General features: G+C 59.0%; 42 protein-coding genes and 7 pseudogenes (2 of these 49 only partly in view). 30 read left to right on the forward strand and 19 right to left on the reverse strand.

What is annotated here, in order from left to right:
- Positions 1 to 1,501, forward strand: the 3' portion of a protein-coding gene (gene groL / locus SJQ66_RS19365; protein ID WP_024902810.1) for a chaperonin GroEL. It extends 149 nt beyond the left edge of the window; only the last 1,501 of its 1,650 coding nucleotides appear in the window; the start codon falls outside the window, past its left edge; the stop codon is at positions 1,499 to 1,501.
- Between the two features lie 233 nt (positions 1,502 to 1,734).
- On the opposite strand, the gene SJQ66_RS19370 is transcribed toward groL, so the two are convergent.
- Positions 1,735 to 2,469, reverse strand: coding sequence for a bifunctional hydroxymethylpyrimidine kinase/phosphomethylpyrimidine kinase (locus SJQ66_RS19370; RefSeq protein ID WP_320535351.1), 735 nt, complete (start codon positions 2,467 to 2,469; stop codon positions 1,735 to 1,737).
- A gap of 63 nt (positions 2,470 to 2,532) precedes the next feature.
- Positions 2,533 to 3,009 (reverse strand): annotated as a pseudogene (locus tag SJQ66_RS19375) (bifunctional hydroxymethylpyrimidine kinase/phosphomethylpyrimidine kinase); the annotation flags it as partial.
- 128 nt (positions 3,010 to 3,137) lie between these two features.
- Here SJQ66_RS19375 and SJQ66_RS19380 point away from each other — a divergent pair.
- Positions 3,138 to 3,308 carry a rubredoxin gene (locus SJQ66_RS19380; protein ID WP_024902812.1) on the forward strand — a complete coding sequence of 57 codons (171 nt, stop codon included), beginning with the start codon at positions 3,138 to 3,140 and terminating at the stop codon, positions 3,306 to 3,308.
- A gap of 178 nt (positions 3,309 to 3,486) precedes the next feature.
- Here the strand turns inward: SJQ66_RS19380 and SJQ66_RS19385 are convergent, their stop codons facing one another.
- Complete coding sequence (locus SJQ66_RS19385) at positions 3,487 to 5,067, reverse strand: cryptochrome/photolyase family protein (RefSeq protein WP_320535177.1); 1,581 nt, start codon at positions 5,065 to 5,067, stop codon at positions 3,487 to 3,489.
- Positions 5,068 to 5,099: 32 nt separating this feature from the next.
- Between SJQ66_RS19385 and SJQ66_RS19390 the strand changes: the two genes are divergently transcribed.
- The 5 genes from SJQ66_RS19390 (at position 5,100) to SJQ66_RS19410 (ending at position 9,615) form a co-directional block, all read left to right on the forward strand.
- Positions 5,100 to 5,675 (forward strand): YqgE/AlgH family protein, encoded by a 576-nt coding sequence (locus SJQ66_RS19390; protein WP_024902814.1) that lies wholly within the window; start codon positions 5,100 to 5,102, stop codon positions 5,673 to 5,675.
- A gap of 129 nt (positions 5,676 to 5,804) precedes the next feature.
- The gene (ruvX, locus tag SJQ66_RS19395; RefSeq protein WP_320535352.1) at positions 5,805 to 6,296 is read left to right on the forward strand and encodes a Holliday junction resolvase RuvX; all 492 of its coding nucleotides are present in this window, start codon (positions 5,805 to 5,807) and stop codon (positions 6,294 to 6,296) included.
- Entirely contained in the window at positions 6,296 to 7,315 is a 1,020-nt protein-coding gene (locus SJQ66_RS19400; protein ID WP_320535178.1) for an aspartate carbamoyltransferase, read from the forward strand. Before ruvX ends, SJQ66_RS19400 begins: the two co-directional genes overlap by 1 nt.
- A gap of 2 nt (positions 7,316 to 7,317) precedes the next feature.
- Positions 7,318 to 8,646, forward strand: a complete 1,329-nt coding sequence (locus tag SJQ66_RS19405) for an amidohydrolase family protein (protein WP_320535179.1) — start codon at positions 7,318 to 7,320, stop codon at positions 8,644 to 8,646.
- 126 nt (positions 8,647 to 8,772) lie between these two features.
- Complete coding sequence (locus tag SJQ66_RS19410) at positions 8,773 to 9,615, forward strand: lysophospholipid acyltransferase family protein (protein ID WP_320535180.1); 843 nt, start codon at positions 8,773 to 8,775, stop codon at positions 9,613 to 9,615.
- A gap of 28 nt (positions 9,616 to 9,643) precedes the next feature.
- Here the strand turns inward: SJQ66_RS19410 and SJQ66_RS19415 are convergent, their stop codons facing one another.
- The gene (locus SJQ66_RS19415; protein ID WP_320535181.1) at positions 9,644 to 10,588 is read right to left on the reverse strand and encodes a symmetrical bis(5'-nucleosyl)-tetraphosphatase; all 945 of its coding nucleotides are present in this window, start codon (positions 10,586 to 10,588) and stop codon (positions 9,644 to 9,646) included.
- A 324-nt stretch (positions 10,589 to 10,912) separates the two neighbouring features.
- On the opposite strand from SJQ66_RS19415, the gene SJQ66_RS19420 reads away from it, so the two are divergent.
- Together SJQ66_RS19420 and SJQ66_RS19425 are read left to right on the forward strand one after the other, a co-directional pair.
- Positions 10,913 to 11,095, forward strand: a complete 183-nt coding sequence (locus SJQ66_RS19420) for a hypothetical protein (RefSeq protein ID WP_320535182.1) — start codon at positions 10,913 to 10,915, stop codon at positions 11,093 to 11,095.
- The gene (locus tag SJQ66_RS19425) at positions 11,092 to 11,490 is read left to right on the forward strand and encodes a GtrA family protein (protein WP_320535183.1); all 399 of its coding nucleotides are present in this window, start codon (positions 11,092 to 11,094) and stop codon (positions 11,488 to 11,490) included. Before SJQ66_RS19420 ends, SJQ66_RS19425 begins: the two co-directional genes overlap by 4 nt.
- A 30-nt stretch (positions 11,491 to 11,520) precedes the next feature.
- Here SJQ66_RS19425 and SJQ66_RS19430 read toward each other — a convergent pair whose 3' ends face one another.
- Positions 11,521 to 12,648 (reverse strand): AGE family epimerase/isomerase, encoded by a 1,128-nt coding sequence (locus tag SJQ66_RS19430; RefSeq protein WP_320535184.1) that lies wholly within the window; start codon positions 12,646 to 12,648, stop codon positions 11,521 to 11,523.
- Positions 12,649 to 12,864: 216 nt separating this feature from the next.
- Between SJQ66_RS19430 and SJQ66_RS19435 the strand changes: the two genes are divergently transcribed.
- From SJQ66_RS19435 to SJQ66_RS19470, 8 genes are all read left to right on the forward strand, one after another.
- Positions 12,865 to 13,767 carry a glycosyltransferase family protein gene (locus SJQ66_RS19435; protein ID WP_320535185.1) on the forward strand — a complete coding sequence of 301 codons (903 nt, stop codon included), beginning with the start codon at positions 12,865 to 12,867 and terminating at the stop codon, positions 13,765 to 13,767.
- Positions 13,768 to 14,639: 872 nt separating this feature from the next.
- Complete coding sequence (locus SJQ66_RS19440) at positions 14,640 to 15,581, forward strand: glycosyltransferase family 2 protein (RefSeq protein WP_320535186.1); 942 nt, start codon at positions 14,640 to 14,642, stop codon at positions 15,579 to 15,581.
- A gap of 14 nt (positions 15,582 to 15,595) precedes the next feature.
- Positions 15,596 to 17,530, forward strand: a complete 1,935-nt coding sequence (locus SJQ66_RS19445) for a glycosyltransferase family 2 protein (RefSeq protein ID WP_320535187.1) — start codon at positions 15,596 to 15,598, stop codon at positions 17,528 to 17,530.
- Positions 17,531 to 17,546: 16 nt separating this feature from the next.
- Entirely contained in the window at positions 17,547 to 18,404 is an 858-nt protein-coding gene (locus tag SJQ66_RS19450; protein ID WP_320535188.1) for an NAD-dependent epimerase/dehydratase family protein, read from the forward strand.
- A gap of 77 nt (positions 18,405 to 18,481) precedes the next feature.
- Entirely contained in the window at positions 18,482 to 19,303 is an 822-nt protein-coding gene (locus SJQ66_RS19455; protein WP_320535189.1) for an ABC transporter permease, read from the forward strand.
- Positions 19,293 to 20,705, forward strand: coding sequence for an ABC transporter ATP-binding protein (locus SJQ66_RS19460; RefSeq protein WP_320535190.1), 1,413 nt, complete (start codon positions 19,293 to 19,295; stop codon positions 20,703 to 20,705). The genes SJQ66_RS19455 and SJQ66_RS19460 overlap by 11 nt, the downstream gene beginning before the upstream one ends.
- Positions 20,698 to 26,268, forward strand: a complete 5,571-nt coding sequence (locus SJQ66_RS19465; protein WP_320535191.1) for a rhamnosyltransferase WsaF family glycosyltransferase — start codon at positions 20,698 to 20,700, stop codon at positions 26,266 to 26,268. Before SJQ66_RS19460 ends, SJQ66_RS19465 begins: the two co-directional genes overlap by 8 nt.
- Before the next feature lie 27 nt (positions 26,269 to 26,295).
- A complete protein-coding gene (locus SJQ66_RS19470; protein ID WP_320535192.1) occupies positions 26,296 to 27,369 on the forward strand; it encodes a hypothetical protein in 1,074 nt (357 codons plus the stop codon).
- Here SJQ66_RS19470 and SJQ66_RS19475 read toward each other — a convergent pair.
- The 5 genes from SJQ66_RS19475 to SJQ66_RS19495 are packed head-to-tail and all read right to left on the reverse strand — an operon-like array spanning position 27,345 to position 33,811.
- The gene (locus tag SJQ66_RS19475; RefSeq protein WP_320535193.1) at positions 27,345 to 28,304 is read right to left on the reverse strand and encodes a lysylphosphatidylglycerol synthase transmembrane domain-containing protein; all 960 of its coding nucleotides are present in this window, start codon (positions 28,302 to 28,304) and stop codon (positions 27,345 to 27,347) included. The two genes, SJQ66_RS19470 and SJQ66_RS19475, sit on opposite strands and share 25 nt — an antisense overlap.
- Positions 28,305 to 28,360: 56 nt before the next feature.
- Entirely contained in the window at positions 28,361 to 29,083 is a 723-nt protein-coding gene (locus SJQ66_RS19480; protein ID WP_320535194.1) for an SDR family NAD(P)-dependent oxidoreductase, read from the reverse strand.
- 11 nt (positions 29,084 to 29,094) lie between these two features.
- Entirely contained in the window at positions 29,095 to 30,414 is a 1,320-nt protein-coding gene (locus SJQ66_RS19485) for an FAD-binding protein (protein ID WP_320535195.1), read from the reverse strand.
- A gap of 55 nt (positions 30,415 to 30,469) precedes the next feature.
- Positions 30,470 to 31,390, reverse strand: coding sequence for a glycosyltransferase family 2 protein (locus SJQ66_RS19490; protein ID WP_320535196.1), 921 nt, complete (start codon positions 31,388 to 31,390; stop codon positions 30,470 to 30,472).
- A 15-nt stretch (positions 31,391 to 31,405) separates the two neighbouring features.
- The gene (locus tag SJQ66_RS19495; RefSeq protein WP_320535197.1) at positions 31,406 to 33,811 is read right to left on the reverse strand and encodes a hypothetical protein; all 2,406 of its coding nucleotides are present in this window, start codon (positions 33,809 to 33,811) and stop codon (positions 31,406 to 31,408) included.
- 460 nt (positions 33,812 to 34,271) lie between these two features.
- Here SJQ66_RS19495 and rfbF point away from each other — a divergent pair, with 460 nt between their 5' ends.
- From rfbF to rfbD (SJQ66_RS19550), 11 genes and pseudogenes are all read left to right on the forward strand, one after another.
- Complete coding sequence (gene rfbF / locus SJQ66_RS19500) at positions 34,272 to 35,039, forward strand: glucose-1-phosphate cytidylyltransferase (protein ID WP_320535198.1); 768 nt, start codon at positions 34,272 to 34,274, stop codon at positions 35,037 to 35,039.
- Entirely contained in the window at positions 35,003 to 36,115 is a 1,113-nt protein-coding gene (gene rfbG / locus SJQ66_RS19505; RefSeq protein WP_320535199.1) for a CDP-glucose 4,6-dehydratase, read from the forward strand. The genes rfbF and rfbG overlap by 37 nt, the downstream gene beginning before the upstream one ends.
- Positions 36,112 to 36,663, forward strand: coding sequence for a dTDP-4-dehydrorhamnose 3,5-epimerase (gene rfbC, locus SJQ66_RS19510; protein WP_320535200.1), 552 nt, complete (start codon positions 36,112 to 36,114; stop codon positions 36,661 to 36,663). Before rfbG ends, rfbC begins: the two co-directional genes overlap by 4 nt.
- The gene (locus SJQ66_RS19515) at positions 36,660 to 37,883 is read left to right on the forward strand and encodes a class I SAM-dependent methyltransferase (protein WP_320535201.1); all 1,224 of its coding nucleotides are present in this window, start codon (positions 36,660 to 36,662) and stop codon (positions 37,881 to 37,883) included. The genes rfbC and SJQ66_RS19515 overlap by 4 nt, the downstream gene beginning before the upstream one ends.
- Positions 37,884 to 37,990: 107 nt before the next feature.
- Positions 37,991 to 38,968: an NAD-dependent epimerase/dehydratase family protein gene (locus SJQ66_RS19520; protein ID WP_320535202.1), complete on the forward strand. Its 978-nt coding sequence runs from the start codon at positions 37,991 to 37,993 to the stop codon at positions 38,966 to 38,968.
- A 2-nt stretch (positions 38,969 to 38,970) separates the two neighbouring features.
- Positions 38,971 to 40,152: an MraY family glycosyltransferase gene (locus SJQ66_RS19525; protein ID WP_320535203.1), complete on the forward strand. Its 1,182-nt coding sequence runs from the start codon at positions 38,971 to 38,973 to the stop codon at positions 40,150 to 40,152.
- A gap of 24 nt (positions 40,153 to 40,176) precedes the next feature.
- A complete protein-coding gene (locus SJQ66_RS19530; RefSeq protein WP_320535204.1) occupies positions 40,177 to 42,183 on the forward strand; it encodes a polysaccharide biosynthesis protein in 2,007 nt (668 codons plus the stop codon).
- Positions 42,184 to 42,320: 137 nt separating this feature from the next.
- A pseudogene (rfbD, locus tag SJQ66_RS19535) lies at positions 42,321 to 43,201 on the forward strand (dTDP-4-dehydrorhamnose reductase).
- A 44-nt stretch (positions 43,202 to 43,245) separates the two neighbouring features.
- Positions 43,246 to 43,936, forward strand: a pseudogene (locus SJQ66_RS19540) (polysaccharide biosynthesis protein); the annotation flags it as partial.
- 180 nt (positions 43,937 to 44,116) lie between these two features.
- Positions 44,117 to 44,671: pseudogene (locus SJQ66_RS19545) on the forward strand (polysaccharide biosynthesis protein); the annotation flags it as partial.
- A 140-nt stretch (positions 44,672 to 44,811) separates the two neighbouring features.
- Positions 44,812 to 45,693, forward strand: coding sequence for a dTDP-4-dehydrorhamnose reductase (rfbD, locus tag SJQ66_RS19550; protein ID WP_320535205.1), 882 nt, complete (start codon positions 44,812 to 44,814; stop codon positions 45,691 to 45,693).
- Between the two features lie 447 nt (positions 45,694 to 46,140).
- On the opposite strand, the pseudogene SJQ66_RS19555 reads toward rfbD (SJQ66_RS19550), so the two are convergent.
- The 4 genes and pseudogenes from SJQ66_RS19555 to tnpC form a co-directional block, all read right to left on the reverse strand.
- Positions 46,141 to 46,359 (reverse strand): annotated as a pseudogene (locus tag SJQ66_RS19555) (transposase domain-containing protein); the annotation flags it as partial.
- A gap of 1 nt (position 46,360) precedes the next feature.
- Entirely contained in the window at positions 46,361 to 48,439 is a 2,079-nt protein-coding gene (locus SJQ66_RS19560; protein ID WP_320533729.1) for a recombinase family protein, read from the reverse strand.
- Positions 48,429 to 48,629, reverse strand: a complete 201-nt coding sequence (locus SJQ66_RS19565; RefSeq protein WP_320533730.1) for a hypothetical protein — start codon at positions 48,627 to 48,629, stop codon at positions 48,429 to 48,431. Before SJQ66_RS19565 ends, SJQ66_RS19560 begins: the two co-directional genes overlap by 11 nt.
- Before the next feature lie 305 nt (positions 48,630 to 48,934).
- Positions 48,935 to 49,918: pseudogene (tnpC, locus tag SJQ66_RS19570) on the reverse strand (IS66 family transposase); the annotation flags it as partial.
- 115 nt (positions 49,919 to 50,033) lie between these two features.
- Here tnpC and SJQ66_RS19575 point away from each other — a divergent pair.
- Positions 50,034 to 50,642 (forward strand): glycosyltransferase family 4 protein, encoded by a 609-nt coding sequence (locus SJQ66_RS19575; RefSeq protein WP_320535206.1) that lies wholly within the window; start codon positions 50,034 to 50,036, stop codon positions 50,640 to 50,642.
- 28 nt (positions 50,643 to 50,670) lie between these two features.
- Here SJQ66_RS19575 and SJQ66_RS19580 read toward each other — a convergent pair whose 3' ends face one another.
- The 5 genes and pseudogenes from SJQ66_RS19580 to SJQ66_RS19600 form a co-directional block, all read right to left on the reverse strand.
- The gene (locus SJQ66_RS19580) at positions 50,671 to 51,786 is read right to left on the reverse strand and encodes an MraY family glycosyltransferase (RefSeq protein WP_176025936.1); all 1,116 of its coding nucleotides are present in this window, start codon (positions 51,784 to 51,786) and stop codon (positions 50,671 to 50,673) included.
- 60 nt (positions 51,787 to 51,846) lie between these two features.
- Entirely contained in the window at positions 51,847 to 52,944 is a 1,098-nt protein-coding gene (gene galE / locus SJQ66_RS19585) for a UDP-glucose 4-epimerase GalE (protein WP_320535207.1), read from the reverse strand.
- A complete protein-coding gene (locus tag SJQ66_RS19590) occupies positions 52,941 to 54,116 on the reverse strand; it encodes a glycosyltransferase family 4 protein (protein ID WP_046152767.1) in 1,176 nt (391 codons plus the stop codon). The genes galE and SJQ66_RS19590 overlap by 4 nt, the downstream gene beginning before the upstream one ends.
- 801 nt (positions 54,117 to 54,917) lie before the next feature.
- Positions 54,918 to 55,133, reverse strand: a pseudogene (locus tag SJQ66_RS19595) (glycosyltransferase family 2 protein); the annotation flags it as partial.
- Positions 55,130 to 56,686, reverse strand: a complete 1,557-nt coding sequence (locus SJQ66_RS19600; RefSeq protein ID WP_024902026.1) for a lipopolysaccharide biosynthesis protein — start codon at positions 56,684 to 56,686, stop codon at positions 55,130 to 55,132. The gene SJQ66_RS19600 and the pseudogene SJQ66_RS19595, both read right to left, overlap by 4 nt.
- Positions 56,687 to 56,978: 292 nt before the next feature.
- On the opposite strand from SJQ66_RS19600, the gene SJQ66_RS19605 reads away from it, so the two are divergent.
- A protein-coding gene (locus SJQ66_RS19605) for a phosphomannomutase/phosphoglucomutase (RefSeq protein WP_320535208.1) crosses the window boundary here: on the forward strand, positions 56,979 to 57,671 show its beginning. The gene runs 702 nt beyond the window's last position; the window shows 693 of its 1,395 coding nt (coding positions 1-693); it begins with the start codon at positions 56,979 to 56,981; the stop codon falls past the right edge of the window.

The raw sequence follows: 57,671 nt of genomic DNA on the forward strand, positions 1-57,671 counted from the left end.
CAAGGACGGTGTTTCGGTCGCCAAGGAAATCGAGCTGAAGGATCGCTTCCAGAACCTGGGCGCGCAAATGGTCAAGGAAGTGGCTTCCAAGACCAGCGACAACGCAGGTGACGGTACGACGACGGCAACGGTGCTGGCACAAGCCATCGTGCGCGAAGGCCAGAAGGCTGTGGTGGCTGGCTTGAACCCGATGGACCTGAAGCGCGGTATCGACCTGGCCGTTGTGGCGGCCGTCGCCGAGCTGAAGAAGCTGAGCAAGCCGTGCACGACCAGCAAGGAAATCGAGCAAGTGGGTTCGATCTCGGCCAACAGTGATGAATCGGTTGGCAAGAAGATCGCCGCGGCGATGGACAAGGTTGGCAAGGAAGGCGTGATCACCGTCGAAGACGGCAAGTCGCTGGAAGATGAACTCGAAGTCGTCGAAGGGATGCAGTTCGACCGCGGCTACCTGTCGCCGTACTTCGTGACGAACCCGGAAAAGCAAGTTGCCGTTCTGGAAAATCCGTACGTGCTGCTGTTCGACAAGAAGATCTCGAACATCCGTGACCTGCTGCCGGTGCTGGAGCAAGTGGCGAAGTCGAGCCGTCCGCTGCTGATCATCGCGGAAGACGTCGAAGGCGAAGCCCTGGCAACGCTGGTGGTCAACAGCATCCGCGGCATCCTGAAGACCGTGGCCGTCAAGGCGCCGGGCTTTGGCGATCGCCGCAAGGCCATGCTGGAAGACATCGCGATCCTGACCGGTGGTCAAGTGATCGCGGAAGAAACCGGCCTGACGCTGGAAAAGACCACGCTGGAACACCTCGGCCATGCCGTACGTGTCGAAATCGGCAAGGAAAACACGACGATCATCGACGGCGCAGGCCAATCGGTGAACATCGAAGCACGCGTCAAGCAAATCCGCGCGCAGATCGAGGAAGCCACGTCGGATTACGACCGTGAAAAGCTGCAAGAACGCGTTGCCAAGCTGGCAGGCGGTGTTGCGCTGATCCGTGTTGGCGCGGCGACCGAAGTCGAAATGAAGGAAAAGAAGGCCCGCGTGGAAGATGCACTGCACGCAACGCGCGCTGCCGTTGAAGAAGGCATCGTGCCCGGCGGCGGTACCGCACTGATTCGCGCACTGGTGGCAGTGTCGGCAGTGAAGGGTGCAAATGCCGACCAGGACGCAGGCATCAAGATCGTGCTGCGCGCGATGGAAGAGCCGCTGCGTCAGATCGTCTCGAACGGTGGCGAGGAAGCCAGCGTGGTTGTGGCTGCGGTGAAGGCGGAAAGCGGTAACGTTGGCTACAACGCGGCAACCAGCAAGTACGAAGACTTGGTCGAGGCAGGTGTCGTGGACCCGACGAAGGTGACCCGTAGCGCGTTGCAAAACGCGGCGTCGGTGGCTGGCCTGGTGCTGATGACGGATTGCGCTGTCGTTGACCTGCCGAAGGATGACGCGCCGGCGGCTGGCGGTATGCCGGGCGGCATGGGTGGCATGGGTGGCATGGGCATGGACATGTAAGTCCTGCTCGCGGGAAGGGTTGATGCAGCGGCGTGGGTGGTATGATCCGGCCGCGCGGTCTGCATCAGGGGCGAGCGTCCCGCCTTTGAGGCACCGTCCCGCTGCAATGCAGTGCGGTCCATGGCGGCAACGCCATGAAAAAACGCGAATGACTTCTTGGAGTCATTCGCGTTTTTGCTTTCTGGTTGGCCATGCATGTGCATGCACATGCATGGCGCTTGGCTATCACGCCATCAATGCCGTGAACCCTGCATCGACCATGCGTCGATTGGCGCGACACGGCGTTCGGAGATGATGATCTCGCCGCTGCCCGCATGCGCTTGCGCATCAGCGTCGGTCGTTGTGTCGTCAGTGCCGTCACCGTCGCCTTGTACCACGGCGGCGGCGAGGTCGGCATTACCTCCAGCCTCGTCGCTTTCCCCTGGACGCGCGCGCAGTCCCGGTGCGCCGGCACCCAGACTCCAAAAATACCGATGAGGCATCCATGCCCCCATGCCAGGGCGGAAGCCGTGACGCATGGCCTGAGCAAGGTAGCGTTGCGCCTCCGCAATCGCATCCTGCGCCGTGTAGCCGCTCGCCAGCAGCGCGGCGATCGCGGCGGCCAGCGTATCGCTGAATCCAACGCCGCTGCCGGGATGCGGCGGAGAGAACGCATCCCGGCCTTCACGCGTCGTCTTACTCTGCCATGGACCCGCGACGGGGCCGGCGCCGGCAAAGCGACGATAGCCGATGCGGCCGCGTTCGCTGAAGATCGTGTGTGCGTATTCGCTACCCTGCGCCGCGGAGAGCACCAGGAATTCCGCGCCGGCGTCGATGATTCGGCCAATCGCCTGCGCGGTGGCGGCATCGTCACCGGTCGGGTCATCGAGGCCGGCGCCCGCCGGGGTCGGCAGGATGGACGGCCATTCGCTGGCTAACTGGCCGAAACCGTGCGCCCGTTGCACGATGGTTTGTTCGCCGAGATGCATTTCCACCCCTGACGGTGCCGCATCGTCCTCGCCGCATGGGTCGCTGTCATCCAGATAGATCACGCTTTCACCCAAGCCTTCATAGCTGGCCAGTTGGCGCGCGAGCGCCGCATCGGCGACCACGATCGACGATTGTGGCACCAGTAACTCACCGATTGCCGCGCAAAGGTGGTCATCCGCCAGTATATGGCCGTTTTCGTCGCGGCCCAGGTCTGGGTGCAGGATCAGTGGCAGGGTATCGTAATCGGCCACCACTTCGGCGATCGCGCTGGCGATCTCGGCACTGACGGTCGCCCCGATCTTGAACGCGGCAACCGGCATGTCTTCGAGCAACATCCGGGCTTGCGAGACGACATGTTCGGGATCGACGGCGGTGACGCCCAGGCAATCGCGGGAATCACGGACTGCGTAACCAGTCAGGACACTGACGCCGTGGCAGCCCATGCTGGCGAAGGTCGCGAGGTCGGCATGCACGCCGGTGGCACCGGTGGGATCGGCAATGCCGAAGGTTAAAACAATAGGAGGGGGGGAACTTATCATGCGTCAAATTGTTGCGCAGGCACGTAGTTGCGTGAAAGAGAAACGCCTGTCGGGCTTCCCGTCAATGCGGCAAAACGTTACCATCATGCTTTGCATTGTAGCGGATCGTCGTACGACGCATCGAAAGAATGGAATATCAAAGTTGGATGTGCCTGATTTGTGGTTGGATTTACGACGAGGAAGCGGGTTTGCCGGAAGAGGGCATTGCCCCTGGCACGAAGTGGGACGACGTACCAATCAACTGGACCTGCCCCGAGTGCGGTGCCCGTAAGGAAGATTTCGAGATGGTTCAGATCTGATTTGCACCGCGCGCCCCGTCGGGGTGCGTGCGGTCCTGTGGCCGGACCCGGTCAGCGCGACGCGGTCCGGCTTTTTGCGTGGCGCGCCGGCGAGCGGTTGTTGATCCGGCATCGATGCCTTATACCACCGTCGGGTCGCGCGTCGCGCTCGGGGCATGACTGGTGTGGTGGCAGACCCTCACGTCTCGTGCGTGCCGGGTTGCTTTACCACGCCATAGCGTTCCAGCGTGCGCTGCCGCGCTTCGGCATGGTCGACGAGCGGGTGCGGATATTCCTTGCCGAGCGTGATGCCTGCGCGCGCCAGGATCTCCGGCTTGGCGAGCCATGGGGCATGGATCGATTTGTCGTCGAGCGCCGCCAGCTCGGGGACCCATTCTCGTATAAAGGCGCCGTTGGCGTCGAATTTCTCCGATTGCGTCAACGGATTGAAAATGCGGAAGTAGGGCTGCGCATCGCATCCGCTGGATGACGCCCATTGCCAGTTGCCGTTGTTCGCGGACAGGTCGAAGTCGTTGAGCAGTCGCTCGAAGTAGGCCTCGCCACGCCGCCAATCGATGCCCAGGTCCTTTATCAGGAACGTCGCCGCGACCATCCGCAGCCGGTTATGCATGAAGCCGGTCTGGTTGATCTGGCGCATGGCGGCATCCACTAGCGGGTAGCCGGTACGGGCCTCGCACCAGGCCGCGAAATGGGCGTCGGCTTGCTTGCCAGACTCCCAGGCAATCAGGTCATAGTCCGGTTTAAAGGCATGGCGTGCCGGTTTGGGTATCCGGAGCGGGGTCGTGTGCGTCTTTTTTGCCGAGTCTTCATCCAATTCATCGTCCGTATCGTCGATGACGAGTCGCGGGTGGTGATACAGGATCTGGAAGAAAAAGTCGCGCCAGACGAGCTCTGACAGCCAGGTCTCGGCGCCCTCGCGGTCGCGCGCCGCGTGGCTGGCGGCATAAGCCGTACGCGCCAGCGCACGCGCCGAGACGGTGCCGTGCCGCAGATGCGTCGACAGCAAGCTGGTGGAGGCCAAGGCCGGGAAGTCGCGTGTGCGATGGTAGTCGCCCACGCGGCTTTCGAATTGCTCCAGCAAGGTCAGCGCGGCGTCCTCACCGGCCGGCAACGGGCTTTGAGCAGCGCCGAAACCGAGCGCTTTCAGCGATGGCAACTGACGCGGGTGCAGCGTGCCTTTCACGTCAGGCAAGCTCGGTGAACGCGCCGGTGGGGCCGCGAGTCGGTCGAGATGCCGTTCCGACGGGCGTGCGGCGAAGGCGCGGTCACCTTGCGCCGCCTGCAGCCAGGCGCGCTTGTAGGGCGTATAGACGCTATACGGCTTGCCGGCGCCTGTGACGATCTCGTTCTTCTCGAAAATGGCCTGATCCTTGAAAGTCCGCAGCACGATATCATCGTCATTCAGGCGGTTGGCTACTTGGGCGTCGCGGGCGCGGGCGGCAGGTTCGTAGTCGTGATTGAGAAATACCGCGTCCACGCGCAGATGACGCGCCAGCGCGGGTACCAGGGACACGGGATCACCGTCGCCAATCCAGAGACCGCCGCCGTGACGTTGAAGGCTGGCTTGCAATTCCGCCAGGCTGTCGTGGATAAAAGCGACACGGGCATCGTGGGGCGGTAAGCCGTCCAGGATCGTCCGGTCGAATACGAACACACAGTGGACCTGCTGCGCAGCTTCCACTGCATGGTAGAGTGCTGTCTGGTCGCGAGTACGCAGGTCGCGCCGGAACCATACCAGGGCGTTACTGAATTCGGGCATACCGTTACCGTGTCATTGCTAAAATTTGCATCATGTCCAAGTCCTCTGACGATCGCATCAACCTGACAAACCAATTCCTGATTGCCATGCCGGGCATGGTGGACTCGAATTTTTCGGGTACTGTCATTTATTGCTGTGAACACAGCGAAAAGGGCGCGCTCGGTCTCGTGATCAATCGACCCACCGACATCGACTTGAAGTCGCTGTTCGACCGGATCGATCTGAAACTCGACAGCGCGACTCTCTCCTCCCTCCCAGTGTACTTCGGCGGCCCGGTTCAGACAGAGCGTGGCTTCGTGCTGCATGAGCCCGGTGGCGAGTACACGTCGTCGATGTCGGTACCGGGTGGGCTCGAAATGACCACGTCGAAGGATGTGCTCGAGGCGGTTGCGAGCGGCCAGGGACCGAAAAAGTTCCTGTTGACGCTCGGTCACGCCGGGTGGGGCGCTGGACAGCTCGAAAACGAGATTGCGCAGAACGGCTGGCTTACCGTGGCCGCTGATCCGTCGATCGTGTTCGACGTACCCGCCGAGCAGCGGCAGGAAGCGGCGCTCGGCTTGCTCGGCGTCTCGTTGTCGATGCTGTCAGGCGAGGCAGGGCACGCCTGAATGGTGGGGTCATCTTCACCGTTCGCATCCGATGCCGCGGTGGGCACTGCGGCTGCTGGTTCAGGGGCGGGCGGGTCCGGCGAAGCACCGCAAGTGCCTGCCGCTGTTCCGACCAACGCGCCGACCTTCGTGCCGGATGCCGCCGTGGTGCTCGGTTTCGACTACGGTGAAAAACGCATTGGCCTGGCTGTCGGCAATACGCTGACTGGAAGTGCGAGACCGCTCACGATCATCGAGAATCGGTCGCGCGATTACCGTTTTGCTGAAATCGGCAAGGTGATTGCGGAGTGGCGTCCAGCGTGCCTCGTGGTGGGTCTGCCGCTGCATCCCGATGGCGCGCCGCATGAAATGACGCAACTGGCGCGGCGATTCGGCAACCAGTTGAATGGTCGCTTCAATGTGCCCGTGGTGTGGGTCGACGAGCGTTATACGTCAGTCGAAGCACGGCAATTGGCGCGTGAGGCGGGACGGAGCGGCGGCCGTGGACGAAGTGGCGGCGGGGCCGTGCGGGGCGGTCGAGGGGCACGTATCGATGACGCCGCGGCCAGCCTGATTCTGCAGCAATATCTGCACGACGGTGGCACCAGCCAAGTCGATCTCAGCGGCCAGGGCGGCGCCTGATGAGTTGGGGGTCGCATCCGCAGGCCGGATCGGATGGGCGGCTGCGACATCTGTTGACCTTGGATGGCTTGCCGCGTCGGCACCTAGAGCATCTGCTGCGCTGGGCTGCGCGCTATCTCGTTTATCTGACAGCAGGAAGCGTCTCGCCGGCACCGGGCACCGATGATGCCGGTCGCGGTGTGCTTGCCGGGTCCTGCGTCGCGCCGATGTTCGTCGATGTGGAGGAGCAGGCCGCCTGCGTGGCGGCCGCCCTGGCGCTTGGTGCCGACGTGCGGTTTTGCCCCGGATTCGTTGGGGCGGTAGCGACATCGCTGCTGTCCCAACCGCCAGCCGTTGTGGCCGAGGGCGTGTATTCGCGCCGCCTGATCGACTGGCTCCCCGCGCTAACCGATGCGCGCTATCTGATCCTTCAGCATGCGCAAAACGGCGCGCCTTTTCTGTTCGCCGCCCATTGCGCGGCGCATCAACAGATTGTGAATGCCGGCGACGGCAGCTATGCGCACCCGATACGCGCGCTATGCAATATTCTTGAGATCATGCAACGCAAGCCGGCTTTGACGTCGCTGCGAGTGGCGATTCTTGGTGATATTGCCGAGTCCGGCGTCGCACGATCGACTTTGCATGCCTTGACGACCTTGGGCGCGCCGGAAATCCGCGTTGTCGGACCGACCGCACTGTCTTTCGAGGCGATCGCGCAGTTAGGCGCAATGTGGTACGACGACCCCGAGATTGGCCTGGCCGATATGGATGCGGTGGTGGTGCTGTCCACGTACCCGGCGGAAGCGGGCGTCACGCCAGCAGCCTATGTGCGGTTTGACGAAAGGACGGATGCCGATGCGGACGCGTTTGCGCTGACGTCGCCGCCGAATCTTGTCGTCCAAGCGGTCTGGATGGCGGTTTTCGCGGTGTTGGCGGGATGCGCTGATGAGAACGCCCATCGCGTCATCGGTTGGCAGAGCATGTCACATATCGACGATTCGCTTGACGTCCCGTCGATCGAACCGGGGAGTGGGCGATAGCGATGGGTGAAACGTTGCCGCCTCGGCCAATACCGACGCTGATTCAAGGGGCGATGGTCTTGCTGCCGACGACTGTCGGCGCGGGCCTGCGTCGCGTCGAAACGGATGTCTATCTGGACGCGGGCGTCATCGCGAGCATAGGGACCGAGCCTTCGGGCTTCGTGCGTTCCACTGCGCAACACATCGATGCGAGGGGCTTGCTGCTGATGCCGGCAATGGTCGATCTCTGCGCGCGATATGGGACCGAAGCGGCTGCCTGGCCTGAAGCTGCGGCGTGCGGCATTGCGGCATTCGTAAGTCCGGGAGTCGCGCACGTCGATTGTCGTGCGGCGATGCATCGGCGTGCCGAGGCTGACGGGACCGATCGCGATATCGACGACGACGTGCTGGGCAATGTCGTTTGCCCCGGCGTCGATGCCGATACAGCACCCCTTGCCTGGGGCTCGACGTTCGACGCGAGCTTTGACGGCATCGCCGATTATGCCGGCTTGCAAGAAGCGATGTTGCGCGCAAAGGCTGCCGGCGTGCCGTTATGGGTCAGGCCGCAGGACCGGACGTTGGTGGCGGGCGGCGTGATGGCGAGCGGGCCTTTCGCCGTGCGCCTGGGGTTGCCCGGAGTGCCCGTGGCTGCGGAAACGCAGGCGATAGATGCCCTGGTCGCATCGATGCGCGAGACGCGGGCGGCGGTGCATTTGTCCCGACTTTCGTCGGCGGAAGGGGTGATGCGCGTGCGCGATGCGAAAGCCGAGGGCCTAGCTTTGACCTGCGATGTCGCGGCGCATCAGCTGCATCTGATCGATGTGGATATTGGCTGGTTCGATAGCCGTTTTCGCTTTGATCCGCCTTTGCGGGCCGCCGGCGATCGTGAGGCGCTGCGCCAGGGTCTGGCGGACGGCACGATCGATGCGATCTGCTCCGATCACACGCCGCACCGTGCCCGAGATAAACAGGTGCCATTTGCCGAAGCTCCGGCGGGCGCACCGGGGTTTGCGCGCTTGCTGGCCTTGACGGTCAAATGGGCCGAGGAAGATCGTATTCCGCTGGTCGAGGCGCTGTCGAAGCTCACCTCGGTGCCGGCCGGCATCGCGGGCGTTCCGGCGGGACGGATCGCCGTGGGTGCAAGTGCCGACCTCGTTTTGCTCGATCCTGACGATTATTGGCAGGCTGTGGCGATCAACGGCGCTGTTTCCGGGGCAAGCGAAAGCCGCGCGGCGTCCCCCTTTGCGGATTTCGAATTGCCCGCGCCGATCCGTCGAACCTGGCTGGCCGGTCGAGAAATGTCGGAATTCTGGGATGGGAGCCGCTATGCTGATACCTTACAAGATCGGTAAGATGCGATTTCTTCGCATGCTGAATGTGCCGCGAGCGTCATACTCGATTGTCGTCATGCTTCCTTTTTTGTCCTTCGCTTATTGTCTTTCATGCAACGTCCCGTGAATTCCAGGCAGGAAACAGTCTTGGCCGACCCGTCGCGTTCGGCGTTCGATTATGCCGCGATCGACGATAGTTTCATCGTGACCCGACCCGCGCCGCCGCTGGCGAAATGTCGCCTGATCGCCCATATCGTAAAGGGGGTATGGCAGGTGGTGGCGCGCTATTCCCGTGCCGACGCCGCTGTTAAAGAGCGGATGGTGCGGGACTGGTCGGCGCAATTGCTCGCGCTGTGTGGCGTGACCTTGAAGGTGCACATGCCAGAGGGCGTTCCGGTGCTCGGGCAGGGGGCGATGTTGGTGTCGAATCACGTCTCCTGGCTCGATATTTACGTGATCAATGCGTGGCGACCGACGCCATTCGTTGCAAAGGCCGAGATCGCGCGCTGGCCGGTAGTCGGCTTTCTGGCAACGGCGATCGGCACCGTGTTTATTCAGCGCGAGCGGCGCGGCGATGCCAAACGGATTGTCGATCAGTTGTCGAACGTCTTGCAGGCGGGCGGCCTGATCTGCCTGTTCCCCGAAGGTACGACCGGCGATGGGCGCACCGTCATGCCTTTTCACGCGAATATCTTTCAGGCGGCCGTAGCGGCGGGCGCGCCGGTGCAGCCGGTGTGTTTGCTATACGAGCGCCCGCATCAAGGGAGGCGCGGCGAGCAGTCGATGGCCGCGGCTTATATCGGGGATATGTCGCTGGGGGATACGCTGACGGCGGTGCTGCGGGATGGCCCGCTCGTGGCGCACCTTCATGTAGGCGAGCCGCTTACCGCGCTGGCCGATCGGCGCAGCGCGTCACAAGTGGCGCATGCGGCGATCGACGGGATGTTGAAGACGTTGCAGGCACCGTTGGCGGGTCAGCCGGGCGACTGAAATGCGTCCCGGCGCGCATGGCGCCAGATCAGTTACCTTCCTGGACCACGTGCGGCGTGCTGTGCGCGGCGCCGGACAGTTCGCAGGACACTTGAAACAGCTTCCGTAGCTCAGGGTCCGGCGTGAGGCGTCGTGCGCTGAGGGCGTGGCCCCAGACGCAGCCGCTGTCGAGACCAAGCAAGCGGTCGCGCGTCACCAGGCCGAGTGCGGCCCAGTGACCGAAGATCACCGTCAGGCCTGCGGTACGGCGGTTGGGGACATCGAACCAGGGCATATAGCCGGGCAGCGCGGAGTCCAGTCCGCCGTTTGCCTTGAACTCCATTTCGCCGTTTTCATTGCAGAACCGCATGCGCGTCAAGGCGTTGGCGATGACACGCAGGCGATCGTCGCCCGTGAGATCGTCGCGCCAGACGTTCCCATTCCCGGCATAGATGCGCGCGACGAAGGTGCGCCAGTCGTCGCTGCGCAGTCCCGTTTCCAGTTCAGCGGAGAGCGCTAGCGTGGTTTGTGCGTCCCACTGCGGCGGCACACCCGCGTGCACCATGAGCATATCGTTCGCGAAATGCGCAAACGGACGGCGACGGACCCAATCGATCAAAGCGGAGGCGTCCGGTGCGGCGAGGATGTCAGCGATGGTGTCGCCACGCTTCATCGTGCGCACGCCGGCAGCGACGGCCAGCAGGTGCAGGTCGTGGTTGCCGAGAATCGCCGTTGCGCGGTCGCCAAGGGCGATCAAGCGCCGCAGCGTTCCGAGCGAGTCGTGGCCGCGGTTGACGAGGTCGCCCGCGAACCAGAGCGGCGAGCGGGCCAGCGCCTCGCCATTGGCAATGCTGCGCTCGTCGTCGGCGTCGATTTGATCAAGCAAACGATCGAGTGCGTCGCGACAGCCCTGGATGTCGCCGATGGCGATGGGGAGGGGGGTGCTGGGAACTCGCACATTGCCGGACGGGGGCGTGCCTGAGAGTGGCGACATTAGGTCGCCTGTAGAGGCGGACTCGGAAAACAGGACTGGCATAGCCAAACACACTAAAAGCAAAAGGAGAGCCCGTGAGCCAGACACCGTATGTCATCGTCGAAACCATGACGCGATGACGCAGAGACACTCTGAACCGTCATTTTGCCGTAAAACCAAATAAAGCGTATAGAGCCAGGTCGGGGAAAACGTGCGTCGAGCGTTGTTTCGCGCGTTGGTTAATTCCACTCACCCGTGCATAATGCGGCGTAATTTCCCCGTGGCCGCTACCGGCGGAGTGCGCCGGGTGCCTCCGACACCCAATCGCCCATGGCTGTTTTGTCGATGGGTATCATCAGTATGGCCTTCCTCGCCTTGATTACCGGCACCATCCTGGACACGGTGACGGGAGGGCGCCGTGAATTGCGCATGCTTTCTTATTTGCAACATCCAGCCGTCCTACCAGGCAATGAAGCGGCACATGTCGCGCAAAGCGCTTCATGGACGACCGATACCGGGCGGAAATGAGTGCCGAACGTGCGTCGCTATTGCGGCAGCTTGTCCGATTCTGCATTGTCGGCGCGAGTGTCTTTATCTTTCAAGCGGCGCTGGTAGAAGGCGGTGCGCGATTAATGGGCCCGGTCTGGGCACAAATAATCGCGTTTCCGTTCGCTGTCACGCTCGCGTGGCAATGCAATCGACGTTTCACATTTGCGCCCAGTACGCATAGCGCGCGGCACGAGTGGTTGCGTTATGCGTTGGCGAATGGTGTGGGATGGATCGTCAGTAACCTGATCTACTTCTTTTTGATATCGACGTTTCCTGTCATCCACCAGCATCCGGTCATTGCGGTTGCGGCGGGCACGGCAGGCGGCTTGGTATTCAACTTCACTGCATCGCGATATTTCGTTTTCAGCAAGTAGATCCGACTTGTGCGAAGCAGGTGGTGTCGTTCAGCGTAGAGCGTCGTAGGCGGTGGCAAGATGGTATGGCGTTGTCGAGGGCATATCCGCTCGGACAATATCGCCATGCTCGTTGATGGCCTCACGCCAGCCGACGGGTAGGAGGAATCGCTCTGCGAAGGCACGGGCCTGCTCGGGCGCCATAGCGCGGATTGCTGAATCGGGGTGAACCGCCAATGCACGCAAGTATTCCGTCTGCGCCCATATCCGCTGAGTACCATCAATCACCTTCCCCTGCCGATCGATGCTGGCCGCCACGGCGTGGCTGACAGGATCCACGCCATGGGTCTGGCCAAAGTCAAACGCCGCCAAGAGCGATGTGTCCAGGCCTGATGCCGAAAATGCACGATGTCGACTTTCCACCGACAGATAGAACCATTCGAATTGGTGGCCTGGCTCGATCCAGCTCGCGGTTTCGTCGTGCGACAACTCCATCACGCACTGCGAGGCGGGGTCAACGAATGCCACGGCAATGCGGGGCAATAAGGCATCGAGCGCCGTGTCGAAGCGCGTGTCGCCAGTCGCATCGGCGGCCATCAGATACGCCTCTGTCAAATGCATCAGCGGATTCTGCAGCGGCCCGCTGTGCGGTGTGGTGAATGTGACATCGAACGCGGCCTGCGGCAGTCCGTGAACGGGATCCGGTTTGAACCGAGTCGCAATCACGTCTGCAACCTCATGCATTAATACACGCGCCTCTGAATTGCCGCAGTAGCCGAAATAGGCGGACAACGCGAACAAGACGAAGGCGTGCGTATAGAGGTCCTTGCTTGTTTCCAGGGGCTGGCCGTCCGGCCCGACGCTGTAGTAGAAACCGCCGTGCGTAAGATCGGGGAAAAAGCGGCGTAGGCTGTCGAATAAACGGGCGGCATGGAGCTGGTCCCCCGCTTTTGCAAACACGTACAACTGCCGGGCACATGCCATCGCGCGGAAGCGTTTTGGCGCGCAGGGCGCGAGCGCGCCCTCGTTTGAGGCGAGGGCTTCATACGCCAACGCCAACGCCGTATTGAAACCCGTGTCACGCCACATATTGAGCACGGTGTTGTCGTAGTGGCGGTGTAGCGCGAGGAACGCAGCTTCCGATGGAAGGGTTGCAACGGAGCGAAAACGGGTGTGCATGGCGGCGGCACCGGGAAGAACAAGCAATTCCGCGGGAGACGGGCCGAATAAAAAGCACCGCGCCGTCCCAGCGTGGCCGTCACGCCAATGGACTCACCGGCGGCGGCGCTTAAAGGCGCTATTATGCCTCCGGTTTTGTGTTCTGCGGCGGCTGTGGCATGAAGCGCGGGGTAGCGCCGACGACGCGCCTGTGTGCGCGGTGTCACATGCGGTAACATGGCCCATTCCAGAGGCGCCTATCGTAGTCGCCTCTACTTGGTTGTGTCGTTCCCATCGAGGCTTTGCGTGGCGCAGTTGTCCGTTTCCGTTGTTGTATTTCGTTCCGACCCGGCTGTGCTGTCTCGCACACTCAATGCCTTGCGCGTCGCCATCTCGGCTGCGGTGTCCCAGCAGCTGTTGGAGGCGCCGGTGCGGCTGACGCTGATCGACAACGGCGCGGCCGGCTCGGATGACGCGGTTTCCCTTGACGCGCTGCGGCAGCCGTTCACGGATTGGGAGGTATGTATCGAGGCGGGGCACGGCAATATCGGATATGGTCGCGGCCATAATCTGGCCATTGATGTTGCGGATTCAACCCTGCATTTGATCCTGAATCCGGATGTGATCATGGCGCCTGATGCCCTGGTGCAGGCATTGGCTTGGCTGCACGGCGAAGCGTCGGTGGTAGCACTTGCGCCTCGGATCCTTGGGGAAGATGGGCGGCAGCAATATCTTTGTCGGCAATATCCTTCGGTGCTTGATCTGTTCGTGCGTGGCTTTCTTCCTGCACGGTGGCGCGCCCCATTTGCGCAACGGCTTGAGCGCTACGAGATGCGCGATACGATAGACGAGGCGCGTAACGGCGGTGTCTGTTATCCGCCGATCATCAGCGGCTGCTTCATGTTGTTCCGGACGCCAGCGCTACGATCGGTCGGCGGCTTCGATCCGCGCTATTTCCTCTATTTTGAAGACTATGACCTCAGTCTGCGCGCGGGCCGTGTAGGGAAAATTTCCTATGTGGACGCCGTCGAAATCGTCCATTTCGGCGGGGGTGCCTCTCGTAAGGGGCTGGCGCATATCAGAATGTTTGCCGCGTCGGCATGGCGGTTTTTTAATCGTTTCGGGTGGAAATGGGTCTGAGGGCACCACTCGGTGTATTCATGGCTTCGCGTTCAAAATGCACCATTGAAGCTGGGCACAGGTAAAGCCTGTACGGTTGCTGCAGCTGACGATGCGGGGAAGGCCTTCGCGTATGAACAGCGCGTTGGCACGCGCTTGCACCGCGCCGTCGCGCGCCGGGCCTTCGGCCGATAGAATTGCGTAGGCGGGGCCGCCCCGTCGTTTCACCAAATGCGCGACAGCGTGTCGAAAAACATCGCTTGCCGGAAAGCTGCCGTCGATCTGTGCAAAGGCAACCGTATTGGGGAACGCCCCGCCAACCACCCATGCGCATCGGTCGTCCCATCGAGGATTACCGTGGCGTGCCTCGCAGGATCGGGTTGATATGCATCTGCATCCCGGTAGGGGCCAAATCTATTGCCAGCTTGTGATGCCACAATGCAAAGCCATTATAGAAATGGTAGTTATCTTGATCCCAATTCGTGTCCTGTCCCAGACTGAATGAGCGATTGCCCACCAGTAGCGGCACCGAAAGGCAGAGCCACGTGTCGAGGTAAGACCAGCGGCGTGGGCCGAATTGCTGTGTTTGGAGTATCGACTATGCGCGATGTGCGCGCCGCTATCGCGTTTCTTGATTGCATAACGCCTGCCCACATGAGCGTGCGTTGAGGTGCGTCCGGGGCGCGGCAATGGGAGAAGAGGGCACACTGTGCCCGCGTTCCCGGCCCGGAATACGGCAAAAAATCGGGGCAAGTATCTGTCCGCACGGACTGACTGGTAAGATGGGAGTTTTGATTGCCCATGTTCGGGGTAGGGCCGCTCAATTCGGCTTGGCCTGACGCCGTCATAGAGGGCGTTTGTGCTAAAAAATGTAAGCAAGGTATCGGTCTGGAATGCTGAAATCGGAAGTCTGCGCATTGACGGACCTGTCGTCCCCGGTGCGTCGCGTCGGCGTCGTGGTGGTGTTTTACCACCCGGACGACGCCTGCATTCGCCGAGCGAACCGATTGTCGCAACGCTACCTCTGCGTCGTCGTCGACAATACCCCTAAATGCGATCGCCGTGACCCCGCCCGCTCGACGTCCAATGCGGCGCTGGACCCGGGCGTTGTCTACCTGTCAAATGGCGCGAACTTGGGCATCGCCACCGCGTTCAATCGCGGGATTTCTTGCTTGCGTGAGCAAGGATGTGATATCGCGCTACTGTTCGACCAAGATAGTGAGCCGGATGACATGTTATTGACGCAGCTGCCGCTGACGCTAGCGGCCTTGCGTGCGCGGGGTGAGCGGGTTGCCGTTGTCGGTCCGGCTTACCGGGACAGTCGATTCGGCGGCGTCACGCCCTTTGTGCGCTTCGATCGTTTCAGCATGCAGCGCGTCGAAGTGGCGGGTGACACGTTGCTGGATATCGACTTCCTCATCAGCTCGGGTTCGTGCATCAATGTGGAGGCTTGGACCGATCTTGGGGTATTCGACGATGACTTGTTCATCGATTTCGTCGACTTCGAATGGTGCGTTCGGGCCAAGCATGCTGGCTATCGCGTTATTGGTGTGCCCTGGCTGCAGATGACGCATCAGCTGGGCGAGGAACCGGTCCTGGTATTTGGTCGGCGCTATCCGATGCATAGCGCAACCCGCCATTACTATCTGTTCCGAAATTCGATTGCGATGTTGAAGCGGCGCTACGTCCCGTTGGGCTGGAAGCTGCCGGAGCTCTATAAGATACCGTCGCGATTCGTCGTGTATGCGTTGTTTCCACAGGATCGGTCCGCCCATATCGGGATGGCACTCCGCGGTCTCTGGCACGGCCTGATCGGTCGGTCCGGGCCTTTATAAGTGCGACTGAGTCCATGAGATCTGTATTTGCCTCTATTCCTGCTTTGTTGCGCCTGCCTGCGAGAATCGTGTTGACGATCCGCCATCAGGCGATCGTGCGCGGTGGCCTCTTTCGGGCATTTTCCTATTACGGCACGCTCCTGCAGCGCGAAGGTCTCGGCGGCATCACGCGCCGGCTGACGAAGCTGCGCAAAGGACAGGGCGTGGCGGATAGTCCGCCGGCCGATGACGTCTATCGTCGCTGGATCGCTCGGTTCGATACGATTGACGATGTGAAGCGCCAGACGTTGCGGGCTGCGATCGCTGCCTTGCCGTCCACGCCGCTCATCTCAGTTGTGATGCCCACTTTCAACAGCGACGTGGCGTTATTGCGAGAGACGATCGCGTCGGTACAGGCGCAGCTTTATTCCCACTGGGAGCTGTGTATTGCCGACGATGCCTCGACCGATCCTGCGGTGGTGTCTCTTCTGGAGGAGATGCAGGCAGCAGACGCGCGCATACGGTTTGTCGTTCGGGAAAGAAATGGGCATATTGCAGAGGCCAGCAACTCGGCGCTCGCGCTGGCACGAGGCGAATACGTCGCGCTGCTCGACCACGACGATTTACTGCCCGAGCATGCGCTGTACATGGTTGCGCACTATATTAATCGCTTCCCGCAGGGCCGCTTGTTCTATAGCGACGAAGATAAGCTGACGACTGAAGGCGGCCGGACGACACCGTACTTCAAACCGGATTGGAACCCGCAACTGAGCCTGTCTCAGAATCTGTTTTCACATCTTGGCGTGTTCGAGACGAGCCTGGTGCGGTCAGTGGGCGGCTTTCGGCCCGAATTCATCGGCAGCCAGGACTATGACCTGATGCTTCGTTGCGTCGATGTCGCCGGCTATGATGCGGTGGTCCATATTCCGCATATCTTGTATCACTGGCGCTTGGGCAGTGGGAGCACGGCACAGAATGTGGAAGCGAAACCATATGCACATGAAGCACGCTTAAATGCATTACGCGAGCATTTGGCGCGCAACGCGATGCGCGCGACCGTATTGACGAACGAAGCGTCAGGGCAGCCGCGGGTGCGCTACGCCTTGCCGGAGCCTGTACCGCTGGTTTCCATCATCATTCCGACGCGCGATGGCCTTGCCTTGCTGAGACAGTGTATCCAGAGCCTATTCGAGAAGACGACATACCCGTACTTCGAGATTTTGATTGTCGATAATGGCAGCGTCGAGCAGGAAACGTTGTCCTACCTGGCCAGTATCGATGGGCAACGCGGCGTTCGAGTTCTTCGCGATGACGCACCGTTCAATTTTTCCGCGCTGAACAATCAGGCTGCGGCGGCTGCGCACGGGGATTATCTGTGCCTATTGAATAACGATATCGAAGTGATTTCACCGGACTGGCTCGATGAAATGGTCGGTCTGGCGGCCCTCCCGGACAGCGGTGCCGTTGGGGCACGACTTTGGTACCCCAACGACACGTTGCAGCACGGCGGTGTATTGCTCGGGGTGGGTGGCGTGGCCGGACACCTCCATGCCGGGCTTCGGCGCTGGCAGCTCGGCTACTTCCTGCGCGCAGCGAGCACACAGAACCTGTCTGCCGTGACAGGGGCCTGTCTCGTGATCCGGGCTTCGACCTATCACGCTGTCGGCGGCTTGGACGAGGACCTGCCGGTTGCTTTTAACGATATCGACTTCTGTATCCGTTTGGGCGAAGCGGGATATCGCAATATTTGGACGCCATTTGCTGAGCTCTATCATCACGAATCTGCTACGCGAGGCTCGGATATGAACGTCGAGAAATATCGCAGATTTGTGGAAGAAGTGCGGTGGATGGAGCGGCGATGGCCCGACCATTTGGCGCGCGACCCGGCATACAATCCCAATCTGACCGTGGAGGCTGGAATACCCCCGTTCACGCTCGCTCATTCTCCGAGAATCGGGCAGTTTGACTGAATAAGGTGCGTTGTAGATGAAAATATTACTGACTGGGGCGACGGGTTTTGTTGGGCGTCACCTTGTGCCGCAGTTACTGGCGCGCGGCCATCGGCTCACCGTGTTGGTCCGAGACCCTTCATCGGTAAGCGGCTTCCCCTGGGGCGCCGATGTCGAAGCGTTGGCTTTTGATCTCGCCTCGACTGATTTTGATGCGCTGCCGGACTGGGGATCGCAGGACGCGCTGATCCATCTTGCGTGGCCCAATTTGCCAAACTACGGGGCCTCCTTTCATTTCGAGGCAAATCTTCCCCAGTCGTATCAGTTTATAAAACGGTGTGTGGAGCGGGGGATCCGCCACGTCTTGGCAACGGGGACCTGCTTCGAATATGGCATGCGCGACGGTTGTCTCGTCGAATCCATGGGCGCGCGGCCGGCCAACCCTTACGCCTTTGCGAAGGATACTCTGCGCGGTTTCGTCGAGCTATTGCAAAAAGAGACGCCGCTGACGTTTCAGTGGGCGCGGCTGTTCTACATGTACGGCGAAGGTCAGAATCCGAAGAGCCTGCTTGCACAATTGGATCGTGCAATCGACGAAGGGCAGCCTAGCTTCGACATGTCTTTGGGAGAGCAGTTGCGCGATTATCTACCCATCGAGGAAGTCGCGCGCCGGCTGGCGCTGCTTCTCGATCACCCGACGCTGCAGGGCGTGACCAATATTTGCAGCGGCGAGCCAATTTCTGTTCGCCGCCTTGTGGAGCAACATATCGCTAAGCGAAAAGCGACGATTGCGCTTAATTTGGGTTTCTATCCTTATTCGCCATTTGAGCCCTTGGCGTTCTGGGGCGACGCGAACCGGATGAGGCAGATCGACGCCATTCGCGACAGCGATTGATTGAAGGACCAAAAGTCGACTCGCTGTAAGGCGCGATGGCACCGTGTTGTTGCGCAACTGAAATAGGCTGTTTTCCAATGAAAGATTTTCCCGTTTCGCCCGGCGAGATTCCGGCGGGACTATGGCGCAATCGGCGCTTGATCAGAGCGCTGACGCAACGTGAAGTGGCGGGCCGATACCGCGGGTCGGCAATGGGCATCGTTTGGTCGTTTGTTAACCCGGCGATCATGCTGGTGATCTACACAGTGGTGTTCAGCGTGATTTTCAAGTCGCGCTGGGGCGGTTCGACCAGCGGTTCGAAAGTCGAATTTGCATTGATCCTGTTCCCGGGCTTGATCGTCTTCAATCTATTCGCCGAGTGTTTTGGTCGGGCACCTGGTCTGATCTTGTCGAACGTCAATTACGTGAAGAAGGTGATCTTTCCGCTTGAGATCCTCCCTTGGGTGGCGCTTGGTTCGGCCTTGTTTCATGCATGCATCAGCATTCTCGTATGGCTCATCGCCTATTTGGCGTTTTTTGGCTTGCCGCATCCCACGTTTTTGCTGCTGCCGGTTGTGCTTCTGCCGCTCGTCCTGTTCGTTCTCGGTTTGATGTGGAGCTTATCCGCCCTAGGTGTCTATGTCCGAGATATTTCACAGTTTCTTGGGCTGATCACGACGTGTCTGATGTTCATGTCGCCGATCTTTTATTCCTCGGATGCATTTCCGGCACGCTTCCGATTTCTGTTGAATCTCAATCCTCTCAGTCCGGCCATCGAGGGCATCCGCGATGTGCTCTTCTGGGGAAAATTTCCGGACTTGGGACTCTTCTTTGCCTACTTGCTAGGATGTGCATTTGTCGCCTATATCGGTTTCGCCTGGTTTCAGAAGACCAGAAAGGGATTTGCCGATGTCCTCTGATACCGTGATCAAGATCCATGGCGTAAGCAAGTGCTACCAGATCTATAACAACCCGCGAGACCGGCTAAAGCAGTCGTTGTCGTTGCGTTTTCGTCGACTCACTGGGCGAAAGCCAAAGTTTTTTTACCGTGAATTTTGGGCGCTCAAAGACATCTCGATCGACATCAAGCGCGGCGAGACCTATGGCATCGTCGGTCGTAACGGCTCAGGTAAATCAACGCTGCTACAAATACTCTGCGGCACTGTGTCGCCGACTACCGGGACGGTGGAAACGTTTGGGCGCATTGCGGCGTTGCTCGAGTTGGGCTCGGGATTCAATCCAGAATTTACCGGCCGCGAAAACGTCAATATGTACGCGACCCTGCTGGGCTTAACGGCAGCGGAAGTCACATCGCGTTTTGCAGCAATCGAAAAGTTTGCCGATATCGGCGACTTTATTGAGCAGCCAGTCAAGACCTATTCTAGTGGCATGCTCGTGCGCCTCGCCTTCGCGGTGATCGCCCATGTAGATGCGGATATTCTCGTTGTCGATGAAGCGTTGGCCGTTGGCGATGCGGTGTTCACTCAGAAGTGTATGCGTTTTATCCGCGAGTTTCAGAAGCGAGGAACATTGCTGTTTGTCAGCCACGATATCTCGGCTGTTCAAAACTTATGCAAATCTGCCATTTGGCTCAGCAAGGGTCAGATGGTGAAGATCGGTACGTCGAAGGAAGTCGCGGAGGCCTACACACAGTTCACCTTTCAAGAAATCTACGGCGAGGAGCACAAGCTTGTCGCCGTGGCGCCGAGCGACGCGCCGGCCGCGTTGGCTTCTGCCGCAACTGCAACCGACGCCGTGTCGTCGCCTGTGGCGCCAGCGCCGACCGAGCCGGAGCCGGATCCCGCGGCCCCTGCGGCCATCGACTACGCAGCGCAAGCCGATGTGCGGGATAACGTGAGCGCGGCAAAAGGATGGCAGACAGGCAGCGCCAAGCTACAAAGTGTTTCGCTCTCTCGACTGACTCCGGGGCCGAAGCACGTTTTTGAAGGCGGAGAGCGCGTGCGCATGACGATTCGCGCCCACGCCGACGAAGCAATTGCTCGGCCGATTATTGGCTTTCTCGTGCGCGATCGCTTGGGTCAAGATCTCTTTGGCGAAAACACCTATATCAGCTCGCAACGTACGCCGATCGTCGTCGCTGCGGGCGACCGTTTCACTGCCACTTTCGACTTCACGCTGCCGATGCTGCCAAATGGCGAGTACACGGTCATGGCGTCGGTCGCGGATGGCGATATCTACGAGCAAGTACAGCATCATTGGCTGCACGACGCGCTTGTCATAACCGTCTCGTCAAGCAAAGTACGGTACGGTCTGGTCGGAATCAAATATGAGCGTGTGGAATTAAGGATCACAGATGAATAAGAAGAGCCTGCATCAGCTATACGAAGAACATCGCGGCAAGGTTTCCGATAAGTGGTCGTTATACATCAGCGAATATGATCGGCTATTTCAGCCCTATCGCGATGCGCCGATCAATTTTCTGGAGATCGGCATCCAAAACGGGGGCTCCCTCGAAATTTGGACGCGTTATTTCGATGGTGCGCAGAACTTGATCGGCTGCGACATCAACCCCGACTGCGCAAAGCTGACATATGAGGATCCACGCGTTTCCGTGATCGTTGGTGATGCCGACGATACGACGGTGCAGGCGCGAGTCCTCGCGCGGGCGCCAGCATTTGACATCATCATCGACGACGGATCACACCTGTCCAGTGACATCGTGCGCTCCTTCGCTTTGTACTTTTCGCAGTTGAAAGAAGGGGGGCTGTTCGTTATCGAAGACCTCCATTGCAGCTACTGGAAGGTGTTCGAGGGCGGCCTGTACGATCCCTATTCTTCTTGGTCGTTCTTCAAGCGTCTGACAGACGTGATCAATCATGAACATTGGGGCGTGGCGGCAGAGCGCAAGCAGATACTCGACGGCTTTGCCCGCGAATACCGCTGCGAGTTGCCCGAAGACCTACTGGCACAGGTACATTCGGTTGAGTTCATCAATTCGCTCTGTGTGGTCCGCAAAGCGCCTGCGGCTGCGAATTCACTTGGTACGCGGATTATCACCGGAACCCAGGCGCTGGTTGCCGACGGCATGGCGCCACTGAATGGCGCACAGTATAAGCTCGATCCCATTTTCGACGAGTCCATCAACCCGTGGTCCACGCTCGATACGCCACCGGACGAAGCGTATCTTGGATTGACGCGAAAGTTGGCGTCAGCCCAGCTTGATGTGAAGTCGTTCCGCGACGATATCGCGCGGCTGCAGCAGGAGATCGCGAACCTGAATGCTGCACAGCGCGAGATTCTGCGCTCGACGAGCTGGCGTATCTCTGCGCCGATTCGTTTTTTGGGAACACATGCGCGGCATCCCGCCCGCGCATTGCTCGGTGCTGCGCGTTTTACCAATCGGCGCTACAAACAAGCGACTGGCCGCGATCTTCGAGAAATCGTCTTGCCTGGAGCGCATGCCTTCTATCGCCGTTTCTTGAAAGGAACCCCGGCGGGGGAGAAGCTCTCACGTTATCTGCTGACGCGTGGCTTGGTGCGTGGCGAGGAACTGCAAGGTCCGGGCTTCTCTCGTCCGGCCGCGCCAGTCGTGCTGCAATTCGATCGCGCCCATGAAGCACTCGCGGTCGAGGCGAATTCGCATGAGCCGTATTTCCATTACTCGCCGCCGCTTAACACCGTCATCGACGACCAACTTGCGAATGTCTCGACGATCAATGTGCTGCTACCAAGCCAGCAGATGCGGCATATGTCGGGTGGTCCGAACACGGCGCTCCTTCTCGCGGCTTTGCTGGCAGAGAGGGGTGAGCGTGTTCGTATCATCAATACGGACGTCGAAAGCGATGGCAACGTCAACGCCTTGTATCGACACATGGACGTGCTGCTGCGCCGTCCCGTTGCACGTGAGCGCATCACCGTCGTCGACGGGTTTAATCGGGCGGTCCCGATGCCTATCGGCATACGCGATATATTCATCGCCACCGCCTGGTGGACTGCACAGATGGCGAAGTTCGCCGTCGGTCAAACGTTGCATCGTGAATTCATCTATCTGATCCAAGATTTCGAGCCGATCTTGCACGAGGGATCGACGTTTCAGGCGAGGGCGCTGGAGACCTACGGGTTGCCGCACATTCCGATCATCAACACGAAATTGTTGAAGGATTTCTTCGTCAAGGAATCCATCGGCCGCTATAAGGACAGCCGCTTCGCCGATAACGCGCTGTACTTCGAGCCGGCGCTGGACCGGGATCATTACTTTCCGGATGCGACAACGGATGGTGGCGTTCAGAAAAAAGTGTTGTTGTTTTATGCACGTCCCACTGTGGCAAAGCGTAACCTGTTCGAGATAGGTGTCGTGGCGTTGCGGCAGGCAGTGGCGGCCGGCGTGATCTCGGCCGAGCACTGGGACGTTTGGGCGATGGGCGAGAAAATCGAGCCTGTCGACCTCGGCAACGGCGTGTCCTTGAAGCCGCTACCCTGGCTAGATTTCGAGGCTTACGCAAAGCGCGTTCGAACTGCGGATGTGTTGCTGTCCTTGATGCTTTCGCCCCACCCGAGCTATCCGCCGCTTGAAATGGCGGCTTCCGGCAAGCTTGTGGTGACCAATCAGTATTCGGTAAAGTCGGCTAAGCGATTGAAGCAGATTTCACCCAATATCATTGGTGCCGACGCAACACCGCAGGCAATCGCGGCGGCCTTGCGCTTTGCTGCGAACCGGGTGAATCTCGGGCTCCCGGCCTTCGATCCGAGGGGCCAAGTGAGTTTCCCAACGGACTGGGACGACAGTTTCGCGCCGATCCTGCCTACGCTGATGCATCAGATCCAAGCGTTACGCAATCTGGCGGTTGACGACGATATGCCGACCGACCGACGGGCCATGCAATCGGGATTGCCGCTTGTCCCGCGGAGCGACTACGAACGTTTTCGCCTCGACCGTCTGGCACGTCGGCGATTAGATGGCCCCTATGTACAACAGCCCGGGTTGTTGAGCTTTGTCACGTCGGCTTACAACACGGCGCCGTCGTTCCTCGAAGCATTGGGGGCGAGCGTGCTGGGGCAGGACGGCGGAACGCAATTCGAATGGTTCATCCTTGATAACGGCACGACGGACGCTGCAAGTCGCGCGGCCCTGGCGGTGCTCGGCAAGCATCCAAGCGTCAGGCTGATGCGCGTCGAGGACAATCTCGGCATCATCGGCGGGATGCGCTATTGCTTGGAGCAAGCGACCGGACGGTATATCCTGCCGCTTGATTCTGACGATCTGCTCGAACCCGATTGCGTGCATATCCTGACGCGGACCCTAATCGAAAACGATTTCCCCGCGTTGCTGTACACGGACGAAGACAAATTGTCTGGCGAGCGTTTCGATATGCCGTACTTCAAGCCGGACTGGGACCCCGTCCTGTTCCTGCACTCTTGCTACATCGCCCACCTGTGCGCGATCGATCGAGAGAAGGCGCTGGCGCTCCAGCTTTATAACGATAAAGGATCAGAAGGTTGTCACGATTGGGACAGCTTCCTGCGCTTCAGTTATGCCGGGCACGTGCCGGTCCACATTCCGGAAGTGTTGTATAGCTGGCGCATGCACGAGCAGTCGACGTCGGGCAATATCGCGTCCAAGTCTTACATAACGGATTCGCATCGTAATACCTTCTTGCGTTTTCTTGCATCTCGGAACCTGCCGAATATCGAATTCGTCAACAGCCCCTTATTTGCGCATAACGTCGACTGGTGGTTCCGGCGCCGTCGGGAAAATCCGGCTTCGCTATTAAGCATACGGATTGGGGCCAATACTGCTGCTGTGGCTGCAGCGCCGGTCATCAAGGTCGCGACGCTCAATGCGAGCGAAGGTCTTGCGGGACTGGCGCGGATTGTCTCGGACTGTGATGCTGAATTGATTCATTTGATGGTCGACGGCGTCGAACCGGATGGCGATGAGTGGGCATGGGATGCCATGGCGTTGTTGGAACTTTTCCCTGACGCCGTGATGGTGGGCGGTATGGTTCACGACGGCCGTCATGTCGTTGATGGTTCGCGAGTCTTGGGCTATGGCGCCGGCGCCGATTGTCCGGATCGCGGCCGGGCGATCGAAGATCCAGGCTATGGTGCCCGTCTTTGGAAGGCGCACACGGCCTCGGCCTTGGGCGGATGGCACGTGGTCGTGCGCGCATCGTTCCTGCGCGACAGCGTGACCACGCTTGCAGGCGAGAACATCGAACTGGCGGCGCTTGGACTGTGGTTGTCGGGGCTGGCGAAAGTCCAGGGCAAGCGTGTCGTGTCGTCGCCATTCATGCGCGCGAAGGGGAGCGCGGCGTCGCTGCCCGCAGTGTCGCACGATCAGCTAGCGCAGTTCCTCTCTCGGTTTTGGTCCTGTGTTCCGGACCCTGTCTCTTATTCCGAGCGACTGGGACTCGATCCTGCCTACACCTATGTCAGCGTGGCACCAGAGGTGAATCAACGTCACCTGCTGTCCTTGCAGAAAAAGCTGCTTCCCTACGCGCGCTGGGCAGAAGCGACCTTTCCGCAGCGAAGTGCCCGTTACCCGGTAAATCACCCGTCGCCATCGATCGCCGTATTGACGACGGTGTACGAACGTACCGATATGGCGTTGCTAGACGCCCTGGGCGATGCATTGCGCGCTCAAACGTTGGCGCCGTCCCAATGGATCATCGTTGCGCACGGGCCAATAACGGAAGCGCACTTGGCGCATTTGCGCGAGCAGTCCGCGCAGCGTTGGCAAGCGACACTGATCGTCGAGCCGACTCCGCTGGGAATCATGGGTGCGATGTCGCGCGCTTTCGACGCCGCGACGAGCGATTATGTCGTTCCGGTCGACGCGGATGATTTGCTCACGGCCGATGCCTTGCAGATCCTGGCCCACACCATCGCTGCGGAAAAAATGCCGGCGTTGGTCTATTCCGATGAAGACCTTTTGGTCGATGGTGAGCCTGCGTCGCCTTATCTTCGCGGCGATTTCGATCCTATACTGAACCTGGAAAGTTCCTATATCTGGCACCTATGCGCCATTCGCCGGGACGCAGGCAAGCGCGCGGGGATCTATACGGACGCGGGGGCTACCTGGTGCCACGATTGGGACAGCGTGACGCGGATCGCCAATCTTGAAGAGCGGATCGTTCACGTACCGGAAGTGCTTTACCACTGGCGTCAGCATTCGTTGTCGACGACGAACAATGACACCGGCGATTCACGCTCACTGGATTCCGTCCGTGCCGTCTTGTCGGCGCAGATTGCACTGCAGGCCCATCCGGAGCACTTTGATGTCGCCGACTGGCCGGAGTCGCGTGGCGCGCGGGAATTGTATGTCGCACGACATGCTACGGCGCTCCCCGCGTTTGTGACGATCGACGAGCTAGCCAAGGCGTCGGACGAGGGCCTGGATCTGGCAGACGATACGATCGTCATTCAGGCAGACGACGGCTTGGTGATCGATCGCTCCAGTGTCTATGTCGAAGTCGCGCGGTTGTTCGAACTGCATTCGCAGCTTGGCGCGCTGGGTGGATTGGTGGAATTGCCGGATGGCACCTGCGTCGACGCCTGCTATGTCAGCGACGCCGCGGGTGATTTGACAACGCCCTGGCGGGGTGGTCGTCGGGGTCCCGGGCCATGGGCACTGCAACTCAAACCGCAGACCGTGGTCGCCACGGGCGACGCGCTGGCATTTTTCCGCCTGTCCGCGCTAAAGCAGTCCTGCATTGTGCCGTTCGCCGACGACGTCGTCCCCAACGCCGGACAACTATGCGCGCGTCTGATCGACGCGGGCCATCGCGTCGGATTCTCGCCCCTCGTACGGGCAACGTGCGGCGCGCATACACTGCTGCGCCCGGCGCGTTCGGAAATAGCGCTTACTGCGTCGGTGCCAAGGCTGGCGTTATCGCGTTATGGCATCAAGCAGGCGCATCGGTAAAAGAATCTGTGTAGGGAGGACGGGTACATGGACCACGATAAGCCATCGATAGCAGTATTTTATCTGGCGCGGGAAGCGGAGGGGCATGCCGCCCTGCAACGGTTTGCCGATTCCTACCGGCAACATCACGCCGGGGTGGCACATGTATTAGTTCCGATCTATAAAGGTTTCTCTTCGGCCGCCGCGTTGCAACGAGCGCGGGAGGTTTTTTCCGGATTGGCGTCCGACGAGGTGCTCCTAAACGACGATATGCTCGACATCGGTGCCTATATCGATGCCGCTTCGCGATGCAATGCGCGCTATGTTTGCTTTATGAACACGCACGCGACATTGCGCGCGCCTGGGTGGCTTTCGGCCTTATACGGTGCGCTACGAGGTGATGGCAACGTCGGTCTGGCAGGCATGCATGGCTCCTATGAAAGCCTTTATCTTTCATCGGCGTTGGTGTCCAAAGCGATTTGGCTCGCTTCTACCAAGCTACAGCCTTTCGACGCCGATCTGCTAGCGCATTTTCGTTTTGCCATTACGCCCGTCGTACCTGATTATGGGCAACGTCGACGTTCGGTACGGCAGGTATTGAGTGGCTTGCGCCGCGACCCTGAGAGCCTGTGGCAGAAGTTTTGGGACGAGCGGACGACGGCAGGGGACACGTACGGTTATTTAAGCGCATTCCCCCGCACTCTGCGTCCGCACATACGCAGTAATGGCTTCATGGTGCTACGGGAGACACTCTTGCGCCACTATCCGCGAATCGCGCCAACAAAAGAGGCCGCCTATGCATTCGAAAGCGGTCCGGAGAGTCTGTCAGATCTGGTGAAACGGGATCAACGCACTTTGGTGGTAGTCGGCACGGACGGTCGGACGTACGGCGAGGCAGCATGGCACAGCAGCAAAACGTTTCGTGCGCTCAGCACCCGACATTCTTTTCTTGACGACAATCAGACGCGCGCTTTTGCTGCCCTGTCGCCACTCGAACAGCAGACATTAATGATGATGACATGGGGCGTGTCATCAGACGGCCGCGCCAATGTGTGCGACCTGGGCTTCGATTTCTCGGTACCCGCCAGCATCGTAAATCAGGCGTTATCAGATCGAGCTTGATGCGTGCGTTCAAAAAACAATGCGAACAAACCCGGTACACCGATTAACAGTTGCGCGAGACCGAGGCAAACGGAAATACTGATGGCGTGTGTTGCCGATACGCCTGTCATACCTAAACCGGTAACCATGACGCCTTCGCGCAAACCCCAGCCTGCAAAAGACAAAGGGATAGCGGAAAGAAGCATGAGGAGCGGCATCAAGAAAATGGCGTCGCTCGCCAGCGTGATTGCGAATGCGCGTGCGATGCAGTATGTCGACAAGACGATCAACGCTTGCACGACGCAACTTAGCAGTAGGGTCAACGCGCCGCTCGGCATCGGTGCGAAAACAATCTGATGCAGCATAGTGAAAAGCGCCCCGACGGCGCGTGTAGGCCGAAAGCGCGATAAGTATCGCGCAATGCGATCTGCGCCAAGCCAGAGCAGGATAAAACACAGCGCTGTAACAAGATCGATGACGCCGACGACTACTTGTGCATGCGGTCCCGAATGAGGCGTAACGTACAGGAAAAACGGCAAGCAAACGGCCGCGATGCCGGCGAGATAAATCAAGGCGGAAAGGCGATCACTGAAGACGCTTTTTAATGCTAACGCCAGTGGCATCCGATGGTACCTCACCAAAAGCCATGCCCTGACCGCATCTCCTCCGACCGAACTCGGTAGCGTTTGATTGAAGAACTGCCCAATTAGCGTTAGCCGCATCGCTTGCATCGTACGAAGCGGTGCGCCGATAAGACCGCTGATTACGTGCCAGCGTCCACCGGTGAGCAGAAGTTGAACGAACATCAATACAACGGCCGCGACAAGCCAGCGCCGATCCACATTTGCCAGTTGGATGACGATCTGCTCGAAATTGATCTTACGAAATAAGATGAATAGGCAGCCGATCGTGACGGTCAATTTGACAAATAGAAGTGATGCTGTCGAACGTTTCACGGGTTCAGTGTCATTATTCTAAACATGCAGAGGAAAGAGTCGGACGTCCATCTCTTCTAGAATCTGAGTCGTTTGAAGAGTCGCCACGGAAGGTATTTGAGGACTGTTGTGACCGCGAGCCAATATCCAGGGTAGTAATGCGGTCCCCTATCACGGCTGGCAACTTTTATCGCGTGTTGCGCCACGCGTTGCGGCGATACGACCGGAAACAATAATTTTTTTCCGAACGTCTGCTGGGTGGCTACGTAGCCCAATTTGATGAAGTGGACGCGTATGCAAGAGCCGGTAGTCGCGTGGCGCAGGCTTTCAAAGAAGCTTTCCAATGCACGCTTTGCTGCAGAGTAGACGACATTATTACTTCTCCCGCGCGATGAAGCGATTGAGCCAAACCCTACAACTCGCGCTGCGGGCAACCGTCTGAGCTCTGGCAGCATCGCCGTGGTGACTGCAATGACAATGCCAAGGTTGACATTCAGCAAAGCGATAGTCGCCGCTAGGCTGACAGAATCGGCTGTATCGTCGTCCATGGACACGCCGATCGGAAAATAAAGACTATTGATATCGCCGAGCTGCCGGGCGACGGCAATAAGGCTCGTGACGCTCGCTTCCAATTGCCTCGCATCCAAGACGACGGTAACGACATCGATTCCAAATTGAAGGCGCAGGTGCTGCGCCTGTGCCGCGAGATCGCGCGCATCGGTGGCGGCGATCAACAGGGGGCTGCCTTGCGCCGCAAGCGCCTCGCTTAATGCACGACCGACACCGGCCGACGCACCCAAGATCATTGTTCTCATAAACCGAGTCGCTCCGACAACGTCGAACGGAACAACCTTTTTGCATCAAAGCCGCGCAGCGCCGCGCGGAAGGCATCCATTTCTGGGTAACACGCTTCAGCAACTTCTCGCGGCAGGCGGGAATCCTTGATGATGTTTGGCAAGCCACCAAATTCGACAAGGTGCATATCGAGGCACTGCAACAGCGGCTCCGCGTTCGGATGGCGCGGGAAGTTCAGTGCGAGACACACGCCGTCGCCACTGAAGCGAAGGCGCGACCTGGGACCAACGAACAGTTTTGCCGATGCGAGCGTGACTGGACAGGGTGAACGGACCAGTGCTGTTGCGATGGCATCGATAAATGCGGGAGCAGCGTCGTGGGGCAGCAACGCTTGATATTCATGGAATCCAGGCCGTCCGAACAGTCGGAAGTACGATTCGACCTGTTGCGCGGGGTACAGCGCTGCTTCCAGACCGATCAGACGGCCGCCTAGGCCGATCCTTTCCTGCTTTCGGCGATAGAGGTAATTTAACAAACGCGCACTGCTGTTGCCGAGCAAGTTGATTGGCAGCCTGGCTCGCGTATCTGCGCTGAGCGTCGAAGGCTTGCGCCGTAACAGCGTCATGTCAGCAGCTGTATCCGTCGCGACAAACTGGGCCTCGGTCAGATACCCCGAGCCGAACCTATCCCCTTTATTGATGAAATCATGCCAGGTGTAGCTGAAATCGGAACGATCAAGGGATGCGTGTAGCGCGGTAATGCCGGACTCGAAACGATCGAACGGCCTGGTGGTGAGTCTGACTGATTGCGACGGCATCGCTGCAGTATAAAGCCGGGCAGTGAGCAAGTGCCCAGTCAATCCGTACCCGCCACACGTCAGGTCGAACACGTCGGCGTCGGCGGCTCGCGATACTATGAGTTCCCCGTGCGCGGGGTGCCATAAGCGGACTGACTCGACCTGATGATGGAACGTGCCTTCCTTAGCGTGATTTTTGCCATGGACATCGGCTGCGATACAGCCGCCGATGGAAATAGCGCCATGTCCCGGTTGAATGCTCAGGTAACGCCCCTGTCGTTGCAGGAACCCGTGAAGCGCGGCCAAAGAAATCCCGCACTCGACTTCGACGATGCCAGTGAGCGGATCAAAATCCAAGACGCGATCGAATGCTAAATGACCAATACTGTCGCCGCCTTCGACGAAACTTGCTCCGGCATAGGACAGCCCCGCGCCACGTGCGATGCGCGACGATACAATCTCTGTATTCGACCAGAAGCGATAGCGATCCGGCTGCCGAAAATGGGCGGACGCACCGACGCCACCATCGAAACTGAGCATCGGGGTGGTCGCTACCGTCTTGCTGGATCGAGTGGGCGGTGAGGGGGGCGCCATATTAGGGGGTAGGGAGATGCGTGAACTTCCTATGTATATGGAAGTTTGGCCGGCCCAATGCATTTTTATAAGTTCGCGCCACGTACAGGGCGATGAACGATACCGCTCCCCCGAAGAAGGCACATGCCATCAACAGATTCAGCAATCCAAACCAAAGGCTGTTTGTCTCGATTTGGGCGATGCCGAGGATTGCTGTTAGACATAGCCAGAACGGGAAAACGTAAATAGGGATTCGCAATGGCAACGTGGAAGACGACAGAATGCCGGCGACAGCAAAAACGACCATGCGCGGAAGATTGTAATTGGTCTTTCCGGCAATGCGACGGTGTCTCCGGTACGCGATCCCGATACGATTGAATCCAACGCGCGATATCGAGCTCCGAATGAAGGGAAATGAGTTCCGATCCGCCACAATTGCCTCACGTACTTCTGCGGTGAAAAGCGAAAACTCGGCCATGTAGAGAATTATTTCGTCGTCCGCAACGCGGCGCACGATCCGGTAGAAAAGTTTGCGCGCCCCCTTCATGACACGGCCTTCTTCCCGATCGACCCGTTCGCCATAGACAATGTCGTGGCCCGTTTCGTGCAGCTTGACAAACTCGAGCAGCATTTCAGGGGGATCCTCGCAATCGACATCGATAAACGCTATCAGGTCGCCGGATGTGGTTCGAATGCCACTTTCAAGCGACCTTTGATACCCAACGTTGCGGCTCAATGTGATCACATAAATGTGGTCGAATTCAGCTCTCAGCTTCGCGATAGCACCATAGGTCCCATCCGTGGATGCATTGTTCAAGAAAACCAGGTGCACGCGATAGTGCTCGCGCAGCGCCTTGATGACGGGATGCATTCGCGCGAAAAACAATGGAACGACGTGTTCTTCGTTATAGACCGGGCAGAGGATGGTGATAAGTGGCAGCATTGCGAACCAAGCGAGTTAGTGTCCGTAGGCGCGATAGATGAAGCCAGCGCGCGTGTCATGGCTTTGCCACACGGCGAGCATGTCGTGTCGAAGCGGCTGATACGAAATCTCTAAGGTGAGATGCATACCCTTGACGTTTTCCAATGAAGCGAAGCGAAATCCAATAAATGTATTATCGGCGATCGAATCGGCGTTGATTGTTGTTTCACGTATCTCATAGCCGTCCTCGCTTAGGATACGCAGCGTGACAGTCCCGCTTGGTGTCGTTCCATAGTTCGACATGAATACGTCTACGGCGGAAAGCTGGTTGGTCGCGACGGTGATGTTGTTGTCTACCGGTGCGGTGAGGGGCAATGGCTGTGCATTGGCTTGCGCTACGCTGACGTAAGGTAAGCGCGTGTCGGCCGGGCTGCAGGCCAATCCGTGGCAGGCATAGCTGGCCCAGGTAATCTTGATTTCCTGGCCATATTCGTCCGGATTCGGCGTTTCGAAACGAATAGCCTCCACGCTTCCTACCAATGGCGCTTGGTTGGACAGCATGTCGTAAAATTGTTGATAATTTTCGATCAGTGGGCTAGCCCATACGCCATCTGCAGCATGTGTCGGCATTAGACGATAGCGTCTCTCCGTGCCATCCGACAGGGAATACACAATGTCGATAGGACTGAGCCGAAATAAGAGGTTCTTAATCTTTGAAAGAAACGGGGTCTTGATGTCGACTTTCGCATAGAGGATGGCTGAGGCGGGCAGCGTCGGCAGCGCGACAGCTTTATTCCAGCCTGTCGCAACCGTCCCCTGAAGCGTGAGGGCTGACAGCCGAGGCGAAACGGCTGGCGAATATTTCAATATGCCGACTGGCGCCTGGCGCTGGTCCGACTCGAAATACGCGGGGGAATAGTCGTTGATAATGCGCGGCAGGGTGATCGGATCATCGAAAAATTGATGCCGATCATCCACGCCGGAGGTCGAGCCTAACGAGTCGTGATAAGTCAGTAAAAACGCTGGACGCCGATTCGAGGAAAAGAAATCGGCGTTCAGGCGGTCCAACGTCGATGTAAAGGCGTTGAAATGCTGAAAAACCGGTTTGGGGTCGTAAAAGAGTGTCCGGTTCGCAGCAATCAAGCCGAGATCGGATGAATAGACGTCGACTGGTGCGCCCCCGATCAGAGCCAATGCCGCGGGCGTTAGCTGATAATTGACCAATTGTGTTGCTGAGTGGGCGGCGATTTCAGCTTTGTACCGTTGGTAGTGGACCAATCGTTGCAGTGAATTCCACGTTGGAAATGCTTCGTCACGTACGCCTCCCATCGATTGCAAGGCGAATTTCGAGAAGATGGGAGCACGCCCCGTGGCAATGCCCGAAGACTTCAACCCTTCGTTTTGCGTAAAACAAAGCATGCCCAATAACAGCGCCATGACGACGTCACCCATGACGCCATGCGAGGATGGAACACTTCGCTGAATAGGGACAGAGGCAGACGTCGGTCCGCTGCTCGCTGAATTTCCGTCGGTGAACCGGATCAGAACCAACGTCAGGCCGAGGAAAAAAGAGATACTGATGAGGGCCAGTATATGGCCGTCGTATCGCACCACGCCGTGTTTCCATCCCATGAACAACGTGCATGCCGAGACAAGGGCCGCGTGCGCAATTTTGGCCTTCTGGGAAAGCTGGCACGTCATCGCAAGTACGATAGCTATGCTCGCCAAGAACCAGAGCAAACTGTCCCATTCGAGCTCACGCGCTCGGCTCATCGAGACAGAATAGCCGGAGACGATCTGCATCGATGTCGTGAGATAGGGCCAGATGCTCGACGGCTTGTTCTGCAGCAAGACCCAGACAATGACGAAGCTTCCCGCGACGGCGAGCGCGGCAGTGACTGCATTGCCTGCGATCCGCTTAGCTTTGAACGGGACGAGGCAACTGACCGCGATCATGGCTGTACATTCGATGCCGATCGGGAACCGGAGCATGGCGCCGATCGAGGTTAATACGCCGGCGGCAATAAGACTGTTTCGACGGTATTGCGTATCGAAAAACACCAACAACAAGAAGATTACTGTACATGTGATCGCTCTTTCCTGATCAATATAGCGCACGAAGACAAATGTCAGAAGAAACAGCGCTCCCGTGACGGCGAGATTCCCACTGCTTTGAACTTTGTGCGCCAGTAGCAACGAGACAACCGAAAACAGAACGATCCAAAACGCATAGGAAATAATAAGATGATGTCCTATGTCTTCGGTCCTAAGCAAAAATCCGAGCGGTCCATAGGTATATATCAGATCGGTGCCAAATTGGAGACCACCGAATGCAAAGCGATTCAGCGTGTAGGGAAAGGAGCCGTCGATGCCCGTAACCGTCTGGACAGCAATGTTCGGGAGCATTTGAGAGAAGAAGGCCAACGCCATCAGGCCCCACATTGCAAATGCCCGGCGGCTCGGAGATGCGATCATGTATAGGATATAAGGCGGATGAGGGTAATTTTGGGGTCCGTGGTGACCCTCCAATGTTATGGCGACCTCATAGTACCTGTCGTCGATCCCCGGTGCAAAGGAAGAGAAAGGCGGCAGGCAGCTTGCCAGATGAAGCTGTGTATGCTAGCCGCTCAAACCGAAAAAATAATCTGAGCGTCAAGCGAAAAATTTTACAAATATGTCAAGCGAGAGGCGCGACGCAGTGGTGCCTGTTATCGGCCTGAGGCATTTCCTCCAGTCCCTAAAGTCAAGTACACTACGATCGATGGCACGCAGGGTCTTTTGTCAATAGCCTCGAAGACGACAGGGAAGCGGAGCGAATCCGAGATACCTCTGGTTGACCGTGGGCAGAAATAGCGATTTAAGTTTGGCCCAGTTTCTTGAAATTTTTGACATCTTTTCGCTTATGAAAGCCGTAATCCTTGCGGGTGGTCTCGGCACCCGGATCAGTGAAGAATCGCATTTGAAGCCCAAGCCGATGATCGAAATCGGCGGCAAGCCTATCCTTTGGCACATCATGAAGATCTATTCCCACTACGGAATCAACGACTTCGTGATCTGCCTTGGCTACAAGGGATATGTGATCAAAGAGTACTTTGCCAACTACTTCCTGCACATGTCGAACGTCACGTTCGACATGTCGTCGAACCAGATGGAAGTGCACGAGCAATATGCGGAGCCCTGGCGCGTCACGTTGATCGACACGGGGGCGGAGACGCTGACAGGCGGCCGCTTGAAGCGGGTTCGTGAGTACTTAGGCGACGAAACCTTTTGCTTTACTTATGGTGATGGCGTCACCGATCTCGACATCAAGAAGACACTCGCGTTCCATCGCGAACACGGCAAGCTGGCCACGGTCACGGCGATTCAGCCGCCGGGCCGATATGGCGCGCTGCATATCGAGAAGGATGCAGTCTTAAATTTCCAGGAGAAACCGGCCGGCGACGGTGCCTGGATCAACGGTGGCTTTTTCGTGCTAGAGCCGTCCGCTATAGATCAAATCACCGGTGACGATGTGATGTGGGAAGCCGCACCGCTGCAAAACCTTGCGGCGATGGGGCAGTTGGCCGCCTACCAGCACGATGGCTTCTGGCAGGCAATGGACACTTTGCGTGATCGGAACCACCTCGAGGATTTGTGGCGAACCACGCCGCCTTGGAAGGTGTGGAAGTGACGCAATTCAGTAATATTTACCGGGGTCGGCGCGTCATACTTACGGGCCATACCGGCTTCAAAGGTAGTTGGCTGGCGCTCTGGCTACAACAGCTTGGCGCCGAGGTCACGGGTGTTGCGCTGGCCCCCAGCACGGTGCCGAGTCACTGGGCGTTGCAGCACTTGCCGATCGATGAACATATCGTCGATATCCGTGATGCGGACGCCATGGCCCGAATCTTCGCGGCGGTGCAGCCGGAGATCCTATTCCATCTCGCGGCGCAGCCGCTGGTTCGTCGGTCCTATGTCGACCCAGCGGAGACCTGGTCGACCAATGTCGTCGGCACGTGCAACGTGCTCGATGCATGTCGCAAGGCAGGTGGCGTCCAGGCGATCGTCAATATCACGACTGACAAGTGCTACCAAAACAATGAGTGGTTGTGGGGCTATCGTGAAACCGACCGGCTCGGTGGACATGATCCTTACAGTGCGTCGAAAGCGGCGGCTGAACTGCTATCCGCGAGCTATCGTGCGTCCTTTTTCAACGACCCGGCTGGCCCGTTGCTGGCAACGGCACGTGCCGGCAATGTGATCGGCGGCGGTGATTGGTCAGTCGACCGTTTGATTCCCGACATGGTGCGCGCGGTCGAGGCAAATGGCAGTCTCGAAATTCGCTCGCCGCGCTCCACGCGACCGTGGCAGCACGTGCTCGAATCATTGAGCGGTTATCTACTGCTTGGACAGCATCTTCTAGAGCGAAAGGCGGCATTCGCGGACGCATGGAATTTTGGCCCGGAAGCGATCGGCAATCGGACTGTTGAGGACGTGTTGTCCCGATTGGCGGCCCTGTGGCCAGCAGTCCGTTGGCATATGACGAGCCAGGCGCAGCCGCATGAGGCGCATTTGCTTTCGCTTGATAGTACGAAGGCGCATCGTGTTTTGGGTTGGCAGCCGGTATGGGGCTTCGAGGAAGCGTTGCGTCATACGGCAGACTGGTATCGCGCCTTCGTCGAATCGCAACAGGTCCTTAGTGCCGAGCAACTGCGTCAATACGGCGCTGACGCTGCGGCAGCCGGCGTATCATGGTGCACGCCATGAAAACCTCCGAGTGCCGCCTGCCAGGCGTCTTTGTCGTCGAGGCAAGCCCGTTTGCCGATCATCGTGGCAAATTTCAGCGCGTTTTCTGCGATCAGGAATTGCAGGACGTCATTGGTGCGCGCAGCATTGTGCAGATCAACCATTCGCAAACGGCGAGCGTCGGGGCGGTGCGAGGGATGCATTACCAGCGCGCACCACATGCCGAAATGAAGTTGATTCGCTGTTTGAAGGGCCGGGTATGGGACGTTGCGGTCGATCTTCGTGCCGGGTCGCCGACCTTTTTGCAGTGGCATGCGGAGGAGTTGTCTTTCGACAATAACAAGATGTTTGTTATTCCGGAGGGCTGCGCCCATGGTTTCCAGGTTCTGGAAGAAAACAGCGAGCTGCTCTATCTCCATACAGCGCGTTACACTACCGATGCTGAAGGAGGCGTGCGATACAATGACCCGATGTTGCAAATCGCCTGGCCTTTGCCGATAACGGATACGTCACGACGGGACGAATCCCATCCACTTTTGTCTGCCACATTCCCTGGATTATCTGTATGAATTGCCGTCATTGCCAAACGTCCCTTAAGAACGTTTTTCTGGATCTGGGGTTCGCACCGCCATCGAATGCCTACCTCGCAAAAGCAGACCTTCAGGCGCCGGAAACCTACTTTCCGTTGAAGTTGTTCGTCTGCGAAACATGCTGGTTGGTGCAGACGGAAGACTATGCGCGTGCAGATGAGCTGTTCCGCACCGATTACGCCTACTTCTCCTCGGTGTCACATAGCTGGTTGGCGCACGCCAAGCGCTACGCCGACATGGTGATCACGCGTTTCAACTTGGGTCCGCATAGCCTGGTGATTGAGGTGGCGTCTAACGACGGTTACCTGCTGAAGAACTTTGTTGAGACTGGCATTCCCTGCCTCGGTGTCGAGCCGACGAACAGTACGGCCGACGCAGCAGAAAAGCTAGGTGTGCCGGTAACGCGCGAGTTCTTTGGCACAACGCTTGCGCAGCGGCTGGTCGAACAGGGCAAGCAAGCGGATCTGATTGCCGGCAACAATGTTTATGCGCACGTGCCGGATATCAATGATTTCACGGTTGGACTGAAAACGGCGTTGAAGCCGGGCGGCACCATTACGCTGGAGTTCCCGCACCTGCTGAAGTTGATCGAGCAGACGCAATTCGACACGGTGTACCACGAGCACTTCTCCTACTTATCGCTGCACGCGGTGTCGTCGATCTTTGAAAAGGCCGGTTTGCGGGTCTGGAGCATCGACGAAATCCCGACGCACGGTGGTAGCTTGCGTGTTTATGGCTGTCACGCGGACGACGCGCGCGCCAATGACGCGTCCGTGCAGAAAGTACTGGCGGATGAAGTCCGTGGCGGTTTGACGAATCTGGACACTTATGCGGCGTTTCAGATTCGTGCCGACGAGGTCAAGAATGGGCTATTGCGCTTCCTGCTCGAGCAGAAGCAACAAGGCAAGTCGGTTGCAGCCTATGGCGCTGCGGCAAAGGGCAATACACTGCTGAATTATGCGGGTGTGAAGCCCGATCTGCTGCCGTTCGTCTGCGATGCGGCGCCGTCCAAGCAGCACAAGTTCCTGCCCGGAAGTCACATCCCGATTCTGCCGCCGGAGCAGTTGCGTCAGGTCAAACCCGATATCGTCTTGATCATGCCCTGGAATATTGCCGATGAAGTCGCGCAACATCACGGCTATATCGCAGAGTGGGGCGGCCGTTTCGCGGTCGCCGTTCCTTCTATTCGTTTGCTGTAGTTGACGATCCGGGACGAAAAACGCATTTCTCGATCACAACGGTCACCGCATGACACCATGGCGCTGGAGCGAAAGCTTCGGCGCCATGGCGCATGCGCGTTGAAACAATGAAAATCTTGATCACAGGCGCCAACGGTTTTGTTGGAAGATCGTTGACACGGGTCTTGTTGGATGCGGGGCATCAGGTCGTCGGACTGACGTCGCGTCCGTTCGACGGCGATCCTGCGCTCGTACAACGCTACAGTCCGGCACGCGACTTCATCGATATCGATCAATGTTGGCCTCACGACGATGCGGTCGACTGCGTCGTGCACCTTGCCGCGCGCGTCCATCAACGCGAGGAAGCACGTCAATCGTTCGACACGCGGCTTGCCGCTTATCGCGAAACGAATGTCGAAGGAAGCCTTCGGGTTGCGCGCGCTGCATGGAAAAACGGGGTGCGGCGTTTGATCTTCGTCAGTAGCGTCAAGGCCATGGGGGAGTCAGAGCCTGGCTACCCTTCTCACGCATGGTCTGAGCGAGACACACCGATGCCGGTGGATCCTTATGGCATTTCCAAGGAGGAAGCGGAGCGAGCGCTTTTGTCACTTGGCCAGAACACGCGGATGGAGGTGGTCGTCGTCCGGCCTCCCTTGGTTTATGGACCCGGCGTACGTGCCAACTTCTTGCAATTGCTGCGTGCCGCGACATCGGGCTTGCCCTTGCCGTTCGGCGCTATCACTGCGCGGCGTAGCATGATTTATATCGGCAACCTGAGTGATGCGATCGCCCGATGCTGTACCCATCCGGCTGCCGCCGGACAGGTTTTCAACGTATCCGATGGCGTCGACGTCACGGTCCCGGAGCTAATCACCGATATTGCTCGCTTGCATGGCGTGCGCGTGCGTTTGTGGCGCTTACCGGTGTCGTGGCTGGAGCGCATCTGCCGGCTTGCGGGACGAGCCGATCAGGTACAGCGCCTCGTTTCGCCATTACGGGTCGACACGACGCATATCCGTCTTACCCTTGCCTGGGTGCCTCCGTACACGGTTACCGATGGCATTCGCGCCACGCTGGCGGCGGTCACGGCCGGAACGAGACATTAACGATGGCACTGTCCGAATGGTTGGCGAACGCGTTCCCGACGTCCACGGTCATGGTGATGTGCGGTGGCGCGGCGCTGGTCCTTGGTTTCGGCATCCTGGCGGTGTTGATGAAGACCGGTTGGGCTTGGGACATCGCGACCGATGTGCCGAATCATCGTTCGATGCACACTCGGCCAACGCCTCGGGTGGGGGGGCTCGGACTGATCCCGGCCTGTCTGATCGTGGGGGCCATGTCCGCTCCGACCTTTCGCTTGGCGGCCTTGATTGCGCTGGGCCTCGCCTTGGTATCGCAAATCGACGATCGGCGTGGTTTACCGGCCCGGGTGCGCTTTGCGGTGCATATGGCGAGCGCGGTCGTTTTCGTCTGCCTCACTTGGGCGATCGGGCCGCCGGGAACCGCGCTTACGGGCAGCGCGGTAGCAGGTTTCCTGACCAGCGGATGGGGTGTCACGGCGTTATTGATACTGTCGGTCATCACCTTCGTATGGTCCATGAATTTGTACAATTTCATGGATGGCCTGGATGGCCTGGCGGGAGGCATGGCCAGTGCCGGGTTCACCGTCTATGCGATCGTTGCTTTTTTTGCAATACGTGATGGTGCGAGTGCGGCGGGAGCACCCGCGTTGTACGATGCCTCAGTGCATCGCCTCTCGGCGGTGCGCGACGTCGCGATCGCCAGTAGCGCGGTGGCGGGGGCGGCTGTCGGATTTATGTTCTGGAATGCACCTCCTGCGAAATTGTTCCTCGGTGATGCCGGTTCCGTGCCACTGGGTTTTCTTGCCGCGTCCTTGGGTTGGCTAGGCTGGTCCTACGGAGCATGGCCGGCAGCGTTTCCGTTCATCGTCTTCGCGCCGTTCGCTTGCGATACGACTGTGACATTGCTTCGGCGGTTGGCTCGGGGTGAACGTTTCTGGGAGGCGCATCGTGAGCATTACTATCAACGGATGGCCCGGATGGGCTGGCCGCGCTGGCGAGTCTTACTGATTTCCTATGGCGCGATGCTGTTGACGGGAGGGGGGGCGATCATTTACGCAACGGCTCCCTCGGCAACAGCGCGTCCTACCGGGCATGTGTTTCCAATCGGAATAATCGCCGCCGTGCTGTGTTTTGCGGGCTTGGCCGGACTAGGTGTCTTCATCGATCGTCGATGGGGGCGTTACACGTCCGCCGTGGAAACGAACTGACGAAAGGCCGATGACTTAATACGCATGATAGACCCCAAAAATCACAATAACACCGCGTGGCGGACATTCGCTGCTTTCGTTTTTGATGCCGTCGCCGTTGCGGTCGTATGGGTCATTTCTTATCTATTGCGTTTCAATGGAGCGCTGCCCACTGAGTATGCGCGTCCGGTAGCGATGCAATTGCTGTGGATCGTACCGATATATGCCGTGTCGTTCAGGTTGTTCGGTCTTTATCGGGGCATGTGGCTGTTTGCCAGTCTGCCGGATTTGATCCGCATCGGGAAAGCCGTGATTGCTGGCGCAATCATCACGATGGTTGGCAGTGTCTTGGTGCAACCGGTACCACTGGTGCCCCGTTCAGTATTGATCGTTTCGCCCATTCTTCTGATGCTCATCTTGGGCGGGGCTCGGGCGTGCTATCGCGCCGGCAAAGAATTTTACCTGGATCGCGGCGCGCGGGGCGGCCACAGCGTCCGTCGTGGTAAGCCCGTGTTGATCCTCGGTGCAGGGCGTGCCGGCGCCGCGCTGACGCGCGAACTTGCGTATTCGCCCGAGTGGCGCCTGCTGGGACTTCTTGACGACGATGCAGCGAAAATTGGTCGTGAGATCTACGGGTATCGCGTGCTCGGACCGATCGATGCGCTGGATCGTTTGACCAGCGCCTCAGGCGCCGATCGTACGGCCACCCACGTCATTATCGCCATGCCGGGCGCAACAGCCGAGCAGAAACGCCGCGTCGCAGCGCTGTGTATGCGGTCGCCGGCTCGCGTGATGACTTTGCCGCAGTTAACCGAGACCGACGCAGAAGGCAACTTCTTGTCGCGCATCCGCAATATCGATCTAGAGGATCTGTTGGGGCGCGATGCAGTCTCTATCGATGCCAAACACGTTGGCGAGCTGTTGCATGACCGTGTCGTCATGGTCACCGGCGCCGGTGGTTCGATTGGTTCGGAACTCTGCCGTCAGATCACCCATTTTAAGCCGGCACAATTGGTTGCCTATGATCAATCGGAATTTTCGATTTATCGCCTCGGTGAAGAATTTCGCGATCGTCATCCTGAATTGCCGCTGGTGGAGGTGATCGGCGACGTCAAAGATGGTTTGCTACTTGAGAAGGTCATGAAGCGGTACCGGCCGTCGGTCGTATTCCACGCGGCGGCCTATAAGCATGTGCCATTGATGGAAAACGTCAATGCGTGGCAATCGGTCCGCAACAACGTTTACGGCACTTATCAGACTGCCATGGCAGCGAAACAGGCGGGGGTCGGACGCTTCGTACTGATTTCAACTGACAAGGCGGTTAACCCGACTAATGTCATGGGGGGCAGTAAGCGGCTAGCCGAAATGGTGTGCCAGTCATTGCAACAGCAGGCCGAACTGATGAACGCCGATTGCGTGGGGTGCTCAATGGCGCCAGCCGATGCGTCGCGGTCATCCGCCAACGGTGGTAGCGATGCCCCCCACCTGCAATTCGAAATCGTTCGCTTCGGTAACGTCCTCGGCAGTGCCGGCAGCGTTATCCCAAAATTCCAGGAGCAAATTGCCAAGGGCGGTCCGGTCACTGTCACGCATCCGGATATCACCCGTTTCTTCATGACGATTCCGGAAGCTTCACAGCTTGTGTTGCAAGCTTCCAGCATGGGTCGTGGAGGGGAGATTTTCGTACTTGATATGGGGCGTCCCATGCGTATTGTAGATCTGGCGCGCGACCTCATCCGGCTCTATGGCTTCACAGAAGAGCAGATCGGCATTTCCTATACCGGCTTGCGTCCGGGGGAAAAATTGTACGAGGAGTTGTTAGCGGACGAGGAGACCACGCGTCCCACGCACCATTCGAAGCTACTGATTGCCCGTACGCGCCCGGTACCAGATGAGTTCCTGCCCGCGGTCCTGAAATGGCTGACGGCCCCGCACGTGCCGGACGATGATCTGGTTCGTGCGCAGTTAGGGCAATGGGTGGAGGAATATTCCCCATCTTCGCATCACCCCCAAGTGCCCCTGGTCCACCCCGAGACCGTACGCGCGCATTGAGCCGTATTTCGGGATTCCGTTAAACTGTTTGACGACAAGCCCCTTAGCTATGTGCCGTTACCTTCCTCGTGATGTAAGCGAAAGACGGAATGGTGAACGAGAGGCAGCATCCAATTGAACCGATCACGGGATCCCCTATGACAGAAAAGCGCATTCTTCTCACCGGCGTCAACGGTCAGGTCGGCTTTGAGCTTGCGCTTAGCCTGCAGGGTCTGGGCACTGTTCTTACATTCGACCGGGCAGCCCTGACCTGTCGAATCCTGACAAAATTCGCGATGTGGTGCGAAGTGTCTCGCCGACGCTAATCGTGAATCCCGCCGCGTACACGGCCGTCGATAAAGCAGAAACAGAGCAAGAGGCCGCACAGGCGATCAATGTGAAGGCACCAGCCATTCTCGCGGAAGAAGCCAAACGCGCTGGAATCCCGCTAATCCACTATTCCACCGATTATGTCTATGACGGTGACAAAGACGGGGTCTACACGGAAGAAGACGCGACGACCCCTCAAAACGTCTACGGTGCTACTAAACTGGCCGGTGAGGAAGCGATTCGGGCAAGCGGTTGTCACCATGTGATTTTCCGTACCAGTTGGGTATACGGCGTCCATGGCGGCAACTTCGTTAAAACGATGATGCGGTTGGGCGCAGAACGGGAGTTCCTCCGCGTGGTCGGAGACCAATTTGGTGCGCCGACAGCGGCCCGAACCAATGCCGATATTACGGCCCACATCGTTGCGCAATCGCTCGCGGTTCACGATCCGGATGCCTGGTGACAAACGAAGACGGGAACGTATCACCTTAGCGGCGGCGGAGAGACGAACTGGGCTGATTATGCTCGAGAGATTTTCGCAATGAAGGATCTGAGCTGTTGCGTCGATGCGATCCCGGCTGCGGAGTATCCTACGCCGGCAAAAAATCCATCTAAATATCTGATTTTAAAAGATAAGTTGGCGTGCGCATTCGGTTTGCGTGCCGCCCCATGGCAGACGTCGTTGCGTCAGTGTGTCGAAAGTCTGTAATGTTGATATGGCCCGGCCCTCTAAGCACTGGCATTGGTCGTACCGCCACCCACGTGATCATCGCCACGCCGGGCGCAACGGCGGAGCAGAAGCGCTGCGTCGCGGCCCTCTGCATGCGCTCGCCGGCGCGGGTCATGACGCTTCCGCAACTGACCGAGACCGCGCCGGAAGGCAATTTCCTTTCCCGAGTCCGCAATATTGATCTTGAAGACTTGCTCGGCCGTGATGCGGTGTCGATCGATGCTGAACACGTTGGTGAAATGCTGCACGAACGTGTCGTGATGGTGACCGGTGCAGGTGGTTCGATCGGCTCGGAGCTCTGTCGCCAGATCGCGCAATTCACGCCGGCCCAATTGATCGCTTTCGATCAGTCCGAATTCTCGATTTATCGCCTCGCTGAAGAGTGTCGTGAGCAACATGCCGAATTTCCATTGGTTGAGGTCATTGGCGACGTCAAAGACGGGCTACTGCTCGAAAATGACGCGTTACCGCCCGTCGGTCGTGTTTCATGCCGCCGCGTATAAGCACGTGCTATTGATGGAGGACGTCAATGCCTGGCAGTCGGTCCGTAACAACGTCTATGGCACCTACCAGACGGCCATGGCCGCCACCCGAGCGGGCGTTGGCCGCTTTGTCCTTATTTCCACCGATAAGGCGGTGAATCCAACAAATGTGATGGGTGCAAGCAAGCGGCTGGCGCAGATGGTTTGTCAGGCTTTGCAGCAACGCGCAGCGCCAATGATGACCGAGCACGCGTCAGAGGATCTGATGCAAAACAATGCGCGGCCTGACCCGGAAAAATGAATATCGACCTTCGACGGCTTTGTCGCGGGACAATCCAGCGTTGACTGGGGCAGGACTGATATCAGCACCGCTGAAAAGGCGCAATCGAGCCCGCATCGTCGAGACTTATTCCAATTCGAAATTGTACGTTTCGGGAATGTACTTGGCAGTGCTGGTAGCGTTATTCCCAAATTCCAGGAGCAAATTGCAAAGGGTGGCCCGGTGACGGTGACACATCCTGATATCACGCGCTTTTTCATGACGATCCCGGAAGCCTCGCAACTGGTATTGCAGGCATCGAGCATGGGACGTGGCGGGGAGATTTTCGTACTGGACATGGGGCGGCCGATGGGGATCGTCGATCTGGCGCGCGACTTGATCCATTTATATGGCTTCACCGAGGAACAGATCGGTATTTCGTACACCGGTTTGCGCCCTGGTGAGAAGCTGTTTGAGGAGTTGTTGGCCGATGCGGAAACCACGCGTCCGACGCATCATGCGAAGCTGCTTATTGCCCGGCCGCGTGCCGTTCCCGATGACTTTCTGCCATCGCTTCTTGAATGGCTGACAGCTGCCCATGTGCCTGATGACGATGATGTACGCGCCCAACTTGGCAAATGGCTCGAGGAATATGTGCCTTCGACCCATGCCGTTCTGTCGCCTCCCGCGGTGCCGCAAGCCCACTGAGTTGGGAATAAAGATTCCGTTAAACTATGTTTAGGAAGGGCTGCGCCTGCCGGACGCCTCCGCTTGCACGCTGATACGGCGGTGGCAGTACAAGCGAACTACAGCGCGCTGCGTTTTATGAACCAATAACGGGGTCCTGCATGACAGAAAAGCGCATTTTACTTACTGGCGTTACTGGCCAGGTCGGCTTCGAACTGGCTCGCAGTCTTCAAGGATTAGGCGAGGTTATCGGTTTGGATCGTTCCGGCTTTGATTTATCAAACCCTGACAAGATGCGTGAGGTTATTCGAAGCCTCTCACCGTGGCTGATCGTCAATCCGGCCGCTTACACGGCAGTAGATAAAGCGGAAACCGAGCGCGATGCCGCGCAGGCAATCAACGCGGCCGCACCGGCAATCCTCGCGGAAGAAGCCAAGCGCGCCGGTATCCCGCTAATCCACTACTCGACCGACTACGTGTACGACGGCGAAAAAGATGGCATCTATACGGAAGACGACGCGACAAATCCGCAAAACGTCTACGGTGCGACCAAGCTTGCCGGGGAGGACGCAATCCGTTCGAGTGGCTGTCATCACGTGATTTTCCGTACCAGTTGGGTGTACGGCGTCCACGGCGGCAATTTCGTTAAAACGATGCTGCGACTTGGCGCGGAGCGGGAATTGCTGCGGGTGGTTGGCGATCAATATGGCGCGCCGACATCGGCGCGAACGATCGCCGACATCACCGCTCATATTGTCGCTCAATCACAAGTGATAGCGGATAACGCCGCGTGGTGGCAAGCGAAGTCAGGCACCTACCATCTTAGCGGCGGTGGTGAAACCAACTGGGCAGAGTATGCACGAGAGATTTTCACGATCAAGGAGTTGAACTGCCGCGTAGATGCGATCCCGGCATCGGAGTACCCCACTCCGGCGAAACGACCCGTCAACTCGCGGATCTCAAACGATAAGTTGGCGCGAACGTTTGGCTTGCGTACGCCCCCGTGGCAGATATCGCTGCGCCAATGTCTTGAAAGCATATGAGACGTGCTTAGCCAAGATCTGGCACCGTCAAATTCGGCTGCTAACGTCGCGTGGCATGTCGATTGTAGTAGCTGAGATCGTCGCTCGTGAGCAAGCGGGTCATATGTGGGCCGTGGTTGGGAAGGGCTGCCTCGGCCAAGCCTTCTTTTTTGCCAATGATGGGCTCGCTCGTTGTAAATGCGCCTGTCTTGGCGTCCGCGGCACTCGGCCAATGGTGGCTTATCAGGCTCAACCCATCGCATGCGTTACGAAAGTGAGGATGTGCCGTAAGCGTCCAGCGACGGCATCTTGCGAGATGCGTATTTACGTTGTCGGGCTGTTGATCAGCGTAAGCGTCGACCGAAGGCATCTTGTCAGCCGCGTATTTCATGTGGCTGGGTATCGATTGGCGGCAAGCCGGTAGTGCCCATTTAAAAATAAATGGGCACTTTAATAAGCCTTTTAAGCTTAGCGGGGTTTGCTGGAAGCGATGTTCCACGGCAGCAGATCTTCGATCTGGTTGACCGGGTGGTCGGCTATGCGCGTGAACACCTCGCGCAGATACGCTTCGGGCTCGATGCCGTTGAGTTTGGCCGTACCGATCAGGCTGTACATGGCAGCAGCCCTGTCGCCGCCGGACTCGGAACCAGCGAATAAAAAATTCTTGCGGCCCAATGCAACGGGGCGTTCATTGTGCACCTCCTTCTGAAACCTGGATAAACATTGGGATCTGGCCTTCGACATCGTTGCGACACGGGCGATACTTGCGCGCCAGTGCTGCGGTAACCGCTTCGCTGTGCAGATCGATCGTCCGAATCTGCCATGGGGCATCAGGCACGACCTGCTCGGCAGGCAGAATCCGATCGTTGATCAAACGCCGGATCATGTAGTGAGTGACACCAAGCTCCTTCGCTGCCTCAGACATCGTCAGCCAGTCGCCATCCTTATCTGCCGACTTGTAGGCGTGGATATCGCGGACATGCCGTACAGAGCTGACACGATGTGCGGTCCAGGTCTTGCCCTGTCCTGTGCGTATTCCCATGCGGTTCAGTGATGCAGCAATGTCCTCGTCGGACCATCGGGTTACCATGCTGCGAATAACCGCGAGCGCTTCGTCTGACGTACTGCAGCCATGCTCGCCAGTTCGCGGCCTGCGAATCCGTAGCCGGGAATGTTGACCGCCTTGCCAGTGGATCGTCAGAATGATTTCGCGTGTAGCCTCGTCGACGTCGGCAACGATATCGACGATGAGCGCGCGAACAAGCTGTTGACGTGTGCGCATGGCGACGCTCGGTGCATTCCACGCAGCATGAAGATCTTCGGCGAGCTTCGTAAAGTCAGGCAGGGGAGCCTGCGCCTTTGGTGCAGTCACCGTCTCCACGCGCGTCTGGCAGGCCTGTACACGACGTAATGCCGCTTCCCAGTTCTTCTCCAGCTGCGCGGCAATCAGGCGGTTCTCGGGATCACAGGCGGCGTAGCGCCGCTCAGCCAGCGTGGCCTCGTACTGGGCCTGCTGCAGTTCGAGTTCCACGATCTGTTGCTGCTCGTTCAGGGTATCCATGTGCATTTGCTCAGCCTGTTGTGCCGCTTCGATCGCCAATGGCTCCACGACGCGCAGAAGCTCCTTGCTGACAGTCGCATCGATACGGGAACCACCGAACCTCATACATCGCGCTGACGTGTCGAAGCGGTCACACCGGTACACGGCCTGCGGGATACGTCCAGCGTAGGCCACCGACAGGCGACGTCCACAGCGTGCGCAGGCAAGCAGGCCAGCGAGCAGCGCGCGGCCACCACGACCGGATTTTACGTCGCCCGCCTTGCCGTAAGCATTTGTCGCGAGCTTCTTCTGGTTGCGTTCAAACTCCGCCCAGTCGATGTAGCCTTCGTGGTGTTCCCGGAGCATGACGTCCCAGTTCTCAAACGGCTTGCGGTGCTTGTAGCTCTTGCGTGCCCGGCCTTCGACGATCGTCATCTGCTTGCCGCTCTTGCCATACGCGTAGACACCAGCATAGAACGGATTCTTGAGCACCGAAATCACGTTACGGTAGCGTATTGGAGTCCAGTCGACCCGCGTCAGCGTCCGGCCGTCAGAGGGGCGCGGGAAGTGGACCTGTTCAGCGTTCATCGACAGCAGAACCTGCCGCGCGCTGCCCAGTTGCCGGAAACGAGTAAAAATCAGGCGTATGACTTCCTGCAACCGTGCGTCTGGATCGAAACCCAGACCAACATCACGATGCCAGATATAGCCGACCGGCACGCTGATACGTAATTCACCACGGTGTGCCTTCTCTCGTTTGGCGTCGTGCATGCGCGTTCGAAGCACGTTGAGTTCGAATTCGCTGATGCTGCCCTTCATGCCAAGTAATAGCCGGTCATTTGCCCGGCAAGGATCGTACACACCGTCAAGGTCGATTACCCGCGCTTGAACGAGACCACAGAGCTCGAGCAGATGATGCCAGTCGCGTCCATTGCGGGCAAGGCGTGAGGCGTCCAGGCAAAGCACTGCGCCGACATCGCCTGCACACAATAACGCGACCAGACGATCAAAGCCCGGTCTCGCAACTGTGCCGCTCGCCGAGCGTCCCTGGTCGTCGTCGATGACTTCGACGTCGCGAAATCCATGTCGCTTTGCTTCCTGCACGAGGTCATACTGCCGGCGCCGGCTCTCGAGGTTCAGTTGGACCTGCGTTCGGCTGGACTGTCGGACATAAACTACCGCCTTGCGTTTAAGAAGATCTGCGGGCAAACGATCATCATTCGTCATCGTTACGCCCCTTCGCAGTCGGGATGCCCGCCGCCTGCATCAACAGGCATGCGAGATGCCTGAGCGTGTTTGCCCGTTGCACCGCGTTCATCCCCTGAAGCTCGACCGCGTCGAACATCAGGTTCATCTGGGGCGGCATCGACCGCGATAACTGTTGACCTGCTGGAACGACGTTTGGCAGATTGCCCATTGCGTTTCTCCCGGACGTTGGTGGAACCGTCCGGAGAGTTTCCCCGCAAATGCAGATCGACCAGCAATTGATGCAGATTATGCAGTGTCGCTACGGTAACTCTCGGTTCGCCGAGAACCATCGCTGAACAAATCGCGGCATCGAGCATCCATCCCGCGATCATCCTGATTACACCGGGGTCCGCCTCCACATGGACGACCTGACCTCCGCCGCGACGCTCGATGTCTTTAACCTTGACGCGACGCCCATACAGCGGATGCCAACGATAATGAATCTCGACTTCCTGCCCGATATGGGCAGAATGAACGGGAAATTGCCGCGGCACGCAACGCGCGTTCGACGGCGTTATTGTCAATTTCCGCACGGCCATCCTGGACGAATGTATTCAGCGCATCCCATCGATTGAGCGCGTACTGGATCGCACCGGCGAGCGCCGATTTGGTCGATAGCGTTGGGATCAGCGTGTCTAGCCAGGTTCGCATACTGTCGAGCAATGGTTTGCTGTGTTCGGTTCGTACTAGCAAACGCTTGTCCGGGGGCTCCCCCCTGATCTGCTCTTCAATTGCATACAGTGCCGCGATGCGGCGCACCGCTTCGCCTGCCGCCGGCGACGGATGCGACTTCGTGAGTTCGTAGAATTTGCGTCTGGCATGCGCCCAGCAGGCCGCCTGCGTTCGCGAGTCGCCATACAGCGCGTCATATCCTGCAAATCCGTCGGCGTGGATGATGCCGTTGAACTCGCCGAGGTGTCGTTGCGGATGTTCGCCGCGACGATCGGGCGTGAACGCCATCCATAATGCGGGGGCATTTGCCGAGCCCGCTGGGCGTTCGTCACGCACATACGCCCACAGCCGACCCGTGACAGTCTTGCCTTTGCCCGGTGCCAGCATCGGCACGGGCGTGTCATCAGCGTGCACGCACGGCCCCGCCATTACATATCGGCGCAGCGCCTCTACCAATGGGCGCAGCAGTCGTGTGACACCGCCGACCCATTCACTCAGCGTCGAGCGATCTAAGTCCAGTCCGTCACGTGCATAGATGTGCGACTGTCGGTACAGCGGCAGGTGATCGGCATATTTGCCGATCATGACGTGTGCGAGCAAACCGGGACCGGCTAACCCTCGGGCAATGGGTCGTGACGGCGCGCTCGCTTGAACGAGTGTCTGACAGCATGCGCAACTGAATTTGGGGCGCATGTGTCGAATGGCACGCCAGCTCCCGGGCACGTACTCGAGCTGCTCGGCGACATCCTCACCGATTGGTTTGCCATTCGCTATTACGCATGCGCATTCCATCGTTACCGTATCCACGTTTAGCAAAAATCGAATAGCGCAGTATTTCGGCATTGATCCCGCTCGGATTGTCATAGCGCCACCTGCGGTCGACAGGCAGTGCTATAGACCGATGTCACTTGAAGACAGCCGCCGCATTCGCGAGTCGTGCGGGGTGCACACCGATGATTTCGTGCTATCGGTTGGGAATCTGGAGCCGCGCAAAAACCATGCGAACGTTATCCGCGCCTTTGCGGCCTTGCCGGTGGAAGTAACGCGGAAGCTTTCTCTCGTCATCATCGGCGCGGATGGTTGGCAAAGCGATGACATCCAGGTCGCCATTGCACGTGCCACGGCCAAAGGCGTCCGCATTCTGCGGCCCACGCGTTTCGTCGCGGACAACGAAATGGCGGCATTCTACAGCGCGGCTCGCTTCCTGGCGTTCTTGCCGTTATATGAAGGTTTTGGCATGCCACCTCTCGAGGCTTATGCCTGCGGGACCCCGGTTCTGGCTAGCCGAGTTGCATCGGTACCTGAAGCGGCGGGAGAGTGCGCAGTCTACGTCGACGATCCGCTCTGTCAATCCGAGATTCGCGAGCGAATGCTCGACATGCTGACATTGGGTCAATCTCGTTCTCCCGCGTTGGCGCATCAGATGACGCGTCATCTGTCACGCTTCTGCTGGCAGCGGAGCGCGGCAGTGACTATAAATGCATTGACCGGCACAATGATCGAAGCGTGATGCCGGAGGGTGTATAGGGATGCGCGCGTCAGACGTTCCCCGACGCCTTCCGTTTCCTGAAAATCAGCCATTTTGGCGATTTAAACCGCACGATACTGACGTACAGCCAGACGTAGACCAGCGCGAACACCACGACGAACGCGAACAGGACGCTGGTGCCGCGCCAGAATAGCGTGGCGGGAATCACTGCCAACAGGCATAGCATCCAGAGGTAGGGCGACGTCAGCGAATTGCGTTGCGTAAGCTCGCGCGCGGTCTGTGCCCCGACGACCCAGCGCATCAATCGCTTGTAGACCAGCATATGCAGATGTACGCCGTCGGGAATACCGGGTGAGATCCCGCGCACGAAACGTTTGCGATAGATCGAGAAGCAGACCTCGAAGATGGGATACATCGCCAGCAGCACGGGATACCACGGTGAGACGGCGGGATTGCGCATCACCAGCAAAACCGCCAATTCGCCCAGGATGAAACCAAGGAAATACGCACCGCCGTCCCCCAGGAAGATCAGGCCCGCCGGATAATTCCACAGGAAGAACCCCAGGATCGCGCCCATCATGATGAGCGAGCCGGAGAGCACAACCGGGTCACCCACCTGGAACGCCACATAGGCGAGGGAGACGAACATCATAAACGCGACCATCGAGGCCAGACCGTTGAAGCCATCGATGATATTGATCGCGTTTGCAAGACCGGCGACGGCAATCACCGTCAGCGGCACGCCGATCAGCGCGATGCCGAACCAAGGATCGAGCCAACTGACATCCACGTGCGTGATCCGCACGCCCATCAGCCACCAACATAGCAACGCCGAGAGCATTGTCGCGGTCAACCGGATCATTGGCGTGACCCGCTTGGTCAGGTCTTCCATCAACCCCGACGCAAACGCCGGCAGCCCGCATGCCGCCATCATGAGCAAACTGTCGGCAACGCCTGGAAACCGGGTGAAATAAAGTTGCAAGGCGGCCAGGACCAGGCCGAGAAAAATGCCCACGCCGCCGATACGCGGAACCGGTTGCGCATGAAATTTCTGTACACCGTTCAAGTCACGATCCGCCGAAAGCTCGGCGTGAAGATGGGCGTAACGGACGATCAACAACGTGATCAACAGCGAAATAAAAAAGCCTAGAGCAAGACTGATCATGACACAGAGGGTGAGGGAAGCGGTGCCGGCGCCCGTGACGGCACCGGCACGAGCAGGGCGTCAGGCTTGGGCGTCCGCGTATCCGTGGGGATTCTGCGATTGCCATCGCCATTGGTCCACGCACATACGGGCGAGATCGTATTGTGCCCGCCAGCCTATCAGTTCGGCGGCTTTTGTGGGATCGGCGTAACAGGCGGCAATATCTCCCGGACGGCGCGCGACGATTTCATAGGGCACCGCCCGACCCGACGCGGTCTCGAACGCCCGTATTGCATCCAGCACGCTATAGCCCTTGCCGGTCCCCAGATTGACGGTGAAGCTCTCGTCCAGCTTGACCAAAGCATCCAGGGCCGCCAGGTGACCACGCGCCAGATCGACCACATGAATATAGTCACGCACGCCGGTGCCGTCATGGGTGTCATAGTCGCCGCCGAAAACGCGCAGTTTGGCGAGACGGCCAACCGCCACCTGAGCGACGTAGGGCATCAGGTTATTAGGAATGCCCGCCGGATCTTCGCCAATCAGGCCTGTGTGATGTGCTCCCACGGGATTGAAATAGCGCAGCGTGGCAATACGCCACGTGTTATCCGAGACCAGCAGGTCGCGCAACACCTGTTCGGCGATCAGTTTCGACTGACCATACGGGTTCGTGGCTGACAACGGGAAGCTTTCGTCGATGGGTACCGACGCCGGGTCGCCGTAGACGGTGGCGGACGAACTGAAAACGAAGTGCTTGACCTTGTGTCGTTCCATTACTTCCAGAACGACGAGCAGGCCTTCCAGGTTGTTCCGATAGTAAGCCAGTGGCTTCTGGACTGATTCGCCCACGGCTTTCAGCGCCGCGAAATGGATAACGCCGGTGATCGGCGTACGCGTGAAGATGTCGTCGAGCAGCGCGGCATCGCGCGCATCGCCTTCAACGAACGACACCGGCCGGCCTGTGATCTGTTCGATGCGTCTGACGGCCTCGCGTTTGCTATTGACGAGGTTGTCGACGATGACGACATCATAGCCGGCACCCATCAACTCGACGCACGTATGCGCGCCGATATAGCCCGCACCGCCTGTGACGAGGATGCGGCCTTTCGATGCGGCGCCTTGTGCCGAACCGCTGTCAGGTGCGCCGCGATCCGATGCTGTCTGCGCAAGGATGTTCATGTGTCGCTCTCCAACGAAAAAGTACGTCCCGTGATGTCCGATAGCGTGCGTTGGTATTGCCGTAGGACCACACGCTCGTCGAATTCCCGTTCGGCCTTGTCCCGTGCGGCACGCTCGACCTCGCGCCGACGCTCCGGGGACCATGTCAATACCATCCGCATCGCATTCGCCAGCGCATCGGCATTACGGACCTCACACAGTATGCCATTGACTTGATCCTCGACCACCTCGACGCATCCCGGCACCCGAGTGGCGATCGCGATGCGGCCCATCGCGGCGGCCTCCATCAGCGTGCGCGGAACGCCCTCCCGATACGACGGCAAGACGATACAGTCGGCCTGGGCGATGGCCGGTCGAACGTCATGCGCCTCGCCCAGGTAGGTCACCACGCCTTCATCGACCCACGCACGCACATCACTAGGTGAGATGGCAGAAGGGTTCTCGACGCCCACCGGTCCCAGCAATTGCCACTCGACCGACGGAAATTCGTGACGCAGTCGTCTGGCCGCCTCGACAAATTCGCCCACGCCTTTGTCCCATAACAAACGACCGATGAACAGGAAACGGAAGGGTGCGCGCCCGGCGGCGTCCGAGGGGGCCGCCGAGTCGGTGGCGTTGGATGCTGGCGGCGTCAGGGAAAAATGGTTGAGGTTAACGCCTTCCCCTCGAAGCAGACGTGCTCGTTCCGGGTGCGCGAGCAACTTGCCATCGAGGAACGCGCCGCGGTCGTCGGGGTTTAAAAACCAGACTTCTTTTGGGAAGCGGAAAGCGATTCGATACAGGGCGCGGGCCACGCGGGCAGCCGGGGTGTCATGCAGAAATACATAGCCCAGACCGGTGGTCACGGCAACGGAGGGTACCCGCGCGATAGCGGCGGCCAGCGTGCCGTAGATATTGGGCTTGATCGTGTAGTGAAAGACGACGTCCGGTCGTAGGTGCCGATAGTGTTCCAGCAATTGCAGCAGGGTTGCCCCGTCCTGGCGTGGTTTGGTCCCTTTCGACGCCATGCGCAGATGCAGGCACTCGCAACCCATGGATTGCAGCATTGCGAATGTGCGATCCTCCGGCGCGATGATCGTGACGCGCGCCCCTTGGTTGCATAGCGTTTGCAGGAGTCCGTGCCGATAATTGTAGATCGACCAGGCGGTATTCGAGACTAGGCAAACATGCAGTTGCCCGGTGTTTTTGGCCGGCGCGCCGTTGTCGGCGAGGCGCCGCGCGTCAGTTGCCGGGGCATGGCGGCGGTTCAATACCCTGCGCTTGATCCGTTGCAGCACGGGATAGGGGATGACGCGATGCGCCAGGTGCTTGACGACCCCGAGCCAGAAATAGGGATTGCGGCCTTGCGCGGGAGTGAATTCGCGCCGGAACAGTCGCAGGGTCGAGTCGATCTGGCGTTGGCGGCGCGTCGCGCTGATCCCACGCTCGTTGATCTCGTAACGCAAGCCGACATCGGGCAGGTTTGCGCAATCATGATGGCGAAGGATACGCAGGAACAAATCGAGATCTTCGGCGGCTGGATATGCCGTGTCATATCCGCCGGCTTCGGCCAGCGCGCTGGCGCGAAGGGTCATTGCCGGATGAATGAAGCAGTTTCGCGCGAAGCATTGACGCCGTATTGCCGCGGGGTCCAGCGGTGGCCTTAGCGTGTAAAGCAATACGCCCTCGCGATTGACGACGTCTACGGCCATGCCGATGGCACCGACGTTTGGATGGGCAAGGAGGTGGTCCAATTGTTTTGTGCGCGCGCCAGGCAGCGGTATGTCGCCGGCGTCGATGCGCGCGATGAAGCGTTGCGTCAGATCGGGCATCCGATTGGATGCCGCGTAGTCCTCATGCGTGACATCCGCGCCCCGGTTTGCCCTGTCGGCCTGGTCGGGGAGTTCGTCCGAAGGAGCAGGGTTGCCAAGCCCGACCGTATCAGACAATAGTGCGCGCGTCCCCGCGGCCAAAGCGCGTTCGATACCGCCGTTGGGCGAGAGACGCAGAATCTCCACGCGGACGTTTGTCGCCAGTTGCGCGGATGGTGGCGCTTCGAACGGTGGGGTACTGCCGTCGTCGACGACCAGCACCCGGATAGACGCGAGCGCTGGCTCGTCGAGCGCCGCCAGTGTTCGCCAGGCATCGTCTTGCGCGTTGAAAACCGGCATCAGCACATCGAGCTGAGGGGGGCGAGGCAAGTCGGTCATCGTGTATCCGTTGTATGGCCGTCGTCGGTGGGACGGCCAGCGTGCAGTGGCGGGTGCGGGGCTCCCTTGTCCGCATGGTCGCCGTGATCCGTGCCATGCCGCCGCTCGGCGTGCCGTATCGTTCGGATCATGTACCCGGCAAACAGCAGGTCAGCGATCAGTGCGGCAAGATAGCCCACCGCCAGGCCGGCGAGCGCGCCATAGCCGCCGTAGCTTGGCACCAGCGCAAGATCAACGGCGAAGCCCAGCGCCACGGCAACCAGCCATTTGCCCAGCACCAGCCTGCGTGCCTGGAACTTCAGCGCCACTAGATTGGCGATGGCTTCCAGGCCGGCCAGCACGCCGATCCAGCTTGCCCACGTCAGATAGCTGGCCGCCGCGTCGAAGCCGGGGCCGAAGACGATCCGCACGATCCAGGGCGCGGCGGCGGACAGCAGCAAGGCGCCGGCGCTCATGGCCAGCAGCGTCAATCCCAACAAGCGCCAAAGGTTGCGCTGCAGCGCGGCTGCGGTATCGACGCGGTAGATAAACGCCGGCCCGACCGTCTGCGCCAGCATCAAGGCGACGGTGACCCAGTTTTCGGTTAACTGCTGCGAGGCGGCGTAGCGCCCAAGGGTGGCGTAATCGGCATAGTGCTGCAGCACCAGCCGATCGAGTTTCATGAACAGATACATGCAGACAAGGCCGACCCAGAACACCGCGCCGCTGCGCAGATAGACACGCACCAGCCCCCGATCGACATGCCATCGTGCGGCGGCATGGCTGTATGCACGCTGCTGCGCATCTGGTGCGGATGCACCGCCTCCAGATGCCTCCCGACGCCAGAACACGCGGTAGTAGCAGACGAGCCCGGCGGCGATAAGCGCCGATTCCGCCGCCCAAAGCCAACCCAGTGCGCCGGCGGGGATCGCCATTCTGATCAATAGCACCAGCACCCCGGCTTTTCCGACAGCCGCGCCGAGACTGAGCACCAACGCGGGTTTCGAATAGGTGCGCGCTTGCAGCCAGGTGGAGATCACGCCGAAGGGCTCGCGGAACAACATCGTCGCGGCCAGCCCTGCAAGCATCGCCGCGACGTGCGGATCAACGGCGATGGAGGCAACCGGGGGCGCGAGGACGCACCAGGCCAATACGATCCAGACCAGCAGCAAGGCCGCCGCCGAGACACTGAACCGCAACGCGAACGCGCTGCCGAGAATGGCGCCGAGTGAACGGGCCGCGGTATCGTCCACGGCGTGGCGCCATGCCGTGCCGCCTTCCGACTGTGGCCCACCTGTCGCTTTTGTCGACGCGGCAGGATGCAAGGCCGACACGATGGCGGGAACAAGGATTTCCGCGCCACATATCCAGGTGATCGGCGCCAGTACCGTCAGCAGTGTGTTCGCGTACTGCCATTTACCAAACAGGTCCGCTCCCAGATAGCGCGCCAGCATCCCCGAAACGATGATCGCGACGCCCAACTGGGTGGCGCGCTCCGCGGCCAGCCAGAACAGATTGCGGGCGGCCGCGCGCACGTGGCTCGGACGCGGGCGCTCGCCGTCGTTGTCCGGCATCGGGCCCGTTGCTTGGTGAGGCAGCTTCAATGGCATCCTTCGTTGCCGCCGTTCCTGGCATGGCGTGGGGCGGAATGGGCGATTTTGCCTGACTGTGACGGGCCCGTCAGGCTTCGCATAGAATAAGAAACGCCCGGTCGCCTCACGCGGCGGCAAGCTGTAACAAATCAATACAGGTCACGGACGTTCCACGATCCGCGATTATATTGAAAGAGTAAGGTGAAAGTGCAGCCGCAGGCTGCGCGTGGTGTCGCGCTACCGATGACATTTCAAATAAAGGTGAAAGCAAGCAATGATCTCCCAGACGATTTTCAAGGCATATGACATTCGCGGTGTAATCGGCAAAACGCTGGACGCGGACGTTGCCCGTCAGATCGGCAAGGCTTTCGGCAGCGACGTGCGCGCCCAGGGTGGCAGCGCGGTCGTGATCGGTCGGGATGGCCGTCTGTCGGGCCCCGAACTGTCGGCGGCGTTGGCGGAAGGTCTGCAATCCGCGGGCGTCGACGTCGTTGACATCGGGATGGTGCCCACACCGGTCGGCTATTTCGCCACCAATGTGCCGTTGAAGTTGAAAGGCGGTCCGCGTAATGTCGATTCGTGCATTGTCGTGACCGGCAGCCATAATCCTCCTGACTACAATGGTTTCAAGATGGTGCTGCGCGGCCAGGCGATCTATGGCGATGCGATCCAGGGACTCTATCAGCGCATCGTGGACGAGCGCTTCGAAAGCGGCGCTGGCACGTTGGAAAGCTATGACATCACCGACGAATACATCGAGCGCATTGTCAGCGACATCAAGCCGGCGCGCGGGATGAAGCTGGTGCTCGACGCGGGTAACGGCGTGGCGGGAGCGATCGCACCGAAGCTGTTCAAGGCGTTGGGCGCGGAGATCAAGCCGTTGTTCTGCGATGTCGACGGCACGTTTCCGAACCATCACCCAGACCCTGCCCATCCGGAAAACCTGCAAGACGTGATTGCCGCGCTG

The sequence above is a fragment of the Robbsia andropogonis genome (assembly GCF_034047095.1).
In the GTDB taxonomy this organism is placed as follows: Bacteria; Pseudomonadota; Gammaproteobacteria; order Burkholderiales; family Burkholderiaceae; genus Robbsia; species Robbsia andropogonis.

Excerpts from the sequence above, each read along its gene's own strand:
- SJQ66_RS19370 (WP_320535351.1), bottom strand. The coding sequence starts at position 2,469 with ATGCATCTCGGCGAACAAACCATCGTGCAACGGGCGCACGGTTTCGGC.
- SJQ66_RS19380 (WP_024902812.1), top strand. The coding sequence starts at position 3,138 with ATGGAATATCAAAGTTGGATGTGCCTGATTTGTGGTTGGATTTACGAC.
- SJQ66_RS19385 (WP_320535177.1), bottom strand. The coding sequence starts at position 5,067 with ATGCCCGAATTCAGTAACGCCCTGGTATGGTTCCGGCGCGACCTGCGT.
- SJQ66_RS19390 (WP_024902814.1), top strand. The coding sequence starts at position 5,100 with ATGTCCAAGTCCTCTGACGATCGCATCAACCTGACAAACCAATTCCTG.
- SJQ66_RS19400 (WP_320535178.1), top strand. The coding sequence starts at position 6,296 with ATGAGTTGGGGGTCGCATCCGCAGGCCGGATCGGATGGGCGGCTGCGA.
- SJQ66_RS19405 (WP_320535179.1), top strand. The coding sequence starts at position 7,318 with ATGGGTGAAACGTTGCCGCCTCGGCCAATACCGACGCTGATTCAAGGG.
- SJQ66_RS19415 (WP_320535181.1), bottom strand. The coding sequence starts at position 10,588 with ATGTCGCCACTCTCAGGCACGCCCCCGTCCGGCAATGTGCGAGTTCCC.
- SJQ66_RS19420 (WP_320535182.1), top strand. The coding sequence starts at position 10,913 with ATGGGTATCATCAGTATGGCCTTCCTCGCCTTGATTACCGGCACCATC.
- SJQ66_RS19425 (WP_320535183.1), top strand. The coding sequence starts at position 11,092 with ATGAGTGCCGAACGTGCGTCGCTATTGCGGCAGCTTGTCCGATTCTGC.
- SJQ66_RS19430 (WP_320535184.1), bottom strand. The coding sequence starts at position 12,648 with ATGCACACCCGTTTTCGCTCCGTTGCAACCCTTCCATCGGAAGCTGCG.
- SJQ66_RS19435 (WP_320535185.1), top strand. The coding sequence starts at position 12,865 with ATGGCCCATTCCAGAGGCGCCTATCGTAGTCGCCTCTACTTGGTTGTG.
- SJQ66_RS19440 (WP_320535186.1), top strand. The coding sequence starts at position 14,640 with ATGCTGAAATCGGAAGTCTGCGCATTGACGGACCTGTCGTCCCCGGTG.
- SJQ66_RS19445 (WP_320535187.1), top strand. The coding sequence starts at position 15,596 with ATGAGATCTGTATTTGCCTCTATTCCTGCTTTGTTGCGCCTGCCTGCG.
- SJQ66_RS19450 (WP_320535188.1), top strand. The coding sequence starts at position 17,547 with ATGAAAATATTACTGACTGGGGCGACGGGTTTTGTTGGGCGTCACCTT.
- SJQ66_RS19455 (WP_320535189.1), top strand. The coding sequence starts at position 18,482 with ATGAAAGATTTTCCCGTTTCGCCCGGCGAGATTCCGGCGGGACTATGG.
- SJQ66_RS19460 (WP_320535190.1), top strand. The coding sequence starts at position 19,293 with ATGTCCTCTGATACCGTGATCAAGATCCATGGCGTAAGCAAGTGCTAC.
- SJQ66_RS19465 (WP_320535191.1), top strand. The coding sequence starts at position 20,698 with ATGAATAAGAAGAGCCTGCATCAGCTATACGAAGAACATCGCGGCAAG.
- SJQ66_RS19470 (WP_320535192.1), top strand. The coding sequence starts at position 26,296 with ATGGACCACGATAAGCCATCGATAGCAGTATTTTATCTGGCGCGGGAA.
- SJQ66_RS19485 (WP_320535195.1), bottom strand. The coding sequence starts at position 30,414 with ATGCTCAGTTTCGATGGTGGCGTCGGTGCGTCCGCCCATTTTCGGCAG.
- SJQ66_RS19490 (WP_320535196.1), bottom strand. The coding sequence starts at position 31,390 with ATGCTGCCACTTATCACCATCCTCTGCCCGGTCTATAACGAAGAACAC.
- SJQ66_RS19495 (WP_320535197.1), bottom strand. The coding sequence starts at position 33,811 with ATGTGGGGCCTGATGGCGTTGGCCTTCTTCTCTCAAATGCTCCCGAAC.
- rfbF (WP_320535198.1), top strand. The coding sequence starts at position 34,272 with ATGAAAGCCGTAATCCTTGCGGGTGGTCTCGGCACCCGGATCAGTGAA.
- rfbC (WP_320535200.1), top strand. The coding sequence starts at position 36,112 with ATGAAAACCTCCGAGTGCCGCCTGCCAGGCGTCTTTGTCGTCGAGGCA.
- SJQ66_RS19515 (WP_320535201.1), top strand. The coding sequence starts at position 36,660 with ATGAATTGCCGTCATTGCCAAACGTCCCTTAAGAACGTTTTTCTGGAT.
- SJQ66_RS19520 (WP_320535202.1), top strand. The coding sequence starts at position 37,991 with ATGAAAATCTTGATCACAGGCGCCAACGGTTTTGTTGGAAGATCGTTG.
- SJQ66_RS19525 (WP_320535203.1), top strand. The coding sequence starts at position 38,971 with ATGGCACTGTCCGAATGGTTGGCGAACGCGTTCCCGACGTCCACGGTC.
- SJQ66_RS19530 (WP_320535204.1), top strand. The coding sequence starts at position 40,177 with ATGATAGACCCCAAAAATCACAATAACACCGCGTGGCGGACATTCGCT.
- rfbD (WP_320535205.1), top strand. The coding sequence starts at position 44,812 with ATGACAGAAAAGCGCATTTTACTTACTGGCGTTACTGGCCAGGTCGGC.
- SJQ66_RS19560 (WP_320533729.1), bottom strand. The coding sequence starts at position 48,439 with ATGACGAATGATGATCGTTTGCCCGCAGATCTTCTTAAACGCAAGGCG.
- SJQ66_RS19565 (WP_320533730.1), bottom strand. The coding sequence starts at position 48,629 with ATGGGCAATCTGCCAAACGTCGTTCCAGCAGGTCAACAGTTATCGCGG.
- SJQ66_RS19575 (WP_320535206.1), top strand. The coding sequence starts at position 50,034 with ATGTCACTTGAAGACAGCCGCCGCATTCGCGAGTCGTGCGGGGTGCAC.
- SJQ66_RS19580 (WP_176025936.1), bottom strand. The coding sequence starts at position 51,786 with ATGATCAGTCTTGCTCTAGGCTTTTTTATTTCGCTGTTGATCACGTTG.
- galE (WP_320535207.1), bottom strand. The coding sequence starts at position 52,944 with ATGAACATCCTTGCGCAGACAGCATCGGATCGCGGCGCACCTGACAGC.
- SJQ66_RS19600 (WP_024902026.1), bottom strand. The coding sequence starts at position 56,686 with ATGCCGGACAACGACGGCGAGCGCCCGCGTCCGAGCCACGTGCGCGCG.